Origin of the sequence: Vibrio gazogenes, assembly GCF_002196515.1 — a bacterium.
In the GTDB taxonomy this organism is placed as follows: Bacteria; Pseudomonadota; Gammaproteobacteria; order Enterobacterales; family Vibrionaceae; genus Vibrio; species Vibrio gazogenes_A.
In genome coordinates this window covers 1,211,101-1,268,771 of record NZ_CP018836.1, presented here as the reverse complement: position 1 = coordinate 1,268,771, position 57,671 = coordinate 1,211,101, and the positions used below count along the sequence as shown (strand labels likewise).

At 45.3% G+C, this 57,671-nt stretch carries 55 protein-coding genes (2 of these 55 only partly in view); 24 read left to right on the top strand and 31 right to left on the bottom strand.

The window, feature by feature from the left end; translation table 11 throughout:
- Both eat and BSQ33_RS21235 read left to right on the top strand, forming a co-directional pair.
- Positions 1-905, top strand: the 3' portion of a protein-coding gene (gene eat / locus BSQ33_RS21240; protein ID WP_021021549.1) for an ethanolamine permease. The gene continues 484 nt to the left of window position 1, outside the view; the window shows 905 of its 1,389 coding nt (coding positions 485-1,389); its start codon lies beyond the left edge, outside the window; its stop codon occupies positions 903-905.
- Between the two features lie 652 nt (positions 906-1,557).
- Positions 1,558-2,967, top strand: coding sequence for an RICIN domain-containing protein (locus tag BSQ33_RS21235; protein ID WP_021021550.1), 1,410 nt, complete (start codon positions 1,558-1,560; stop codon positions 2,965-2,967).
- Between the two features lie 189 nt (positions 2,968-3,156).
- On the opposite strand, the gene BSQ33_RS21230 is transcribed toward BSQ33_RS21235, so the two are convergent.
- The gene (locus BSQ33_RS21230; RefSeq protein WP_088135254.1) at positions 3,157-6,645 is read right to left on the bottom strand and encodes an acyl-[ACP]--phospholipid O-acyltransferase; all 3,489 of its coding nucleotides are present in this window, start codon (positions 6,643-6,645) and stop codon (positions 3,157-3,159) included.
- Between the two features lie 344 nt (positions 6,646-6,989).
- Between BSQ33_RS21230 and arfB the strand changes: the two genes are divergently transcribed.
- Positions 6,990-7,406 (top strand): alternative ribosome rescue aminoacyl-tRNA hydrolase ArfB, encoded by a 417-nt coding sequence (gene arfB / locus BSQ33_RS21225; RefSeq protein WP_038180158.1) that lies wholly within the window; start codon positions 6,990-6,992, stop codon positions 7,404-7,406.
- Positions 7,407-9,298: 1,892 nt separating this feature from the next.
- Positions 9,299-9,961, top strand: a complete 663-nt coding sequence (locus BSQ33_RS21220; protein WP_157721474.1) for a HEPN domain-containing protein — start codon at positions 9,299-9,301, stop codon at positions 9,959-9,961.
- A 95-nt stretch (positions 9,962-10,056) separates the two neighbouring features.
- Here the strand turns inward: BSQ33_RS21220 and BSQ33_RS21215 are convergent, their stop codons facing one another.
- The 6 genes from BSQ33_RS21215 to BSQ33_RS21195 form a co-directional block, all read right to left on the bottom strand.
- Positions 10,057-10,443, bottom strand: coding sequence for a hypothetical protein (locus tag BSQ33_RS21215; protein ID WP_088135252.1), 387 nt, complete (start codon positions 10,441-10,443; stop codon positions 10,057-10,059).
- Positions 10,440-10,607 (bottom strand): hypothetical protein, encoded by a 168-nt coding sequence (locus tag BSQ33_RS21745; RefSeq protein WP_157721473.1) that lies wholly within the window; start codon positions 10,605-10,607, stop codon positions 10,440-10,442. Before BSQ33_RS21745 ends, BSQ33_RS21215 begins: the two co-directional genes overlap by 4 nt.
- Before the next feature lie 574 nt (positions 10,608-11,181).
- Entirely contained in the window at positions 11,182-11,574 is a 393-nt protein-coding gene (locus tag BSQ33_RS21210) for a hypothetical protein (RefSeq protein WP_232472008.1), read from the bottom strand.
- A 287-nt stretch (positions 11,575-11,861) separates the two neighbouring features.
- Entirely contained in the window at positions 11,862-12,260 is a 399-nt protein-coding gene (locus BSQ33_RS21205) for a DUF6911 family protein (protein ID WP_088135251.1), read from the bottom strand.
- 337 nt (positions 12,261-12,597) lie between these two features.
- Positions 12,598-12,981 carry a hypothetical protein gene (locus BSQ33_RS21200; protein ID WP_088135250.1) on the bottom strand — a complete coding sequence of 128 codons (384 nt, stop codon included), beginning with the start codon at positions 12,979-12,981 and terminating at the stop codon, positions 12,598-12,600.
- A gap of 287 nt (positions 12,982-13,268) precedes the next feature.
- Positions 13,269-13,652 carry a hypothetical protein gene (locus BSQ33_RS21195; RefSeq protein WP_021021562.1) on the bottom strand — a complete coding sequence of 128 codons (384 nt, stop codon included), beginning with the start codon at positions 13,650-13,652 and terminating at the stop codon, positions 13,269-13,271.
- A gap of 190 nt (positions 13,653-13,842) precedes the next feature.
- Between BSQ33_RS21195 and BSQ33_RS21890 the strand changes: the two genes are divergently transcribed.
- Positions 13,843-14,094: a hypothetical protein gene (locus BSQ33_RS21890; RefSeq protein ID WP_088135249.1), complete on the top strand. Its 252-nt coding sequence runs from the start codon at positions 13,843-13,845 to the stop codon at positions 14,092-14,094.
- A 276-nt stretch (positions 14,095-14,370) separates the two neighbouring features.
- On the opposite strand, the gene BSQ33_RS21185 is transcribed toward BSQ33_RS21890, so the two are convergent.
- Together BSQ33_RS21185 and BSQ33_RS21180 are read right to left on the bottom strand one after the other, a co-directional pair.
- Positions 14,371-14,775, bottom strand: coding sequence for a hypothetical protein (locus tag BSQ33_RS21185; RefSeq protein ID WP_088135248.1), 405 nt, complete (start codon positions 14,773-14,775; stop codon positions 14,371-14,373).
- A 14-nt stretch (positions 14,776-14,789) separates the two neighbouring features.
- A complete protein-coding gene (locus tag BSQ33_RS21180) occupies positions 14,790-15,521 on the bottom strand; it encodes a scabin-related ADP-ribosyltransferase (RefSeq protein ID WP_088135247.1) in 732 nt (243 codons plus the stop codon).
- 63 nt (positions 15,522-15,584) lie between these two features.
- On the opposite strand from BSQ33_RS21180, the gene BSQ33_RS21175 reads away from it, so the two are divergent.
- Positions 15,585-16,007 (top strand): HEPN domain-containing protein, encoded by a 423-nt coding sequence (locus tag BSQ33_RS21175; protein ID WP_157721472.1) that lies wholly within the window; start codon positions 15,585-15,587, stop codon positions 16,005-16,007.
- Positions 16,008-16,201: 194 nt separating this feature from the next.
- On the opposite strand, the gene BSQ33_RS21170 is transcribed toward BSQ33_RS21175, so the two are convergent.
- Positions 16,202-16,576, bottom strand: coding sequence for a hypothetical protein (locus BSQ33_RS21170; protein WP_088135245.1), 375 nt, complete (start codon positions 16,574-16,576; stop codon positions 16,202-16,204).
- A gap of 493 nt (positions 16,577-17,069) precedes the next feature.
- On the opposite strand from BSQ33_RS21170, the gene BSQ33_RS21165 reads away from it, so the two are divergent.
- Together BSQ33_RS21165 and nfi are read left to right on the top strand one after the other, a co-directional pair.
- The gene (locus BSQ33_RS21165; protein ID WP_088135244.1) at positions 17,070-17,945 is read left to right on the top strand and encodes a HEPN domain-containing protein; all 876 of its coding nucleotides are present in this window, start codon (positions 17,070-17,072) and stop codon (positions 17,943-17,945) included.
- Positions 17,946-17,998: 53 nt separating this feature from the next.
- Complete coding sequence (gene nfi, locus BSQ33_RS21160) at positions 17,999-18,679, top strand: deoxyribonuclease V (RefSeq protein WP_021021870.1); 681 nt, start codon at positions 17,999-18,001, stop codon at positions 18,677-18,679.
- Here nfi and BSQ33_RS21155 read toward each other — a convergent pair.
- The 7 genes from BSQ33_RS21155 to BSQ33_RS21125 all read right to left on the bottom strand — a co-directional run bounded on the left by BSQ33_RS21155 (position 18,671) and on the right by BSQ33_RS21125 (position 25,071).
- Positions 18,671-19,558 (bottom strand): hypothetical protein, encoded by an 888-nt coding sequence (locus tag BSQ33_RS21155; RefSeq protein ID WP_088135243.1) that lies wholly within the window; start codon positions 19,556-19,558, stop codon positions 18,671-18,673. The two genes, nfi and BSQ33_RS21155, sit on opposite strands and share 9 nt — an antisense overlap.
- Positions 19,559-19,658: 100 nt before the next feature.
- Positions 19,659-20,618, bottom strand: a complete 960-nt coding sequence (locus BSQ33_RS21150) for a 5'-nucleotidase (RefSeq protein ID WP_021021868.1) — start codon at positions 20,616-20,618, stop codon at positions 19,659-19,661.
- A 300-nt stretch (positions 20,619-20,918) separates the two neighbouring features.
- The gene (locus BSQ33_RS21145; RefSeq protein ID WP_088135242.1) at positions 20,919-21,560 is read right to left on the bottom strand and encodes a hypothetical protein; all 642 of its coding nucleotides are present in this window, start codon (positions 21,558-21,560) and stop codon (positions 20,919-20,921) included.
- Between the two features lies 1 nt (position 21,561).
- Positions 21,562-22,653: a ComEC/Rec2 family competence protein gene (locus tag BSQ33_RS21140; RefSeq protein ID WP_088135241.1), complete on the bottom strand. Its 1,092-nt coding sequence runs from the start codon at positions 22,651-22,653 to the stop codon at positions 21,562-21,564.
- Positions 22,654-22,841: 188 nt separating this feature from the next.
- Positions 22,842-23,510 (bottom strand): amino acid adenylation, encoded by a 669-nt coding sequence (locus tag BSQ33_RS21135; protein ID WP_088135240.1) that lies wholly within the window; start codon positions 23,508-23,510, stop codon positions 22,842-22,844.
- 40 nt (positions 23,511-23,550) lie between these two features.
- Complete coding sequence (locus tag BSQ33_RS21130) at positions 23,551-23,751, bottom strand: hypothetical protein (RefSeq protein ID WP_232472007.1); 201 nt, start codon at positions 23,749-23,751, stop codon at positions 23,551-23,553.
- Between the two features lie 273 nt (positions 23,752-24,024).
- On the bottom strand, positions 24,025-25,071 hold the full coding sequence (locus BSQ33_RS21125) for a GMP reductase (RefSeq protein ID WP_088135239.1): 1,047 nt from the start codon (positions 25,069-25,071) through the stop codon (positions 24,025-24,027).
- A 506-nt stretch (positions 25,072-25,577) separates the two neighbouring features.
- Between BSQ33_RS21125 and BSQ33_RS21120 the strand changes: the two genes are divergently transcribed.
- Positions 25,578-26,147, top strand: a complete 570-nt coding sequence (locus BSQ33_RS21120; RefSeq protein WP_021021861.1) for an outer membrane beta-barrel protein — start codon at positions 25,578-25,580, stop codon at positions 26,145-26,147.
- A 91-nt stretch (positions 26,148-26,238) separates the two neighbouring features.
- On the opposite strand, the gene BSQ33_RS21115 is transcribed toward BSQ33_RS21120, so the two are convergent.
- The 5 genes from BSQ33_RS21115 to BSQ33_RS21095 form a co-directional block, all read right to left on the bottom strand.
- The gene (locus tag BSQ33_RS21115) at positions 26,239-27,714 is read right to left on the bottom strand and encodes a bifunctional ADP-dependent NAD(P)H-hydrate dehydratase/NAD(P)H-hydrate epimerase (protein WP_021021860.1); all 1,476 of its coding nucleotides are present in this window, start codon (positions 27,712-27,714) and stop codon (positions 26,239-26,241) included.
- 32 nt (positions 27,715-27,746) lie between these two features.
- Positions 27,747-28,187 carry a PAS domain-containing protein gene (locus BSQ33_RS21110; RefSeq protein ID WP_021021859.1) on the bottom strand — a complete coding sequence of 147 codons (441 nt, stop codon included), beginning with the start codon at positions 28,185-28,187 and terminating at the stop codon, positions 27,747-27,749.
- A 2-nt stretch (positions 28,188-28,189) separates the two neighbouring features.
- A complete protein-coding gene (locus BSQ33_RS21105) occupies positions 28,190-29,194 on the bottom strand; it encodes a response regulator (RefSeq protein ID WP_021021858.1) in 1,005 nt (334 codons plus the stop codon).
- Positions 29,195-29,320: 126 nt separating this feature from the next.
- Positions 29,321-29,560 carry a hypothetical protein gene (locus BSQ33_RS21100; RefSeq protein WP_021021857.1) on the bottom strand — a complete coding sequence of 80 codons (240 nt, stop codon included), beginning with the start codon at positions 29,558-29,560 and terminating at the stop codon, positions 29,321-29,323.
- A gap of 182 nt (positions 29,561-29,742) precedes the next feature.
- Positions 29,743-29,946, bottom strand: coding sequence for an alternative ribosome-rescue factor A (locus BSQ33_RS21095; protein ID WP_021021856.1), 204 nt, complete (start codon positions 29,944-29,946; stop codon positions 29,743-29,745).
- Positions 29,947-30,331: 385 nt separating this feature from the next.
- Here BSQ33_RS21095 and BSQ33_RS21090 point away from each other — a divergent pair, with 385 nt between their 5' ends.
- Together BSQ33_RS21090 and norR are read left to right on the top strand one after the other, a co-directional pair.
- Complete coding sequence (locus BSQ33_RS21090) at positions 30,332-30,541, top strand: cold-shock protein (protein WP_027694422.1); 210 nt, start codon at positions 30,332-30,334, stop codon at positions 30,539-30,541.
- A 241-nt stretch (positions 30,542-30,782) separates the two neighbouring features.
- On the top strand, positions 30,783-32,381 hold the full coding sequence (gene norR, locus BSQ33_RS21085; protein WP_088135238.1) for a nitric oxide reductase transcriptional regulator NorR: 1,599 nt from the start codon (positions 30,783-30,785) through the stop codon (positions 32,379-32,381).
- 2 nt (positions 32,382-32,383) lie between these two features.
- Here norR and BSQ33_RS21080 read toward each other — a convergent pair whose 3' ends face one another.
- The gene (locus tag BSQ33_RS21080) at positions 32,384-33,262 is read right to left on the bottom strand and encodes a mechanosensitive ion channel family protein (RefSeq protein ID WP_088135237.1); all 879 of its coding nucleotides are present in this window, start codon (positions 33,260-33,262) and stop codon (positions 32,384-32,386) included.
- A 284-nt stretch (positions 33,263-33,546) separates the two neighbouring features.
- A complete protein-coding gene (gene pepT, locus BSQ33_RS21075; protein WP_088135329.1) occupies positions 33,547-34,779 on the bottom strand; it encodes a peptidase T in 1,233 nt (410 codons plus the stop codon).
- An 835-nt stretch (positions 34,780-35,614) separates the two neighbouring features.
- On the opposite strand from pepT, the gene BSQ33_RS21070 reads away from it, so the two are divergent.
- The gene (locus tag BSQ33_RS21070; RefSeq protein WP_088135236.1) at positions 35,615-36,277 is read left to right on the top strand and encodes a DsbA family oxidoreductase; all 663 of its coding nucleotides are present in this window, start codon (positions 35,615-35,617) and stop codon (positions 36,275-36,277) included.
- Positions 36,278-36,305: 28 nt separating this feature from the next.
- Here the strand turns inward: BSQ33_RS21070 and BSQ33_RS21065 are convergent, their stop codons facing one another.
- From BSQ33_RS21065 to BSQ33_RS21055, 4 genes are all read right to left on the bottom strand, one after another.
- A complete protein-coding gene (locus BSQ33_RS21065) occupies positions 36,306-37,517 on the bottom strand; it encodes an aromatic amino acid transaminase (RefSeq protein WP_088135235.1) in 1,212 nt (403 codons plus the stop codon).
- A 142-nt stretch (positions 37,518-37,659) separates the two neighbouring features.
- On the bottom strand, positions 37,660-37,860 hold the full coding sequence (locus tag BSQ33_RS21060) for a chromosome segregation ATPase (protein WP_021021850.1): 201 nt from the start codon (positions 37,858-37,860) through the stop codon (positions 37,660-37,662).
- Positions 37,861-37,891: 31 nt separating this feature from the next.
- Entirely contained in the window at positions 37,892-38,065 is a 174-nt protein-coding gene (locus BSQ33_RS21735) for a hypothetical protein (RefSeq protein ID WP_021021849.1), read from the bottom strand.
- Between the two features lie 33 nt (positions 38,066-38,098).
- The gene (locus BSQ33_RS21055) at positions 38,099-40,012 is read right to left on the bottom strand and encodes a methyl-accepting chemotaxis protein (RefSeq protein WP_088135234.1); all 1,914 of its coding nucleotides are present in this window, start codon (positions 40,010-40,012) and stop codon (positions 38,099-38,101) included.
- A 460-nt stretch (positions 40,013-40,472) separates the two neighbouring features.
- Between BSQ33_RS21055 and BSQ33_RS21050 the strand changes: the two genes are divergently transcribed.
- The 7 genes from BSQ33_RS21050 (at position 40,473) to BSQ33_RS21020 (ending at position 48,111) form a co-directional block, all read left to right on the top strand.
- A complete protein-coding gene (locus BSQ33_RS21050; protein ID WP_088135233.1) occupies positions 40,473-41,432 on the top strand; it encodes an AAA family ATPase in 960 nt (319 codons plus the stop codon).
- A gap of 39 nt (positions 41,433-41,471) precedes the next feature.
- Positions 41,472-42,413 carry a DUF58 domain-containing protein gene (locus tag BSQ33_RS21045; protein WP_027694420.1) on the top strand — a complete coding sequence of 314 codons (942 nt, stop codon included), beginning with the start codon at positions 41,472-41,474 and terminating at the stop codon, positions 42,411-42,413.
- Positions 42,414-42,890 (top strand): DUF4381 domain-containing protein, encoded by a 477-nt coding sequence (locus tag BSQ33_RS21040; RefSeq protein ID WP_021021845.1) that lies wholly within the window; start codon positions 42,414-42,416, stop codon positions 42,888-42,890.
- Between the two features lie 3 nt (positions 42,891-42,893).
- Positions 42,894-43,862 (top strand): vWA domain-containing protein, encoded by a 969-nt coding sequence (locus tag BSQ33_RS21035; protein WP_021021844.1) that lies wholly within the window; start codon positions 42,894-42,896, stop codon positions 43,860-43,862.
- A complete protein-coding gene (locus BSQ33_RS21030; RefSeq protein WP_088135232.1) occupies positions 43,855-45,723 on the top strand; it encodes a VWA domain-containing protein in 1,869 nt (622 codons plus the stop codon). Before BSQ33_RS21035 ends, BSQ33_RS21030 begins: the two co-directional genes overlap by 8 nt.
- Positions 45,717-47,366 carry a BatD family protein gene (locus tag BSQ33_RS21025; protein WP_088135231.1) on the top strand — a complete coding sequence of 550 codons (1,650 nt, stop codon included), beginning with the start codon at positions 45,717-45,719 and terminating at the stop codon, positions 47,364-47,366. Before BSQ33_RS21030 ends, BSQ33_RS21025 begins: the two co-directional genes overlap by 7 nt.
- Before the next feature lie 286 nt (positions 47,367-47,652).
- On the top strand, positions 47,653-48,111 hold the full coding sequence (locus BSQ33_RS21020; RefSeq protein ID WP_420070649.1) for a L,D-transpeptidase family protein: 459 nt from the start codon (positions 47,653-47,655) through the stop codon (positions 48,109-48,111).
- 206 nt (positions 48,112-48,317) lie between these two features.
- Here the strand turns inward: BSQ33_RS21020 and BSQ33_RS21015 are convergent, their stop codons facing one another.
- From BSQ33_RS21015 to BSQ33_RS21005, 3 genes are all read right to left on the bottom strand, one after another.
- Complete coding sequence (locus tag BSQ33_RS21015; RefSeq protein ID WP_088135229.1) at positions 48,318-51,422, bottom strand: beta-galactosidase; 3,105 nt, start codon at positions 51,420-51,422, stop codon at positions 48,318-48,320.
- 94 nt (positions 51,423-51,516) lie between these two features.
- A complete protein-coding gene (melB, locus tag BSQ33_RS21010; protein WP_021021391.1) occupies positions 51,517-52,902 on the bottom strand; it encodes a melibiose:sodium transporter MelB in 1,386 nt (461 codons plus the stop codon).
- A gap of 362 nt (positions 52,903-53,264) precedes the next feature.
- Entirely contained in the window at positions 53,265-53,741 is a 477-nt protein-coding gene (locus tag BSQ33_RS21005; protein WP_021021390.1) for an Lrp/AsnC family transcriptional regulator, read from the bottom strand.
- Between the two features lie 194 nt (positions 53,742-53,935).
- Between BSQ33_RS21005 and BSQ33_RS21000 the strand changes: the two genes are divergently transcribed.
- The 5 genes in view from BSQ33_RS21000 to BSQ33_RS20980 are tightly spaced (at most 57 nt apart) and all read left to right on the top strand, a layout consistent with a single transcriptional unit that may run on beyond the window.
- Positions 53,936-54,280 (top strand): Dabb family protein, encoded by a 345-nt coding sequence (locus BSQ33_RS21000; RefSeq protein WP_027694348.1) that lies wholly within the window; start codon positions 53,936-53,938, stop codon positions 54,278-54,280.
- Positions 54,281-54,308: 28 nt separating this feature from the next.
- Positions 54,309-54,731: a DUF2000 domain-containing protein gene (locus BSQ33_RS20995; protein ID WP_021021389.1), complete on the top strand. Its 423-nt coding sequence runs from the start codon at positions 54,309-54,311 to the stop codon at positions 54,729-54,731.
- A 57-nt stretch (positions 54,732-54,788) separates the two neighbouring features.
- On the top strand, positions 54,789-56,198 hold the full coding sequence (locus BSQ33_RS20990) for a phenylacetate--CoA ligase family protein (RefSeq protein ID WP_088135228.1): 1,410 nt from the start codon (positions 54,789-54,791) through the stop codon (positions 56,196-56,198).
- Complete coding sequence (locus BSQ33_RS20985; RefSeq protein ID WP_198298210.1) at positions 56,195-57,172, top strand: branched-chain amino acid transaminase; 978 nt, start codon at positions 56,195-56,197, stop codon at positions 57,170-57,172. Before BSQ33_RS20990 ends, BSQ33_RS20985 begins: the two co-directional genes overlap by 4 nt.
- Before the next feature lie 24 nt (positions 57,173-57,196).
- Positions 57,197-57,671: the 5' portion of a prephenate dehydratase domain-containing protein gene (locus BSQ33_RS20980; protein WP_021021386.1), read on the top strand. The gene runs 110 nt beyond the window's last position; only the first 475 of its 585 coding nucleotides appear in the window; it begins with the start codon at positions 57,197-57,199; its stop codon lies beyond the right edge, outside the window.

The window sequence follows — 57,671 nt, the reverse complement described above, 5'->3', positions numbered from 1 at the left end:
TATTGGTATTCATGGGGGTGGTCTCTCCAGGTTTCTCTATTGATAACTTCGTAGCCAACGGCTGGGCGGGGAGCAATGAATTTTCTGGCGAAGCGATATCAGGTATCTTTGCCGCCATTCCATTCGCAATCTGGTTCTTCCTCGCCATCGAAGGTGCATCAATGGCTGCTGAAGAAGCAAAAAACCCTAAACGTACGATTCCCGTTGCATTTATCGCAGGGATATTAACGCTAGTCGTTCTGGCAATTGGTGTCATGTTCTTTGCGGGGGGCGCAGGTGACTGGCGTGAACTGTCAAACATCAACGACCCACTACCACAAGCGATGAAAATGATTGTTGGTAACACTAGCGGTTGGTTACATATGTTGGTATGGCTAGGCTTGTTCGGCTTGATAGCCTCTTTCCACGGCATCATCATGGGTTATTCTCGTCAGATCTTTGCTTTAGCACGCGCAGGCTTCTTACCTCAATCACTCGCCGCGGTAAACAGCAAATACCAGACACCTCACTGGGCCATTCTTGCCGGCGGTATCATCGGGATCGCCGCCATATTCTCGGATAACCTTATTGTTATCGCAGGACAACCTCTGACGGCAAACATCGTTACCATGGCGGTATTCGGTGCCATTGTAATGTATATTGTCTCAATGCTTGCATTATTCAAACTACGTCGCCTTGAACCGAATCTAGAGCGTCCATTTGTAGCACCGCTATTTCCTTATGCGCCGGCAGTAGCGCTTATCCTTGCCGTACTGTCTTTGGTTGCGATGGTTTACTATAACGTCTTAATCGCGGTTATCTTCGTCGTACTCTTCGCGTTAGGTTTTGTTTACTTCAAAGCAACACATCGTTCAGATGCCATGCAAGCAGGCAATGAAATGCTTCAAGTTCCAACTGAAGCCTAGGGGCTGTTGACTGACCCGTCCTAAATAAGATTGACACTTTTCCAGTCACAAATTGGAGAATGTCATGAAATCAATAGGGAATCGGACACAGCAAGATGATTCCCTTGCCTTTAAATTGGGGCTCTTGCAAGGACACACACCATAAGTAAATCCATTCTTTGAGGTGCGTGTCCTGCTTATTTGTCCCTTATTCCTGCTTATTCCTTAACTTATTCCTTCGAAAACTGACCTGACCCGCGAATTTCATCGCATTCAAATATGCACCATCAATACAGTGAAACACACTTTATGCATCTTTTTGCTACACATATGCAACCTTTTGCTATAGTTGTTTTAGCTATTGTGCATTTTTTAACCAAGGCTGTTTTCATGTCTGTGTCAATAGCGTGGGAAATGACTCTTTTAAACAGTCGTTAACAGAAACATTCGCGAACTACAGCAAATTTTTATCGCCTTTGCATAAAATTTTGCATGGTTTGAGCATTTGAAATGAAGCAGTGAACCATTGACAGATACGATAGAAAACAGCGTGTTAGCTAATTATCTGTTGGTAGTATGTGAAAGAACGGCAGATTAAAAAGTCAAAATCCAAATTTCAGTTGGTTTACCAAAAAATTGTTTAATTGGAATAAAAAACAATCAAGGAGACACCATGAAAGAAAATCATAAAATCAAAGTCACCTCCATCATGTATATGATAGTACTGATGCTGATGGCTGCCGGAATCAAAGGAGCCTTTGCGGAAAATGCCATTATCAACGGCACGTATTCTTTGATCGTTACCCAAAGTGGCAAGGCGCTGGACACCTCGCAGTGGGGTACCATAGACGGTACGAACATTACTCTGAATGACTATTGGGGCGGTGAATCCCAGAAATTCATCATTACGCCCGTCGACGGAATCTGGCACCGGATCACACCCGTGATCGCGCCAGACCAAGCGTTCAACGTATCCAAATGCAGTCCGGATGTCGGTGCCAATATCCAAACATGGAGCTATGAAGGTGGCGCCTGCCAACAGTTCCGATTTGCTGAAACTGGAAACGGTACTTATCAGATTATTACCCGCGGCACAGACATGAGCCTGAATGTTAATAATTTATCCGAGGAAAACGATACCAACGTCATGCAATCGACCAGCACTGGCAAGGAAAATCAGATATTTACACTGCGCCGTCACGCCGAGAACCACATTAGTGGCAATTGTCCGGATGGCGCTATCTGTCGTGATGAAGAAGCCCCCGGCTTATACGACGGAAAAGGCCCCTATACTGTCAGATCATACGAGCTTCCCGGTGCCTTTGTCTCCTTGCCGGCAAAAGCCAAAGTATATTATCCCGCTAATGCAGAACCACCCTATTCAGGCATTGTGTTCTGCCCACCGTTTATGACCAAACAGCTCGCTTTTGCTGCCTGGGGTCCCTGGTTTGCTTCTCACGGTATGGTTCTTGTCACCATGGATACCACCACCATTTTTGACCAGGTCACAGCCCGTGACAATCAGCAATGGCGAGTCGTTAAGGCCCTTAGAGAAGAAAACACCCGTTTGGGCAGCCCTCTCAGAGGTAAGCTGGATACAGACAGAGTCGGAATCATGGGATGGTCCATGGGCGGAGGCGCATCTTGGATTAATGCGGGCAAACACAGAGACGAACTCAAAACAGTGATAAGTCTTGCTGGCCACAACATGACCGCCTGGTTTAACACTGACATCTATTCCTGGTATTCACCGAAGGAGCTACTTGATGCAGCTTATGCCAGTGGCAGGTTAATCAAAATTCCAGCCTTGATCATTAACGGTGCCCTGGATACCACCATTCTCGGCGGCCTGGGTCAATCAGATGGCGTTTACCGATCAATTACAAATACCCCCAAAGTTCTAGCCGTATTAGGTCTTGCTGGTCATTTTGCCTGGGGTTATCCGACTCAGGCAGGTCGAGGTGTGGCATCGCTCGTGCTTGCATTTGAAAAAACCTTTTTGGACGGTGATACACGGTGGGCACCTTATATACAAAAACCCTCAGCCCTCATGAGAAAATGGAGAACATCTGATCTGCCATAATGTATACCGTTAAACTAAAGCATAACAATCAAGGCTATCGGCCCATCATGCCGGTAGCCTTTTTTGTGGAACCCCTACAAGCTGATGGCTGCTTATCAGGACACACACCTTAAATAAACCCATCCCTTGAATGTGTGTGCCCTGCTTATTTGTCTTATGTTTACCTATCTATTTGACGTTTTGTGCTATTTATCCCATTTGCGCCAGTGCCAGATTTTTTGCGGCGGAGAAATCGAGCTTGCCGCTGCCCAGAAGGGGAATATTGGCGACCTGCATGATTTTATTTGGCAGCATCAGAGACGGCATTCCTTTCTGGATCAGGATTTTTTTCACTTCAGCCGGTTCTAAATTCAGATCAACTAGCATAATGATCTGTTCTCCTTTCTTCTCATCCGGCAGATTCACGGCAACCAGTCCGGATTCCGGTTGATCGAGCAGTTCACGGGCACGCTGTTCAACAGCCCCGAGACTTACCATCTCGCCACCCAGTTTGGCGAAGCGTGAATAACGATCAACGATAGTTAAATAGCCGTCACTATCCAGATGACCTTTGTCTCCGGTTTTGTACCAACGTTGGCCGTCCAGTTCGACGACGACTTCAGCCGTTTTATCCGGGTCATTGAGATAGCCCTGCATGATCTGAGCGCCACCGATCAGGATCAGTCCGTCTTCACCGGCAGGTAACGGCATCAGTGTCACGGGATCCACGATCTTAAATGTGGTTCCGGGAAGTGCCAGACCAACGGTTCCTTCACGCTCGGCTTCCTGAATAAAGCCTTCACGACGGACCAGATGCCCCGGCAGGTTGACGCTGGCAACCGGCGTTGTTTCGGTGGTACCGTACCCTTCGAGGACAGGCACCATAAATTTCTGCTGAAATGCGGCTTTGATCTTCGCGTCTAATTTTTCAGCACCGGATACCACAGCTCTGAGTGAATTGAACATCATGGGATTGATGCGACGGTTACGCTGATACATGCCTAAAAATGTCGAGGTTGCACACATCAGGGTGGCTTCATATTTGGCGACTGCACGGGCAATATTCAGGCTATCGGTCGGATCCGGGTGGCAGATGACCGGAATCCCTTCAATCAGCGGTAACATGCCGGTGACTGTCAGACCAAATGCATGGAATAGTGGCAGGGTCGCCATGATTTTATCGTTGCTGCGGATATTCAAAACATCCGAAACCTGACGTAAATTGGCCAGAATATTTTTGTGGCTGAGCATGACACCTTTCGGCGCGCCTTCACTTCCCGAAGAGAACAGGATTGCAGCGGTATCTTCCCGTTGTTGTTGCTGACAGAATAATCGGCTAATCCAACTGGCAGGCAGTGTTTTGACCGCCAATAACATCATCAGTTGTGCGGGACGGCCTAGACTGGCTTTGAAATCTTCCAGATAAAGTACACGACAGCCGTCAAGGAGGGTCTGGCAGTCAATGCCGCGTTTTTCCAGTCTGGCGAGAAAACGTCTGGAAGTGACGATACTTTCTATTGCCGCATTGTGTTTTGCACTGCGCAGCGCTTGTGCTGAAGCCGTGTAATTGAGATTGACCACGGTTTTCCCCGCCATCATCGCTGCCAGATTACTCATCAGCCCGGCACTGGAAGTCGGGACCAGCAAGCCTAAATTCTGTCCCGGCAGATGCTGAAGTTTACGTTTGAGCAGCAGACTGCCGACCAGAAAGCGGCTATGCGTGATTGGTTGACCGTTACTGTCCACGACTGCCCACTGGCTGGGACGATTTTTTGCTGTTGCGATCCAGGCTTCGGGAAGCGTTTCCAGCGTGTCGGCATATTCATTCCAGGTTGCGACGGACATTTCAAATACCTTCTGTTTCACTTCCGTGGCGGTTGAATGGATGTCCATCGCGGTTCCGAATGCGATAATGACATCTCTTTTTATCCCGGTTTTTCTCGCTTTTGCCAGACGTTTGCTGGAACGGGAGAAGAAACTTCCCCACATCCCGCGCAGATAGAACGGAATAATCACACCACGGGCATCCTGACAGGCACGTTCAAAGCCTTTTTTAAATTCTCCCAGTTGACCAAGATGGCTGATACGACCTTCAGGAAACAGACAGACTACTTCCCCCTGATTCAGGAGATCCGTTATCTTGTTTAATGCTTCACGGCTTTTGCCGGGAGCAATCGGAACCACCTGAAACAGATCGAACAGCCATTTGAGATACCAGCGTTGGTAGATAGTCTGATCCATAACAAAGTGTACACGTCTCGGGGATGCCATCTGCACAATTGCCCAGTCCAGCCAGCTGATATGATTACCGAGCAGCAGCGTTCCCTGACCGGCTTCCGGCAGATTGTTGAACCCCAACACTTGCAGACGGTATTTGCGGCCAAGTAATTTAGTCATCACCGAACGGACCAGAACTTCCGGTAGCAGAATGATGGCTGCCAGCGCAACCAAAGCACCAAGGCCGAATAATCCCCACAAGATATAGCTGACATCGAGTTCCTGCGTTGTGAACGCGACCGTGACTGCCAGACATAACAACATGCCGACATTCTGAATGAAATTATTCCCGGCCAGAATTTTACCAATCTGGTCTTCTTTCGCGTGGAACTGAATTAATGCGTTGAGCGGGACCAGCATAAATGAGCCGCCGATACCGATAGTCAGGAAAATACCGCCAAGCAAAACCGATGAGGTGACCTGTGGCAGCAGAAATAGTCCGGCACAGATAATCAGAGCACCGGCGGGGATCAGCGCCAGATTAATGTGATTGACAGAGTGTTTTGAAGCAAATGAAGAACCCAGCATCATACCGACAATTGCCATCGCAATAATACTTTGAATGATAAAGGTATTATCCATAGCAAGGTGGCTTTTGGCGTAGGCCGGGAAAGCAGCAATCATGACCTGACTGATCGAAAGAAACAGGGTTAAGCCGATGACTGATTGCCAAATCGCTTTTTCCTGAAACAGGAGGGTGAGATTCCGGCCTAATGTTTTACCCAGAATGTAATCTTTCCAGATAAATGCGGGTTCTTGTATCTGAGGCCGAGCGCCATTTTGAGGTGTGTGTCCCCGTAAGTGATCTTTTTCCGGTAAGCGGAAAGCCAGCAGACACTCGATCAGAGAACCGATGACCAGTAACCAGCCTAATGGGGCGATGTCCTGAAGAATCGCTCCCGGCTGAAGTGGGGTTTCAGGGGATAATTTCAGTTCGAACAGTGCGGAAAAGACGGCGCTCCCGGCAAGAATGGCAATCATTGAAACCGCCTGAACCCAGGCGTTGCCGTTGCTGAGTTTTTCTGCGCCGACCAGCTCTCGGATGTAACCATATTTTGCCGGAGAATAGAGCGCACTCTGCACTGCGAGAATAAACGTCAGGGCAAAGGATACATAAAACCAGCCCTGATAATAGCAGAAGGTAATCATCAGGGTGATGAATACCGCACATAAAGCGCTGATTTTCATCACTTTGGTTTTTGCATAACGATCCGACAGGTAGCCGGATGGGGTAAAGAGTAATACAAAAGGGAGCAGAATCAGTGCATTGACGATCGCCGTCATCAGCACCTGCTGGTGATCTGACAATGTTTTGAACAGGGTATTCTGCACGACGATTTTATGGCCTAAATCGACAAAAGCGTTCATGAAGGCAACCCATAGGAAGGTGACAAAGCCTCTGACAGTGGTAGCGTTATTCATACGTATTCTCCAATTTAATCGAACAGTGTTCAATTGATGAATAAAATTTAATTGAACACTGTTCGATTGTAAAGAAAATTTTTGCATTATTTTTACCGGAGAGATTAACCAACGCCTACCCAATATTCTCACACGGTTGTCTCCGCCTCAGCAGGAATACCTCAAACTCAGCACCAAGCTGGAAAAGAAACCCAGACTCAGGGTCGCTTCAACCGAACGGCTTAATCTCGCGAAACAACAACTCAAGACGCAGAGAATACTCGGACAAGCTCATTTAAAGCTACTGTTGCGTTTCAAATGACGATATTATTGCGAATAAAATAGCCATAAGCGAAGCCTAAAGCATGTTAACTATCTCTAATACAGTCATTCTTGCAGAATGGGAAATTGAAATGACTGCTATCCGAGCCATGGGGAACGGTGGGCAAAATGTGCAGAAGGTATCCTCAGCCATTCATTTACGTTTTGATATTCAACGTTCGAGTTTACCCTCAGTATACAAAGAAAGATTACTCGCTCTCAGTGATTCTCGAATTACCAAAGATGGCGTTGTCGTGATCAAATCACAAACCTATCGAACTCAGGAACAAAACCGACTTGATGCATTAGAACGCCTTAAGGGACTGATTCAATCCGTCATGGTGGTACAAAAGCGTCGGCGAGCGACCAAGCCAACCTGGTCATCAAAACTCAAGCGCATCAATACTAAAAAGAAGATGGGACAAAAGAAAGCCTTACGAGGTCGAGTCAACGAAGACTAAACGACTCGCTTGATATGACAAAATAAAAAACCACCGACCAGTTTAGCCAAAGAACCCCTGACGCCCCCCTACCGAGGACACACGCTATCAGTAAATCCATTCCTTGAGGTGCGTCATATTTCGGAGCCGGAGGCTGGGATATAAAATTTGAGGTGCAGCGGTTTGGTGCGCGATTGATTTTACCGATCTCAATAGCATCTCCAACAGCGCCCCAGATACTTTTGGCGTTCCAAAAGTACCCAAAAGAACGGTTTAGTTCGTGGGCGCTAGCCGGGTCGGATTGATTCGCTCCTGCTCAAGCAATCCTGAAAAATCGTCCTGATTTTTCCCCCTGAGTTCAGTGATCAAATTGACTTTTTAAGAATGTTTCACCCAATTCAAATCAACCACCTAACCAAGAAAACCATTCACGGATGAATGGTTAGGCTTTTCCGGGCAGGACGCCCGTAAAAGCTGGTTCTGGACAACGCACGACCAAGCCCAACAAAAAAAGATTTTCTGGTTCGTCTTTCATCTCTGAAAGATGAACAGGCGCACAGCACACCGATGTTTCTGAAATCGCAGAACGTAATTTGGCGTCAAATCTGGATAGCCGGAGGCTAGGATATAAAATTTGAGGTGCAGCGGTTTGGTGCGCGATTGATTTTACCGATCTCAATAGCATCTCCAACAGCGCCCCAGATACTTTTGGCGTTCCAAAAGTACCCAAAAGAACGGTTTAGTTCGTGGGCGCTAGCCGGGTCGGATTGATTCGCTCCTGCTCAAGCAATCCTGAAAAATCGTCCTGATTTTTCCCCCTGAGTTCAGTGATCAAATTGACTTTTTAAGAATGTTTCACCCAATTCAAATCAACCACCTAACCAAGAAAATCATTCATGGAAGAATGATTAAGCTTTTCCGGGCAGGACGCCCGTAAAAGGCGGTTCTGGACAACACGCGACGCCGCCAAACAAAAAAGATTTTCTGGTTCGTCTTTCATCTCTGAAAGATGAACAGGCGCACAGCACACCGATGCCACTGAAACCGAAAAACGGAATTGTGCGTCAAATCTGGGAGCCAATGGCTGGGGAATATAAAATTTGAGGTGCAGCGGTTTGGTGCGCGATTGATTTTACCGATCTCAATAGCATCTCCAACAGCGCCCCAGATACTTTTGGCGTTCCAAAAGTACCCAAAAGAACGGTTTAGTTCGTGGGCGCTAGCCGGGTTGGATTGATTCGCTCCTGCTCAAGCAATCCTGAAAAATCGTCCTGATTTTTCCCCCTGAGTTCAGTGATCAAATTGACTTTTTAAGAATGTTTCACCCAATTCAAATCAGCCACCAAACCAAGAAAACCATTCACGGATGAATGGTTAGGCTTTTCCGGGCAGGACGCCCGTAAAGGCCGGTTCTGGACAACGCACGACCAAGCCCAACAAAAAGATTTTCTGGTTCGTCTTTCATCTCTGAAAGATGAACAGGCGCACAGCACACCGATGCCACTGAAACCGAAAAACGGAATTGTGCGTCATGCCTCGAAGTCAAAGGCGACAAGAATCACCAGACAAATCAATAAAACCGAACCCCGTCGCATTTCCCTAGGCAACCCATCTAAAACCATGACAAACAGTGTTTTTTGCTGCTCGCTTCTTTTATCCTATGAACCATTCAATCCACACAGACCGAATATCGCTTTATGAAAACATCTCTCGACCATTTGCCCTAATCCAAACAACAGGAGCTTGCCACCATATCGACCATTCTGCGCGATACGCTGGACGACTATCTTCAGGGCAAAACAGCGAGTAAAAGCGAGTTTCGCATCCTAAAAATCATCCTGTTCGGCAGCCATGCCAAAGGCAGTTGGGTCAACGATCCGGTCAATGGCTATATCAGCGATTACGATATTCTGGTGATTGTGAATAAAGCCGCACTGGTTGAAGAAGATGTGGTCTGGCAACGCGCCAAAGAGCAGATCGACCGTAAAGTCACTTCCGCACCGCTGGGATTGATTGTCCATGATTTGCAGGAAGTGAACGAACGGCTACAGCAAGGGCACTACTTTTTTAAGGATATCCGTGAAGAAGGGATTGAACTGTTTGCCGCCACACCCAAACCATTGGCAGAGCCGGGGGATTTAACCGAAGCAGAAAAGCAAGAAATTGCCCGTAAGCATTATGAGCAGTGGTTTGAAAGTGCAGTTCAGTTTATTGCTTTACACCAAGTGACGATGCAAAACCATTGGTTGAAAAAAGCTGCGTTTTTACTCCATCAAGCAAGTGAACATTTATTCGCCTGTACCCTACTCACCTGCACCAATTATTTACCCAAGTCCCACAACATCGAAAAACTGGGCAAACTATGCGCCCAAATCGATGCTGAATTTGCAACCATTTTCCCACTCGACAACAAATTCCACCGCCGCTGCTTCCGTCGCCTGCAACGCGCCTATATCGAAGCCCGCTATTCGGAGCATTACGAGATTACCGTGGAAGAATTGGCATATCTGGAGGGTGAGGTGCAGAAGCTGAAGGGATTGGTGGAGCGGGTTTGTTTGGGACGGATGCAGAGCTGAAACCTGACGTGGTCTCAGCTCTGCATCCACTTTGACGGCCGACTCATCCCATATCTGGATTTATAATGAACAGCCTCAAGGTTCAGCCTCATCTCTTACCTAGAGGCGTAACGCCTTCTTAATTGTGCCATATATTGTTCTACAAAAACCCTATCATTAGGGTAAGATTTGATATAAAAATCTACAATATAATGCATTAGTTGGACGAAATGATTAGGGCTTATAGATATGGTCTCATATTCACCAAGGAAAAAGGTTACTTCATCAAACTCTTCCGGGATATCCCAATCTTGATCCAAAGTATAGCTAAAACCTTCTGCTGGAGAATATCCATATCCTTCGCTAGCCATCTTTAAGAATGACTTATAGTCCATCTTATCTTCTGATAACGTAGCATAAAGAATATCATATAGATCCCTTCCATCTCTTTGATATAAATAGTCTTTAGTCGCAATTAACCAACTTATTTTTTCCTTGTTCATTTTGAACCTCTTGGGGGAATCGTAATAAATGCATTATTAATTTGACCTGTTTTAGCATTCCTAGTTACTTGGAACCAATAACCATCGATTTTAACAGAATATTGTCTGTCCTTAGGATTTGCTTTGAAATAACTTTCAGCCTGCTGAGCTGCCTCACTCGACATTCTGGTAACTTTGGAACTTGGTAATATGTGGGGATCATATGTTGTTTTGTTTGTGTGGTTTTAAAACCTATTTTTTCCCTTTGTTATTTATCGCTGGAATTTGATACTTGTACTCGATAAGTCCAGGATAATTTTTATCTGTAATTCTAAGATTTATTTTAGCTCCCGTCATTTCAACAGATTCTAAAAATGCATCTTGCTTATGAGCTCCAGCGTATTACAAGGACACCCGCCCTAATCAATTTCTCATCATCATGAAATCAGTCTGTCCATTGATGACCAACAACATTTGAACTCATTCGGAATAAGCTTATGAGATCACTGTTGAAGAGCTGAGGCATCTGGAAGGGTTGGTAGAACAGGTTAGGTGATGCGCTGGAACCGGTAGTGGTTCCAGCTTCATACTTAGCTTACTTACCTAAACCAGCAAGGTCTTTCACAATCATTTCAGAGATTAATGCAACATCTTTCGGTTCATCTTCCTCATCCCAGGAAAATGCAGCAATTTCAAAGTTAACAGCAGCATCCTTCAGGTAAGCATATTTAGTTGTATAACGATTTAAACCAAAGCTTGCTAATTTTTTCCATCTTGAGATACAACGATATGATGAGAAACCTCTGGTTTGTTTAAAGCTTTTCCACCAATATTAAATGTCCGCTTATAATCAATGGTAATATCAACTGTAGGTGATTCCTGATTTTCTGATGCTGCCAGTATTCCCTGCTCTTGCATATATTTTTGGATATCATCGAAAAATTCCTGATTCAAGACTTCTTCTGAAGCAAAAGTCGTATCCCCCTCAATCGCACCATTTCCTAAAGTTAAATTAACTTTGACAGTTCCCAGCTTATATTTGGTAACACCTTTTGTGATTGGTACGGGATCGACATAATATTTATATCCCGGACCACTGGAACAGCCAAATAAAAACAACATACCGATACAAATTAATAAATTACGCAGCATATTCTTAACACCTATTTATGATTTATTTACTTTTTAATAAAAATATCTGCTTATACGAACATCATTCATCACTTAATTTCAAAAATAAAATCTTGGTACCAAAGTTCCTGTTTTTTCTCAAAACATGACTGAATGCTTTTACTATCTGAGCATAATAAATTACACACTCATAACCATAAGAAAGAGGACAACTAAAGCTGCCGGAGACTACCCAACCGTGAAAGCCGACTCACCCCATATCTGGATGTATAAACATGGGCGTGACACAGGATAATGAACAGTCTCATTTATACAGAGAGTATTTCTTGTGATACATCCCCAGTTTCATAGAATTCTCTGCACACACTTGTCACTAGGGTAAAGTCACAAGTTAACATTTTCATAGGCCAATAATCACCTAATATTTCAATCTTTGGCTGCATTGAATCTATTTCCAAATTATCATAACTTCTAACTTCATCATCACCTTCTGTTATATTATCAAGCAAAGTCATTAAATAATATCCATTTTCACCGCGTATTTCTAGACTAACAGGACCAAAATCTGGTCCATCAATAATAGATAAGTACATAGAACCACCTAATTCTTTTGTTTTTTGAATCCTAAGTAAAATATCCTTCCATGATGGATACATTATAGAACCATTAATTCCTTCAACCGAACAAGATAAATTTATTTTATTCATTACTCACCTCCTCCCCAATAAAAACTTCTCTTAATTTCGACATTTTCCCATGCTCATTTCTAGACCAAATCCGAGTATGTCCTGTCACTTTCTCATATATAAATTCTTACAAGGACACACACCATAAATAAATCATCCCTTGAATATGTGTGTCCTGCTTATTCCAGAAGCTGAAAGAGTTGGTGGAACAGGTTTGTTTGGAGCGGATGCAGAGATGAAACCTGACGTGGTCTCAGCTCTGCATCCACTTTGACGGCCGACTCATCCCATATCTGGATTTATAAAAATGAACGTGACGCAGAATAATGAATAATCTCATTGGTTCCTGTATTTTTCACTACTCTTCTTTCTTGGCCCGCTCTTCTCTAATTTTTACACCGACTCGACGATAATTTTCTCGTTCCTTTTCACTTTCATATTCATCCCTGTCAGGAAACTCTTCCCAGTTATCATGTAGTATTATTGGTCGCAATTCATTAGCTAAATTAGAAAAACCTGTGGAAAGATCTTGTAAGCTGGCTTTTACTAACATTAAGACACTTAACGGAGATAATTCTTGTCCTCCCTTTATAGCCCCCGCTAACATGTCAACTCTGCTCTTAAAATTTTCAATATCTTTCAAACAATCATTAATTTCAAGATTATAATCTTCTATATCAATCTCTTTGGATGTCGAAATTTTTTCAAGACACTCGAGCAAAAACAATAAGTCTTTAATCATTTTGGTAGTTTTCTCCCTTGCTTCTCCACCTGTTTAGATTTTTCTCATTAAAAGTACCATCTAGGTTTAATACTGCTTTAAAGTTTCCCTGCTGATCGAAAACTTCTAAGTAGTTTTTATGTCAAAATAAGGACACACACCATAAGTAAAACCATCCCTTGAATGTGTGTGTCCTGCTTATTCCTTGAGTAATAAACACCAGAGATGCTGGTGTTTCAGAATTCTTACGAGGACACATGCTATAAGTAAATCCATTCTTTGAAGTACGTGTCCTGCTTATTTTCCTATCACCGACATTTACCTGACCATTTTTCTCTAACTTTTTCACCAACTTTACAGTAATATTCTCTTTTACTTTCAGTTTCATATTGCTCTGTTTCAGGAAAATCTGCCCAACGACTATCCACTGCTACTGGGTTAAGCTCATCTGTTATGTTAGAAAACGCAGTGCATAAATCTTGTATACTCATACCTACCAGCATTAGAGCACTAAGCGTTGATAACTCTTCCTTACATTCTATAGCACCAGCCAATCCACTGACTCTTTCTTTTAAAACTTCAATATCATGAAAACAATCTTCAATTTCTAACTTTAAATTCTTCGTATCGATGTCTTTGCTATCAGATATTCGTTCTAAACACTTAATTAGGAACTTTAAATCTTCAATCATTTAGGTAGCCTTCTTCCTGTTTTCTTTGCTTGAGTGGTCTTCGCGATGTTTAATGTACCATCTAGGTTTAATACTGCTTTAAAATTCTTACAAGGACACACACCTTAACAAACCACAAATTTTTTCTCATACATTACCCAACTCCTGTTGTAGCAAAAATGGTACAGTTTTATGCTCTAACTCCGGGCGAGTGTCCTCGCTATTTTACATCGAAAAACTGGGCAAACTATGCACCCAAATCGATACTGAATTTGCAACCATTTTCCCGCTCGACAACAAATTCCACCGCCGCTGCTTCCGCCGCCTGCAACGCGCCTATATCGAAGCCCGCTATTCGGAGCATTATGAGATTACCGTGGAAGAATTGGCATACTTAGAGGGTGAGGTGCAAAAGCTGAAAGGATTGGTGGAGCGGGTTTGTTTGGGGCGGGTGCAGAGCTGAAACCTGACGTGGTCTCAGCTCTATATTTAGGAACAGCTATTTAGAGCCGTAACGCCTTCTTAACTGTGTCATATATTGCTCTGCGAGAATCCTATCATCAGGATAACTTTCAATATAATAATCTGTAATATAATGCATTAATTGGACGAAATAATTAGGACTTATAGAGATGGTCTCATATTCACCATAAAATTACGAGGACACACGCCATAAGTAAATCCATTCCTTGAGGCGCGTGTCCTGATTATTTCTTTGGCTCGATTTGTTTTAATTTATTCATTTGAGCGATTTCATCCATTTTTCATGAAACTGCTTCTGTTCTTCAACAGATACAACTAAATGTGAGTCCACATATCCAAAGATATCGACCAAAGTATCCCTTGAAGTAGGTTGACCCATTTGTACTATATACCCTTTCCGTCCCCCACCCATTTCTCTGGACATTGATGATACACAGAGATTCTCTCTTGAAGCATTACACAATAGTTTAAAATATTGCTGTTCAAGATGTTCTCTCAGTCTAGTGCATGCTATGAATAAGTCATCAGCTTCAACTTCAAATGATTCTATTCCTTCTCCCCCCGGAAAAACTAATTTCCATGGTACTGACTTAGATATATTCACATAGGTATATTGTTGAATACCGTTTTGATCCTCAATCACTACCTCTATCTTCAACATCTTTACACCACCTATTATTCATAATTGGGATTCAAAATGGATACTTGCTGATCAGGTAATGTGACAGCACGTATATCTTTGGGTTTTACTCCATTAGGAATCGCAATTTCTAACTCAGTTGGATGAGGACTATCAGTCCCAAGAGTTTTATTAACATCGATTCCATCAATAGGACGTACAACATAAATATAGTCGGGGTCAAAGTCTGCTGCTACATCAGCAGATTTAGATGTAGAAATATAATTACTCGGGGGACTGGTATTATCAAAAGTATGAGCTAACAAATCTGTACTATCTCCTAGAGTCTGAAACCCTTCGTTAAATATAATGTCAGGCTCCCTCGAGTCTCCTCTATATGTATATTCGGGAATATCTGTAGAATGAGAAGAAGTTGGGTTCTTCTCAGCCAGCACCGTCCCCGATCCAACATCCGCCGATGATGAAGATCCAGCATTCGCCAAACTACCATGATTATCACCAGATGTCTTCTCAATCACCCCATGCGCACTGGACTGCCCGGCAAATTCACCCTCAACAATCGCCGACCCATTGCCTCCGGTATATTTCGGTAATGACGTATTATCAACAACCGGAAGCACACCTTTGACTGTCTTCGTCACTTTCCCAATCGCTTCAAGGGCTTTGGTCGCGGCCGCTTCTCCGCCCAGACCTAACGCGATATTGGTCAGCATCTCACCAACATGCTTCGCTCCCACCTGCTGAGCTTCTTCATTTTTGCCCATCATCCGCAGGGCCACAGCAAGGGCATTATTTCTTCAAAGATATCCGCGAAGAAGGGATTGAACTGTTTGCCGCCACACCCAAACCATTGGCCGAGCCGGGGGGATTTAACCGAAGCAGAAAAGCAGGAAATTGCCCGTAAGCATTATGAACAGTGGTTCAAAAGCGCCAATGGTTTCTTTGATCATTTCCAGTTCAGTTTAGAAAAAGGGGATGAGAAAATTTCTGCATTCATGCTTCATCAAGTCACAGAAAGACTCTTTGCCTGTACCCTACTCACCTGCACCAATTATTTACCCAAGTCCCACAATATCGAAAAACTGGGCAAACTATGCGCCCAAATCGATGCTGAATTTGCAACCATTTTCCCACTCGACAACAAATTCCACCGCCGCTGCTTCCGTCGCCTGCAACGCGCCTATATCGAAGCCCGCTATTCGGAGCATTATGAGATTACCATGGAAGAATTGGCATATCTGGAGGGTGGCTGAAAGGGTTGGTGGAACGGGTTTGTTTGGGGTGGATGCAGAGCTGAAACCTGACGTGGTCTCAGCTCTGCATCCACTTTGACGGCCAACTCACCCCATATCTGGATTTATAAACATGGGCGTGATACCAGAATAATGAATAGTATCAAAATAACATCTCATATCTGATAATCGATATGAAATAGAACCGTCTCTATCTATAGATACTTGTTAGAAACCAACTGTATATCTGACTTCAAAAACAATCTTTCCTCTGTACTCATATTAAGGTCGTCAAAGATGCACTCATCAAATTGCTGGTACGACTCTTTTAACTCAAGCAACATATCATTCGTATAGTCGTCGGATTTAGATAACTCAACATTGTTAACCAACGCCAACTTATAAATTGCAGTTAGTACAATAATGTTTCCTTTAGGATCTGTCTTATTTTTAACTGAATCCAGTTCATCTAAAGTAAATGCCCAAGCTTGCCCTGCGCTAAATTGAAACTCATTTAAAGCAGAAGAGAACAAACCTTCTGCTATAGTCAAAGCGTCTCTATAGGTTAATCTTTTATTTCTGTTATTCATTCAACCACCGTAAAAATATTTAACTGAATATTTGGATATTTTTCTCTAGCTTATCAGGACACACACCTTAAAGTGCGTCATATTTCGGTGCCGGAGGCTGGGAAGATAAATTGTAATTCCGTGGTTTGGGAAAACCACCCGACCAAGAAAACCATTCACGGATGAATGGTTAGGCTTTTCCGGGCAGGACGCCCGTAAAAGCCGCTTCTGGACAACGCACGACCAAGCCCAACAAAAAAGATCTTCTGGTTACTCTTGCATCTTGGCAAGAGTAACTGGCGCACTGGGCACCGATGCCACTGAAACCGAAAAACGGAATTGTGCGTCATGCCTCGAAGCCAAAGGCGACAAGAATCACCAGACAAATCAATAAAACCGAACCCCGTCGCATTTCCCTAGGCAACCCATCTAAAACCATGACAAACAGTGTTTTTTGCTGCTCGCTTCTTTTATCCTATGAACCATTCAATCCACACAGACCGAATATCGCTTTATGAAAACAGCCCTCGACCATTTGCCCGAATCCAAACAGCAGGAGCTTGCCACCATATCGACCATTCTGCGTGATACGCTGGACGACTATCTTCAGGGCAAAACAGCGAGTAAAAGCGAGTTTCGCATCTTAAAAATCATCCTGTTCGGCAGCCATGCCAAAGGCAGTTGGGTCAACGATCCGGTCAATGGCTATATCAGCGATTACGATATTTTGGTGATTGTGAACAAAGCCGCACTGGTTGAAGAAGATGTCGTCTGGCAACGCGCCAAAGAGCAGATCGACCGTAAAGTCACTTCCGCACCACTGGGATTGATTGTCCATGATTTGCAGGAAGTGAACGAACGGCTACAGCAAGGGCACTACTTTTTTAAGGATATCCGCGAAGAAGGGATTGAGCTGTTTGCCGCCACACCAAAACCATTGGCCGAGCCGGGGGATTTAACCGAAGCTGAAAAGCAGGAAATTGCCCGTAAGCATTATGAACAGTGGTTTGAAAGTGCAGAACAGCTCTTTGTATTCTTTCAAGATGGAATGAAGAGGCAATGGTTGAAGCAATCAGCTTTTCTCCTACATCAATCGACGGAACGTTTTTTCGCCTGCACGCTACTCACCTGCACCAATTATTTACCTAAATCCCACAATATCGAAAAACTGGGCAAACTATGCGCCCAAATCGATGCTGAATTTGCAACCATTTTCCCGCTCGACAACAAATTCCACCGCCGCTGCTTCCGCCGCCTGCAACGCGCCTATATCGAAGCCCGCTATTCGGAGCATTATGAGATTACCGTGGAAGAATTGGCGTATCTAGAGGGTGAGGTGCAAAAGCTGAAAGGATTGGTGGAACGGGTTTGTTTGGGGTGGGTTGGGTAATAGAGCTGGAACAACGTAGAACAATGAACCGTCTACTTAAATAGGAGTATATATTGGAACCTGTCATTCATCACAATTGGGCTTTATCTGAAATGGAAGCATTAGATATACAAAAAGAGCTCGCCCAAAAAGTAATTACGCATGATTCCTTTAATAAAATTGGATTAGTTGCTGGTGTTGATGTCGCTTATCAAAAAAGCAGCCATAAACTTGTCGCAGCCGCAGTTATTCTTGATGCTGATACCTTAGATGTTGTAGAAAAAGTAGCAGAGGAAGATATCGAGCAGTTTCCTTACATTCCCGGATTGTTCTCCTTTCGGGAAATACCTCCATTAGTAAAAGTATTCAAAAAACTTCAACATAAACCGGATTTAATTGTTTGTGATGGACAAGGCTATGCCCACCCTCGCCGATTTGGACTAGCCTGTCATTTAGGTGTAATTTTCGATATACCAACGATTGGCTGTGGCAAAACACGATTAATCGGCACATATGATGAACCAAACACAATAAGAGGAGAAGTGAGCCCCCTCTTTAATGAGAATGAGATTATTGGTTCGGTATTAAGAACACAAAACAATGTGAATCCAATCTATGTTTCTATAGGTCACCGGATTTCCTTAGAAACTGCTTGTGGCTGGATACTAAAACTGGCCCCCAAGTACCGCCTCCCTGAAACAACCCGGCTCGCTGATCAACTTGTTAACCAATACATGAAAGAGATTCTACAGTAAGATCTCTTTATCATTAAATTTTATGTGGCATTCAGGATTATTTAGCTTTATTTCTCTTATTACTTCTGCATTAATCAATGTAGAATTAATGGAAAGGTTTTCTAACATTGGTAATTCTTTCAACAAAAAAACACTCCTTTCTGTGATTTTTGTATCAGAAACATATAATGTTTTTATATTTTTAATACCATCACATATAAAAATTCTTTCAAATATACTGTCATCAATAAACCCTTCTCCTAAATAAAGAAAATCTCCTATTCTTAGAGTATCAATAAAGGAATCATCACTATATAATTTACAAAGCAATTGACTCAGAAACAATGTCACTTGGTTAAAATAGTCATTACAGATACTTAATACCGAAATACTCCCATCTTCATCAAATCGTAGTTTGATAGAACTCTGATGATATGAAATCTCAAACCGTTCAACCTGACCACTTTTATTCCAAAGAAATGTTTGAGAAAAGTTGGGACGTTCAATCTCTATTGCCTCTATATTCCCCGTAGGATCGAACCCGATACTTGAATCACTCCAGCCTTCAACATACAAATACTCCGCAGTACAAAAATCACCTTCAAATTCAAGCGATACACCCGTGAACATATCTCCATGAAGACACATAAAAGGCTGATAAGAATCTTCATCTTCAGGTTCGAGTAATTCATCATCAATGATTAGCTTTGTATCAAATCCATGGAAATGCTCAAACAGATATTCTCCTACCATTTGACCATCACTAAACTCATTCGCACTTTCCAGCATATTGTCATTCATTAAGAAGGCTACGCCAGTAAAAGGAACATTGTTATAGAAAAATACTCCCTCCTTCTCCGTTAAAGCACTTTGCTTTACCCTCAGCATAAAATGCTTCATATCATTTGACTCCCGTAAGAATATTGACCTGATTTGACAATATACCACTACATACCTTTTAATCTCGGCATTTCAGATAAAGATAACGAATGTATTAAGTCTAACCTTTCGGTTTCACGGATAGTTCCGACGTACTCAAATAAGGTACTTTCCCTGAAGGAACTAGATTTGCGGCTTTATCTAAATGCACGTCCTGGTCATCAAAAAAGATATGCGGGCGAAACGCTTTGAGAACTTTTGTCTTCTCTACTCCTCCGAGAAAGAAGGCTTCATCAACGTATACCCCCCAGCTGCGCAGTGTTTTGATAACTCGCATCTCAGATGGACTATTTCGGGCAGTTACAATTGCAATACGAACAGGAGAATATTCAACACGCATAGGTAAACGATCCTGAAGCGTGGACAGTTTTTTCAGCAAACTGGCATAAGGCCCTTCTTCCATCGGAATATTTTGCTTTTCGTCTTCCTGAGCATGAAAAGCAGCCATTCCTTGAGTTTTGTACACCAATTCACTTTCTTCAGAAAACAATACCGCATCACCATCAAATGCGATTCGAACCTGACCTTCGGGAATTTTAGGAGCATCATGTGGAGGTTCTTTTAATATTGCAGCAGCACACAATTTAGAATCAATAACACGTTGAGCGTCTTCAACACTCGTCGTCAAAAACAAATCAACATCAAACGCATCCAGATAATCAGGCACAGATTCCCCAGCCGTAAACGCAGAACGCGTAATATTGAGTTGCTCATAACGAATTGTATTCAATACCCGCAAACCAGTGTCAGGGCTATTACGAGACATCACCACTACTTCCACTAGAGGAGAATTTCCAATTTGATACTGATTTAAGCCGAGTAGAGCCTTCACTAAATGCCACCCCGTTCCCGGAGATAGCGGTTCATTTTCATGCTCACGCATAAAATCTCGGTATTGTTCAATCGCAGTGTCGGGATCAGATGTTTTGGTATCACGGAAGATACGATCTGACTCTTCCATATCATAAAGCGCGGTAGCACTAACACCTATAACAAGAGTGTTTGATAAATCCAATGGCATCGTTACACCTCACCTAGCTTAAATAATTATAAAAATCAGAACCATATATTTAAATCTATCATCGTTACAACTGAGGAATATCACAAAATTTCCATATGCTTTTTTGCACATTTTGCTACATATATGGCACTGTCGACTAACTCAATAACTCGTGTTGCTACAATTTCCGTCAACTGACATACTGCCGCTGGTATCAGCCATAACAATAATTGGTAATGGTCGTACACTCTAAACCTGAAATTTTTTAAGATCTGACATTGTTCTATTTTCTTCTAATTAATAATCACTAATATACGAAATTTACTCTGTAACTGTCGTAGTTAAATTCACCGCAATTGCTGTGGTAACCATTCTCTGCCCTGCATTTCTCGCCGCAACGATAAAACCGATAATGGCAATAGCAAATACCCAAACGGAATCAAAACCAATTTGTGCCATCTGTATGTCTATCAACAATTTCGCCAACACCAAGATAATCGCGCTAATCAAAGAAACCGCTGCTGCATCCCGGTAAAGTAAATACGATTTATGCGTTGACGCGACTTCATCCTGATTTGTTACCGGTCGATAAAATTCCCGATACCAGTAACTATTTTGGTTTTTGTTGTCGGATTTAAGCGACTCATAATCAGCCACTCTCGTCTTAAACAAATCGATATCAATACGCGTATCTTTTTCGGCAAGCTGAATAAATCGATGACCTGGTAACACATTTCGCCAGCGAAGAAACACCAGTGCATTTTTTAAGTCGGCAGGGATAAGGTGGCTAAGCCACCCTGCTAATACACTAGTTGCCAACATCGCTCCCCCAGTATCCTTTAGAATATCCAACAAACTGGCATCGAAAGTATGACGGTTAACCATAGTAACCGCAATAAGTTGAATAATGATCAGCACAGAAAGAGGGGCGATATTTTTCGCTTTTAGAGATAAACCAGCCATCTTACGCCACCTCATCTTCATAGTCGTAGTGATATGGCTCCGGATTAAGGCTGTTCCACCCAGATCGATTTGGAGCATCATGATGATGACAGATTCCTGTCCATCTGGTGGCGAGAACTTTCACACCTCGGTGAGTAAAGGCATTCATCACCGCTTTTCTTGGATGTTTTGGCTCTGCGCCTTTCGCGGTGGAAGCTATCGCTGTAATGCCGCGAGACTCTCCTTCTGCAACAGGTTCCCCGACTAAACGATTAAGCACCGTTTTACCAATATTACGTTTGCTGCCATGGTGTGGAATTTGTATAAATCGTAGGTCTGCAGTTTGACCACTTTGTTCTAATTGGTCGGCTGCGTATTCAAGGGCCTTAATACCAGCATCTCCCGTGAACAGTGAGCACCGTTCATCCACCAATAGTTGGGTAATGACACTCGAATTGTTTCTAGGAGAGGTTTCTCCACTATCATCAATTTTATCTTCTCCCCAGGAGACCAAGAAACGACGAAGTGCAGAAGCTGCTTTATTTAATGCACTTTCCAGCATATTTGATAGAGAGGCTTTTTCTGGCATGCCTTCAAACTCCGGAATCAGCGACTCATAAAACTCAACAGAAGGTCCAAGAATTTTAATACCACCGCCAGCGTCCGCCAAACCGGTAAACGGCTCTTGAACTCTGATACCTTTTGCTTCAGCCAATTTAACTAACGACCAAGCTTTTTCTAAGTTCTCCTTGAGGCGCTCACCAATACTGTTGTCCGTGACTCGTCCATCTTTAAACTTATTTGCCAAACCTTGGTTGTGTTCCCACGGTTTATGAATCCAGAGTTCTTTGACATCCAGTTCATTGAGTACTGTTTCCAGACCGTTTATATGGTCTAGATCCGGGTGAGTGTTGATAACCAAATCAACTACGGATGTACCGTAATGATTTTTGATATGTTCAACGAGACTTGCGCCTGTATCTTTGAACCCACCATCAATCACAACAACGGTTTGCTCTTCGCGAGTGCCGTACAGATTGCCATAACGCAAAGCAATCGCATCGCCACTCTTAGATTCTTCACCCACACCTAAAAAATCAATTTCATAACCCATAATATTTTCCTTTTTAATGAAAGTTATGAATGACTTTTCAACTAACATGCCAATATTTAAATTTTTGTTTTAATTGAATTTAATTGAATTTAATTGCATCTACCATAAAAATAGCCGTAATAATCATTACTCATGGTAAAAATATTTACATGGTCGGTGTGATTTGAGTAATTTTCTTAACAGTGCGATTAGCGTCTAAACGGAATGACATTACTCATGTCGTCACTTTGATCATTGCTTGTCGAGTTTGGTGACGTGATATCTTGAACATAAGCGAACAGTCGCTCGATTGGGATAAAGCGCTGCTTCTTGTTGTTCACCTTAATGCTTTTGGTTTGACAATTAATATAACTAGAAATCTCAAACGCTAGTGGTTGGCTTAAGCGATCGAGATTTCTATCGTCTAAGGTTTGCGTCACCCACTGTGCTGCGTCAGCAATATGGCCGTTAATACTCAGGTCGGTGTTTTTAATCCACTGCGGTATGAACTCAATATCATTGAGCTTTGACAGCAGCGATGCAATTTCATAATGGCCAATTAGACGGCTCTCTTCCAAGGCCTCATCAAAGGCAAATTGCCACTCTATTTTTAACCGTTCAGTAAGTTCATCGGGCGTGAAAATCATTCGATTGAGCGGAATAAAATAGGTAAAGCGGCTATTGGCTTCACAAACGATTAAGGTTTTCTCTACCGAACGGTAATGGTTTTCAATCAGATGCACCTGCCAGCTCATAGTCGTAGCATTCGAACTTAGCTTATTGACTCCGGCTTGTTTGCCTTGCTCCGTTGGTAAACGCGGCAAATCTGCTTTGAGCCATTTGTTGAGCGCATTGCTGGCGCTGAGTTGAAGTTGCATGCAAACCTAATCTTTGAAAAAGAGGCATCTGAAGATACCTCTAAAATTTATAGTTGGCCAAAGCAAGCTTTTTCTTGAGCCATTCTTGATAATCGTTCCATTCATCGTCCCATGTACTGGCGAGAATAACGACCTCATCCAATACTGGACCTTTCAATGCGATCGTCGCAATCGAAGCAGGTTTGTCTACTTTCATTTGGTCGAGATCAGTTCTACCCAACCAACTAAGCAAGATTGCCATGCCATCTTCCGTAATCATTTTTACTCAATGGAAAATACTTTACAGCAATACCACCATTGTTAATATTCAATCGGTTGATTTTTGAGATTTAAATGAGCTTTCAAATCAGTTAGCTAGGCAGTGGACTAAAAATGAAGGTGCCTGAAACTCAAAAGGCCGATTCAGTCATATCAACTGATATCGGCCTTCAGGTTAACAAATCGTCAAGTGTGCTGCGTATTGAGGCTCCGCCAACACAGCGTTATATTGATATTCTCAATGAACAGCTCCCGCTCACGACTCCTTGCCAAACATATTATTCTCTTGTTCCTGAACCCGAATAAACGTTGTGCGCTTGGTGAGTTCTTTCAGGTTGGCGGCTCCGACGTAGGTACAGGTTGACCGAACGCCACCGAGAATATCCTGAATGGTGTCTTCGACACTACCTCGATAAGGGAGTAACACGGTTTTGCCTTCAGCGGCTCGGTACTGCGCGACGCCACCGGCATATTTGTCCATCGCGCTCTTGGACGACATGCCGTAAAACTTCACATAACTTTCACCGTCTTTCACGACAATGTCGCCACCGGATTCGTGATGTCCGGCCAACATCCCGCCGAGCATGACGAAATCTGCACCGCCACCGAACGCTTTGGAGACGTCTCCGGGACAGGTACAGCCACCGTCGCCGATGATTTGCCCGCCTAAGCCGTGAGCAGCATCAGCACATTCAATAATCGCTGACAATTGCGGGTAGCCGACACCGGTTTTAACTCGGGTGGTACAGACCGAACCCGGGCCAATCCCAACTTTCACGATGTCTGCACCGGCAAGAATCAGTTCTTCGGTCATATCACCGGTCACCACATTCCCGGCGACGATCACCTTATCAGGTAAGGCACGGCGGACTCTTTCCACAAACTCCACCAAATGCTCCGAATAGCCGTTGGCAATATCGATGCACACAAACATCAAGTCTTCACTCAAAGCGAGCGTGGCTTGCATTTTGGTAAAATCGGCATCGGACGTACCAGTGGAAACCATGACATACTTGAGGGTTTCAGCATCGGCTGTCTGCACAAACGCTTGCCACTCTTGTAGCGAATAGTGCTTATGGATCGCAGTGATTACATCATATTTCGCCAAGGCCTGAGCCATGCCGAAACTACCAACGGAGTCCATATTGGCAGCAATGACGGGGACACCAGACCATTGACGCCCACTATGCTTGAAGGTAAAATCGCGGGTTAAATTAACTTGGGAACGACTTTTCAGGGTAGAGCGTTTCGGCCGAAACAGTACATCCTTAAAGCCCAATTTTAATTCTTGTTCGATACGCATTTATCTTTTCCTTAATTGATTCACCTTGTGCCTCAATGTCGCAGTGCGATGATTCTGACGTTGGCAGACGCCAGTCTCTTTGATTATCGGACACAAAAAAACCGGAGCGTTGGCAGACGCTCCGGTTTTCAACATTATAGGCATCACTTTATTTCCTGCAAGACTGATATTGTGCTTTTTTTTATGCTACCATCCGAGAGATTGCATACCTGAAAAACGGCAAACGGAATGTTTGTTTTATCTCTATAATCAACTATTTATTCTCAATTCAACTCGATTCCCCATGGGCGATAGTTAGTACTATCAAACCATTACATCATTCACATTTACTTTTGTGCACTCTGCGTAAAAAATCTACAAAACCGCGTCATCAATACAGCATCTGACATCCAAATTTGCTACAGTAAGGAAACGCTGGCAGGTTTTCTCCCTCTTTAACTTTCTCATAACCGCCTCACAAAAATAAATACCAATAAAATCACCTCAGAGATCGCATGGAGTGCAGGATGGAATCGACCATTTCTCTGACCATTGCAGTGTTGCTTCTACTTAGTACGATACCTGTTCAAGCGATTGCCGGACCGGATGCGAACTATTTTTATCAAAGCGCCGGCATCACGAAATCCAAACACACAGGTTCAGAAGACGCTTGGGTCACACAGTACGGCTATAACTATAATCTGACATCAACCATTGGTTTTGATCTAGGTTATGCCCAAAATTCGGGTCATCCGGACCCAATGGTCTCACTGTCGTCACAATTCCCTCATCAACCAACTTTGTATTATCAGGAAATTTTTGGTGGCGCTGTCATCCAACACACTGTATTCGATGTTGCTTGGATATACGCAAAAGGCGGGCTGAGTTTAACAAGGGCAGGAAGTGATCCGGCAATGAAAACATCACTGCCTGACATCGAAGCAAAAAATATTTCGCCTTATTTGACTCTCGGGGCAACCATCCCATCGGGGATCGCATCAGGCTTAGAGCTGAATTTTGAGATTTCTTATCAGGAGCAAGAAAAAGACGCGATCACAAGCCCGGTATTCCTGCTGGGAACCCACTACCGTTTCTGACAACGATCAATCACCATAGGTGAGAGAATGACCATTAGATGATAACGGTCGTTTGATTTGATGAGACGGATATTGTGGATCAATCGATGATTCAGTGGTTCACTAACTGACGTAAATGAGGAAGTAAATCGCTGGCAAGCAGCCCCCGTTCACCATACGATTCTGAGTTTTGATCCGCAGCCATACTGTGAATAAGAACCCCCAGTTGAGTCGCTTCGACCAAAGGTAACCCCTGCGCGATCAGTGACGTGATTACACCCGCCAGAACATCGCCCATCCCCGCGCTCGCCATACCGGGATTTCCAGCCATACAGACTGAGATCTGCTTGCCGTCATACACCAAGGTTCCCGCACCTTTCAGAACAACCACACCACCATACTGATGATGCAGTGCCTGCACACTGGCATATCGGTCCGCTTCAATTTCTTCAACTGAGACTTGCAACAATTGTGCAGCTTCAGCCGGATGGGGCGTGATCACCCGCAACGGGTCTTGATTCGGTTGCTGCATCAAAAAATACAGGCCATCGGCATCAACTACTTTTGGTTTTTCAAGATTCTGGACCGCTTGATAGATAGCAAAAGAGGTCTCATCTCGTCCCAGCCCCGGCCCCACAGTCAGTACATCACACCATTTTAGTCGTCGTTCAATCGCATGCGCTTTGTCCCAGCAAGCACTCATCACTTCCGGAGCGCTCACCAATAAAGGTGTCACATTATGTGGATGACATAAGACTGCGGTCATTCCCGCACCGCATCTGGCTGCCGCCATCGCGGCCAAGATAATGGCTCCCCCCATACCGTCATTGCCACCGATGAGCAATGCTTTGCCATGCGTTCCCTTATGTGAGGTGGCAAGCCGTTTGGGTAACATCTGACCCGGCATTTTGGTGTGGATCGCCGTAACCGTCGGATGATTTTGTTGATCGAAGGCATCTTCCACCCCCAACCCGGCAAAGTGCAGTTCGCCGACATACTCCCGTGATTTCCCGGTCACTAACCCCTGTTTCAATCCAATGAAGCTGACGGTGTGTTCTGCAATAATCGCTCCGCCCAGTACACTGCCGGTATCCCCGCATAAGCCGGAAGGAATATCAACGGCAATCACAGGCTTCATACTTTGGTTGAGTGTTTCAATCAATGAGAGCACGCCCGGCCGAACCGGACCACTGAGCCCGGTACCCAGTAAGGCATCAATCACCACATCGACACTATCCGGAACACGATCTTGAGGTTCTGAGACATTGCCCCCATGGTTTTGCCAATGTTCGTAGGCCATCCGTGCATCGCCGGTCAGTGTCTCAGGGTCACCGACTTGCCAGACTGTCACATACAATCCGATTGATTTCGCCAAGCTCGCAACAATATAGCCATCGCCACCATTGTTACCGCCACCACAACAGATGAGCCAGTGCTCAGAACTGGGATATTGTGCCATCCCTATCGCGAAAACCGCCTGTCCGGCACGTTCCATCAGACTGTACATTTCCAGTCCTTTGGCACTCGCAGCTTTGCATTCACCAATACGGACCTGTTGGGTCGAATAAAATACATTCGTCATTGTCATGGGAGAATTCTTTTATTTTTTGAATTGAGAATCTAACACTCACATCGCTGGGCTATTAGTGCCTCTGCGGTTGCATCCTGAATCGACAGAAAAACCGAATTGACCTCACCAGTCGGTGTTCTCATTGGGTTCAGGGTGACATTCTGATACATAAAATCGCACTGTTGCGTCACTGGACGAACATTACGGCATTTAAATAAATAGGGCCGCTGTTGCCAAGTGATAAAACTACGACAACCAAGATGGTAAACAGGTTTCGTTTTTAATTTAAACCAATCCGGTGCAATCTCAGGAAAAACCTCGAACAATGAACGACCAATCACTTCGTGGGGTTGTTTGCCACTATGGTGGGTCATAAAACCGTTCCAGACCTGAATTTCATAGTTTTTATCAATCACGATCAGTCCGAGATCAACGTTTTGAACCATATCCACCATCCAGTGGAACTGTTCAAATTCAGCAGGCAGACTCATGACTAAAAATCCTCCATCAGGTAGGCCAGTTTGTTATCCAGGAGCGGTAGAGACTCATCGACAAACATGAAGAGCAGATCGCAACGAATGGCCGTACCTTCAATGTTATAGCTGACCTCAAAGGTCATCGTTTTCTGGAATGAACCCGCTGTAGAACGAATCACGGATTCAATCGGAATGTGTTGTCCGAGTAATACGGGGGAGCTTTGGAAAAAACGAATTTCAGCCTGTTCACCGAGACCGTTGAGGAAAGAACCCACCAAAATGTTGGACACATCCATCAGGAGCTCTAGCTCTTCCAGATCATCACTGTCAGCCGGAATATTCATTAATCGCTTCAGTTCAGAGACACTGGAATCACTTAAAAGAACCAATGCTTCACCGGCAATCCCTTCCCCACTGAATCCCTGACAGACCCCTGAAACCTGATCATTATCGACCAGATCCCGTAGTGCCATGTGTAATTCACTGACTTCAAAGATATTGACATTGGGCAGTGGCAATTCGACAAATACATCAAAGTAACGAGCTAAAGCATCCGCAGCCCGCCCGATAGATACGTTGGCAACTTCCATATAAATGTCGCGGCGCTTCAGGATCGGATATTCGATCTTTCCCGGAGTGACAACCGTCGGTTGAGTGGGCGGTTCGACCAGCTCACTCAGCACTTTTTTCAGTACATCCGCTGCAATCGGCTTCTGGATAAAAGCTTTGGCTCCCAGCCCGAGAACACGTTCTTGCGCTTTAGGCTGAATATCACCGGAAACCACGATCACCGGCGTTTGGTTCCCCGTCTCCTGCATCGCTTCTAGCGTGCCGAAACCATCCAGTTCCGGCATAGTCAAATCCAAAAACATCAACTGAAACGACTGTTGTTTGAGCTGCTCCAACGCGTCTAAGCCGTGAACCGCAAAATGCACTTCGGCATTCAGGAAGTCTGGTAATGATCTCGCAATTTGCTTTCTTGCTAATGCTGAGTCATCACATATTAATACTGAAAACGCCATAATCGGCCTTACCTTTTTCTTTCATCATTAAAAGTGTATACGGGAATTCAACATCTACAGACACAAAGCGATAAAGCGCTCAAAAACTGACAAATCTTTATGCGTTCTGTGACCTGATGGTACAACTTATGCTGTCGGCCATAGTGTCAGAGTGACAATCCGCAGTAGTACGGCGAGCACAACCAATGCCACACCAAAACGATAACGACGATATTCTTCAATCGTCATTGGAATACGTTTAAAGAACATTGTAGCAACGCCTCGCCAATCCTGACTTCTCTTACCGTAACGAATCATACTCATGACGATCAGAATGATACCCAGTGCCAGCATTGATTTTTCCAGCCAAAAGAGTGTCACTGCCATGTTGAACCCCTTGTCGGATGTGAAAGGTCGCGAAAACGAAATACGACAGAAACAGGAGCAATGTTTCGTGTCCTCCACACTGCTCTTTTCTCAACTATAGCCTATTGAAATATAGTCTATTGAAAGAATTCACCATGCACTGTAAACCAACAGCGATGAAGAAACCCTATGCAAAAGCAACATCATGCAGCTTTTGCATAGGGCTCCCGTACCTGATGTTTTGCTTTACGCTGGAAGCTTCCCTTCCCTTTCTTCGGTTTTTCGACTCGCATCTTAAATACGGGGCTGGTAACTAACGCTTTCAGTGCATTATCGGTAATGGTACCGCGTTGAATCTCAACATCATCAGACTGAGTGGCAATCTGATTTCTCTTTTCTTTTTTCATTTGAAACACTTCTCTCATATAGTGGTGAATAAAAAAGCAACGTATTGTGAGTCATTGTATTGACATGTCAATCGGTTAAAAGTAAAAAAATGTATTTTATGATTTCATTAAAAATAATAATGTAACAATGAAAATAAAATCCCAGTAAAATCTAAAACGATCAAAAATATCAAGGACATTTAGGTTTAACCGCAATAATTTGATTGACAACCCCTAAGATTACTCTACACTCACATAAGGCTAGGAAGCAGTTCTTTGTTTACCATAACGTCTTGTTGGATTTTTTGTAACTCCCCGGTCGTTCTGTACGCAATAGCAATCTACTTTTCCACGCTAGAATGGCCGATATCGGCTTAGTTTTACTTTGATTTACCAGGAATATATTATGTCTAACACAGTGACTGGCACTGTAAAGTGGTTCAACGAAACTAAAGGTTTTGGTTTCATCCAACAAGAAAATGGTCCCGATGTTTTTGCTCACTTCAGCGCTATCCAAGGTGACGGTTTCCGTACCCTAGCTGAAGGTCAAACTGTTGAGTTTGTCATTTCGCAAGGACAAAAAGGCCCTCAAGCTGAAAACATCAAAGTCCTATAATTAAATATTTTAGGCAAGAATCTTTTAAAAAATAGCCAGCGTTGTATGCTGGCTAATTTTTTGTCTCGACATTCTGGTTTCAAGCGCCGCCCTGTATCCTTGCGATGTAATTTTCATTTCACAATACGACCATCCGCCAACATCTTCGCTTAACACAACCCATTCTTGTATCGCTCACGAGACTCACTCTTCTCATCCACTCATTTAGCCATTAGAATGGACAAAAAACTGCCTTCATCTTATGCAAAATTTTTCGATTACAACCCTGTCAACACTCGCTGAAATGACCATTGATCTTGCCGGTGGTCTCAATGATGAAAATCGATTCAACCGTCTGCTGGAAACGATCCGTAAAGTTATCCCCTGTGATTGTGTCGCCCTGATGTCCCGTCAAGGTGATACGCTGATTCCTCTGGCGATGCAAGGCTTGACCAAAGACACACTCGGACGGCGCTTTATGATTGAAGAGCACCCGCGTTTCCAGCAAATTTGCACAGCCCGTCAGGCTGTTCGGTTTGATGCCGACTGTACACTTCCCGATCCATTCGATGGGTTGCTGCTGCACCACGACGGTGATGTTCCGATTCATTCCTGCATGGGATTACCCCTGATTTTTGACGAAAAGTTACTCGGTGTTCTGACTTTAGACAGTTTGAAAACGGGCGTATTTACGCATATCCCGGCCCGCCATTTGGAAGTGCTTTCAGCGATTGCTGCATCAACACTGAAAATGGCGCTGACTTTTTCTCAGTTAGAAACACAAGCTCGTCAGACACAACAGCGGTTGCAAGAACTGAATGAAGAAGGCTGGGAAAGAGACCGCAGTGATATCATCGGCACCAGCCGTGTGATGCAATCAATGCATGATGAGATAGACGTCGTCGCGTCATCCGATTTTAATATCCTGATTTTCGGTGAGACGGGTGTCGGCAAAGAGCTGGTTGCCAGACGGATACACCATCTGTCAGCCAGAAAACGGCAACCGCTGGTTTATGTCAATTGTGCCGCCATTCCCGAAAACCTGATTGAAAGTGAGTTGTTCGGTCATATTAAAGGCGCATTTACCGGTGCCGACAGAAACCGGCTCGGTAAATTTGCACTGGCCCACGAAGGCACTCTTTTTCTTGACGAAATTGGTGAGCTTCCGCTTGCAGCTCAGAGTAAGTTGCTTAGAGCATTACAAAATAATGAGATTCAGCCCGTCGGTCAGGATCGCGTACAACACATTGATGTCCGGGTGCTTGCAGCAACAAACCGCGACTTAAAACAAGAAGTGGAAGCCGGTCGCTTCCGGGCTGATTTATACCACCGTCTCAGTGTTTATCCGATACATGTTCCACCGCTCCGAGAACGCAGAGGTGATGTCAGTTTGCTGGCGGGTTACTTTCTTGAACAAGCCAGACGTAAGCTTGGCATCGCCCATTTGAAACTGGGACAAGATGTGCTTGATTACCTGATCCAATACAACTGGCCGGGGAATGTCCGGGAAATGGAGCATGTGATCAATCGAGCGGCTTTAAAGGCCAGAGCCAGTCAATCCCAACAAACACTGACCACAATTACATTAACGGATGTCGGCGTTTTAGAAAACTTGCCTATCAGCACACCAGAGATGCAAAACAATGCTGAAATAACCGCATCCACACACATTGCGATGAGTGGCGGACTCAGACAGGCAACCGACGATTTTCAGCGACAACTGGTAAAAGAAGCGTTAATTCAGTCAGATTATAACTGGGCACAAGCCGGTAGATTACTCCAAACTGACCGGGCCAATCTGACCCGGTTAGCAAAGCGGTTAGGGATTCAGGTTAAGAAAACGCACAAACTGGAGATGTAATATCAGGCAATATCAGAGACATCATGTTGCTGAGCAGATTCGGTTTGATTGGAGAACAGTTCATCGTAAATATTCATGAAATCAGCCCGAATCAACTGTTCAAGTTCATGAGCCCGCTCAGTCGGACAGAAAATCATCACATGGACTTTCTGTTCACCAGTCGCGGTGCTGCTAATATGAATCATCGGGTCTGCCCCCGGCAAATCTACCCCGGCATGTTTCTCAATCATCAGATTGTAGCGACGTGCGACCTCAATAAAATGCTCAAAATGGACTTCGATTCGCTTACGGAACTGAGGAAGCATCGTATATAAGTTCACGAAATCACGCACCACAATTTCAAAATTATGAAACACATAGCGCTTCATAAAATTCAGATTTTTCACGGGATAGGTAAAAAACATACTGTTTGGCAGCGTCGCGGTTTTTCCGGTGTAGTGGTAGAGCCCTCCGCCCAAATCAATCTCTTGAATAACGGTCGCCATCATATTGTGTTCAATCACTTCACCGCATAACGAACCGACTTCAATCCAGTCCCCAATCCGAAAAGAGCGAGAGCTTGCCCGTTGAATCGAACCGGTAAAGCATAAAATGATCTCTTTTGATGCCACAACAATCGCAACCGCAATCGCAGTCACTGACAAAGCAAACTCATTGATTTCTTCTTTCCACAAGAAGAATCCGATAACCAACAGCGCGGCAAACGTACCATTCTTGGTCTGAGACATCCACTTACGCTGTTTTTCGGTAATAAATGCACCGTCGCCCCGAATCAGGGCAAGCGCAGTACGGCGGATCATTAGAATAAAACCAATGATAATGACGCTAAACAGTAGCTTATGGAACAACAGATAATCCAGCACGTTGTTTAAATAGTCCATGCATCTCTCTCACAACCAAACATCACAAAAACAGAATTGATCTTTTTGAAGACTCTGTATGCGTATTCCCAATCATCGATAAGACCGTGGTTTGAATCAATCCATGCCGCCTCTGTGCAGATTGCTCAATCTCATCGATGACTTGGGTATATATAACGACTGCAAGTTTATCTGAGTTTTTTCATAATGTAGAGTAATAAACCCGAAACAACTGACACACTTCAAAAGACGAAAGCATATCAAAGGGCCAATAAATCATCATGATATTGTACGTTGCTACCGACTTATCTCCGGTAAGTCAGTGCGGTTTTTTCCGCTATTTTCACAATCACTTTTACCGCTTGTTCCATCCCTTCAATGGTCACAAATTCATGAATGCCGTGAAAATTATAACCGCCGGTAAATAAATTCGGGCACGGTAAACCTTTGAAAGAAAGCTGCGCGCCGTCCGTACCGCCGCGGATCGGCTTGATTTGCGGCGCAATCCCCAAATCATTCATTGCATCTTTGGCAATCTCAATAATATGTAGATTGGACGCAATCACTTGCTTCATATTGGCATAACTATCCGTAATCTCGAGTTCAACCCGGCCGCGATGTAATTGATGGTTGAGTGTACCAACCCAATCTTTCATCTGTGCTTTTCGCTGCTCTAGTCCTTGTGAGTCAAAATCTCGCAGTAAATAGGTCAACTCGCTACGGGCAATGCCCATATTCGCGGAAGATAAATGGTAAAAACCTTCATATCCTTCGGTATGCTCCGGTGCCTCATCGGTCGGGATCATCATCTGGAATTGAGCCGCAATGTTCATGGCATTCACCAACTTGCCTTTTGCGGTTCCGGTATGAACCGAAACACCATAACAAGTGACATGTGCTGTAGCAGCATTAAAGTTCTCATATTCCAAATCACCGACGGGTCCGCCATCAACCGTATAGGCCCACTGAGCCCCGAATTTTTCAACATCGAACAGATCAGCGCCGCGGCCGATTTCTTCATCGGGCGTAAAGGCAATACAAATTTCGCCATGCGGGATATCCGGATGTTCCAGCAACACCTTCATCGCTGTAATGATCTCGGCGACACCCGCTTTATCATCTGCGCCTAACAGCGTATTTCCATCGGTAGTGATTAAATTGTACCCATGCAGTTGGTGTAATTCTTGGTACTGAATCGGAGACAACACTTCATCTCCCCGCCCCAATGCAATATCTCCCCCCTGATAGTTTTCAACAATCTGAGGAACAACTTTTTTACCTGAAGCATCCGGAGATGTGTCCAGATGTGCAATAAATCCGATCGATGGAATCTCACCGTCAACATTTGCCGGCAGTTTAGCCATGACATAACCATGAACATCCAGTGTTACATCACTAAGCCCAAGCGCTTGTAATTCATCATATATTGCTTGTGCTAATTTTTTCTGCCCGGCAGTGCTTGGACAGCAGTTCCGGTATGGGTTGGATTGTGTATCAAATGATACATAATGCAGAAAGCGATCTATCAGACTTTCCATAATATAACTCTCACTGGTTAAAGAATGAACACCCCACAGTGTTGCCATCAGATATGGCGCTTTCATACTAGGGTGCTCCGTCCAGCAAGATGTTGTTGTAAATCAGTTTTTACGCATTCAACATCACCAATATCGTTAATAACCGACCTAAATCAAACTATCGCTTCAATTTGGCATGGTAATTCCAGCCAAACCAAGATTAAAATTATTGATAAATAACAGTGGGTTATACAAAAAACAATCAATATCTGACAAAAAAATTTGCCGAATGAGCAATCGTCAACTAGATTTAAAGGAATTCAAAGTTCCCTTCGCTTAACACATATAAACGCGCCATTTATGCCTCTCGTTGCCTATCGCCCGAGAGGTATTTTTCTTTCGTCCTTTTGTTCAAATTGTTCAAATTTTCGGACGACAAAACACCATTGCTTACGTTAAAGCGCTTAAAAATTACATTGTGATCACTTTTTTGCATCATTTTCATATCATCTTGTTAAGTAGACGACTCGATTTGAATACAGAACCATCGGTATACTAGGGGCTATTGATCTTTCATGGTTTAATTTTGTTCAATCTGAACGGGTATTGATCGCGGCGCGGGGCATGCCGCTTAGCTATCCTAAGCAAATGACCCGTAACAAAGAGCAAGACTCGTTCAGATGAACCCTTTGGGCAGCATTTGTCGCTCATTTATCCAGCGTTAGGTCATGGTTCATGTAGATCGCTACACTTCACATGACCTGACTTGGCTAAATGCACGACAAATTGCTGCAAAAAACCATCACGAAAGGTCAACAGCCCCTAAAAACTATCGGTAGGATTCTGGAGACTTTCAATGAAGAAGCTGCGTATCGATATTTTATCGGATCTTGTCTGTCCTTGGTGCTTCATTGGTTATACACGATTGGAGAAGGTGCTCGAGCAACTCCGCGTGGATAAACATCTTCAGCCGGAGATCCACTGGCATCCTTTCGAACTCAACCCAACCTTGCCTGCGGGCGGTGAAATACTCAATCAGCATCTACAGACAAAATATCAAATGACCGCACAACAGCGACAGCTGAGCCAGCACAAGATCACTGAACTTGGCAATGCGTTGGGGATTCATTTTCAGTTTACCGAGAACATGCGTATTTATAATACACGCAAAGCTCATCAGTTAATAATGTGGGCCGCTCGCAGTCAGCAGCAAACACCTTTTCAGAAAGCACTCTTTCTGGCTTATTTTCAGGAAGGGAAAGTCATGGATGATAACGACACACTCCTCGATATCGCCGTCGCTCAGGGGCTAGATCGCAGAGATTGTCAGCGGGTACTCACTGATCCGGGGTGGTCGTCTGCGGTAGTGCAAACGGAAAAACAGTGGTTAGAAGCCGGAATACAGGCGGTGCCGGCAATGATTATCGAACAACATATGTTGCTGAATGGTGCTCAGCCGATGACTGAGCTCCACAAAACACTCGACAGTTTGGCAGATACACTCCCGTCACTCCATTAAACGCGTATCTGCTCACGGTGACGTTATCTTATTTTTTACGGTTATCTGCCACAGCAGCAAATGCCAGCGCGACTTGCTCAAGATTATGCGCATTCAATCCAGCCAGACACATCCGTCCGCTATCAATCAGGTAGATACCATGCTGTTGTCGTAATAAGTGCACACTCTCAACTGAGAAACCGGTATAACTGAACATCCCTTTTTGCTGAATCAGAAAATCGAAATCCTGCTCCGGACACAATGTCTGTAAACGCTGGTGTAGCTGCTGACGCATCGTTGCGATTCGTTCACGCATCGTGCCTACCTCTGCAAGCCACTGGGCATTTAACTCAGGGTCGTTGAGCACGCGGGATACCAGTACCGCACCATGTTTCGCCGGGCTTGAATAGTTCCGTCGAACGGTCGCTTTCAATTGTCCCAGCACATTCACCGTTTCTTGCGCATCATGACAAACAATGGACAAACCACCGACCCGCTCACCGTACAGAGAGAAGATCTTTGAAAACGAGTTACTGACAAAAAACGAAACCGATGTCCGTTTAGCCAAGGCTCTTATCACATAAGCATCCTGAGCTGTATCTTCACCAAATCCCTGATAAGCCATATCAAAAAATGGAATCAACTGTCGCGATTCAAGGATATCGATCACCTGATCCCACTGTTCCGGTGTTAAATCAACCCCGGTCGGATTATGGCAACAGGGGTGTAACAGAACGATATCCTTCGCTGGCAATTGTGATAGCGTCTCAATCATACCGCTGAAGTCCAGCATCCGCGTTTCAGGATGAAAATACGGATAACTGCCGACAGTAAAGCCTGCCCCTTCAAAAATTGCATTATGATTTTCCCAAGTCGGATGACTCACCCACACTTTTGATTCCGGAAAATAACGATGTAAGAAGTCAGCACCAATCATGAGCGCACCGGATCCACCCAAAGTCTGGATAGTGGCAACTCTCTTGTCATGGACCGCCGGATGTTCCGCACCAAAGACTAAGGTTTGAACCGCTTGTCGATAGTCGGCAATCCCTTCCATCGGCAAATAAATACAAGGTTCTCTATCTGCGGAAAACCATGCCTGCTCTGCCCGATGAACACTTGGCAAAGTCGGAATCTGACCCGCTTCATCATAATAAAGACCAATGCTTAAATTCACTTTGTCAGGGCGACTATCCGCCATAAACGTTTCCATAAGGGACAGAATTGGATCCCCCGCATAAGGGGTAATATGATGAAACACGTCACTTCTCCTGTATTCGCAATAAAACGGACGGTCCGACTCGATGATGGGCGGCTCTGTCAGTGCTTTTTAATTATATTGGTTTTCTTTCACGCATGATTGAACAGATTGAGCAACCTGTTCAATCATGGGGCAAGTCGGTCTAATGGATCGGAACCCCGGCATCTGCGGCATACTGACCGAAATATTCTTCTAACACTTCGGGCGTCAGTTCCCCTTTTGCTTCTAACTCTTTCAGCTTTGCCACAATGGCTTTCTGTTCATCCAAAGAAGGCAGCTTGGCTTCTTCCTGACCACCATCCTGTTCTGCCAGTGCAGCGAGTTCTTGTTCGAAATCGTTCATACATTACCTCTGTTTATTGTCTGTCACAGGCTCACTTTTTGCGAGTGTACACTGCTCCCGATAAATGCTCCAGCTGCGGACTGATACAATTCACACCACACCATTCGATTCTCTCAACAGCGCTCTGGCGGTGTACTCCAGCAGTGATACGATTGCCACGATTGATCCGCTCTCCGACCAAATCAATCGCAACGAACAATCGCATATGCCTGTCCCTTCAACAAGCATTCCTCAACATTTAGAGTCTGAAACCACCGACTAAATGATCCAAACGTTCAGAAAGGGTTTTCAGTTCGCGACTGGCTTCTGCCAGTTCCTCTGAGGTTGTTGTCGTCAGTTCATTAATCGTATTAATTTCTTCGATGTTCTCATTGATACTCTGTACCGCGACCGATTGCTCTTCAGTGGCTGTCGCCACCTGTGTATTCCTATCGGTGATCTCGTAGATTCGCTCTGAAATCTGGCGTAATTGTTCCACGGTACTTTCAGCAGCCGCCACCCCTTCTTGCGTTTTCTCTTGTCCGGCATGCATGGCCTGCACGGCATTGGCCGAATCATTTTTCAATTGCGTCATCATCACTTGAATCTGCTCTGTTGAAGCCGCTGTCCGGCCAGCGAGATTACGTACCTCTTCAGCCACGACTGCGAAACCTCGGCCTTGCTCACCTGCACGCGCAGCTTCAATCGCAGCATTCAGTGCCAATAAATTAGTCTGATCAGAAATCTCATGAATCACAGCCAGAATCGAACCGATTTCCTGCGTGGTTGCTGCCAGTTTTTCAACCACTTGCGCAGAATTTTGCATATCTTCAGCCAACCGGTGAATCGCATCTTTAGCCTGCTTCACCACGACCTGCCCCGAGTCACTACTCACCGATGCATCATTGGCCGTTGAAGCGGCAATCGCAGCGTTCGATGCAATCTCACTAATAGTGGCCCCCATCTCGTTCATCGCGGTCACCACTTGGATGGTCTGATCACGCTGGCTCTGACTGTTATCATGTGTCAGATGGGCTTTTTCTGCGACCACTTGAGACTCATATGACAAAGTCCGGCTCGTCGACGCCACTTCCTGCATTGATTGATGAATTTTCTCGATAAAGTCATTGAAGCCGAGTGAGAGCTGCGTGATTTCATCATTACCGACAATCTCAATCCGCTGAGAGAGGTCACCATCACCTTTGCCAAGCGCAGCAAAACGGGCCGCAATCTGCCGAATCGGTTTGGTAATGCTATTTGCCAGCAGCACACTCATAAAAATAAATAGCGCGGCAATCACCGCAGTACCCAACATCATATTTTGCGCGGCATGATTCATTTCCGCATAAATTTCACGCTTCGGTACAGATGCAATCACGTACCAGTGCATCGATGGAATGTATTCACTCGCCACAAAAACGTCTTCATTTTGGTACTGCGTTTCAATCAGATGGAAGCCATCCTTACCGAGTAATTCCGCAGCCTTGGCACCATAAATATTCGATAATGTCTGAGCCGACTGCGACTTGTCCGGATGGATTTTCACATTACCTTGTGCATCCGTCAGAAACACAAAACCAGAATCTTCAATCCGGAATCCGTTAAGCAGGCGCACCATGTCATCCATCGACTTTGACATTCCGGATAACGTCCCGTTCTCAACCGACTGATAGTTGGCAAACATCTTCACATCACCGTTCGGTTCTTGGAACATGCTCACCATCGTCGGTTTTCCGGACGCTACAAACTGATAAAACCATTGATCCTGTTGGCGATCGAGCTGGCGTAAAAAGCCTTTTTGGTTCCAATAATAGGCTGTTTTGCGGTTGGCAACGGAGGCATCATTCAGATGATATTGCTGTTTGAGGTTGTTCAATTGCTGGATTAATACTTTTTCTGACTTTGGGTCAACATTGGTTGTACGAATCGTTGCTTTGACGAACTCATTATTTGCAAGCTGCTCCGCAGCCAACAATAGCTCCGAAATATCCCGGTCGATTTGATGGCGGATGCCATCCAAAAACGATGGTAATTCAATATCCACCAGACGATGTTCCAAAACATCTCTGGACTGGTACTGGGCAATCCCGCCCACAACGACAGTTGATGCGAGTACGGCGAATGCCATACTCCATATCACTTTTTTCTTAATACTCACTGCATCGAAAAACATAACTATTGCCTTCATAATTTTTACGGCTGCCCGCTATCGCTGAGGGTGTCTCAAACACCCACTACAAGGTGATGCCATGATTGCAAAACATTGCCGGATACATGACCGAACACATGGCAACACGGACTGCGGGCCGATTTATCTTTCAGACTTTGAGGTTGAAATTATCAGCAACATACGGTGCAATACGACCTCAAAGTTCATAGATTCTGGCTGAGATTTGTGGCGCGGGCTTCGCTCCGACAAATATCAGCCGTGTAGTATACTTCATCGCCTCAGTAATAGTGAATGGCATACCTAATACTTTTATGATTTGCTTTAAACCGCTATTTCGCAAACAAGTGAAGCCATCTATCGGTAAAAGTGAACTTTTCTGGCTTTTGTTAAACTAATCGAGAAGTCGTTAAGCCATCGCACAACAAATGTTTTATCAATCCCAAAAATTGGAGCAATACGGGTCATGCAATCAGCAACCGCTTTTCAACAGTTACAACACTACTTAAACAGTCAGGTTATTGGTCAGGAAGCACTGGTGAGACAGGTGTTGGTCGCTTTGCTGGCCGATGGACATATTTTGGTTGAAGGCCCGCCGGGACTGGCGAAAACAAGAGCAATCAAATCACTGGCCAACAGCATCGAAGGGTCTTTTCATCGGGTTCAGTTCACACCGGATCTATTGCCGGCCGATTTAACCGGAACCGATATCTTTCGCCCGGAAACGGGGGAATTCCAGTTCCAGCCCGGCCCTGTATTTCATTCACTGCTGTTAGCCGATGAAATTAACCGTGCACCGGCCAAGGTGCAAGCCGCCATGCTCGAAGCAATGGCCGAACGACAAGTGACGGCAGGCCGGAAAACTTATGCACTCCCCAAACTTTTTTTGGTGATGGCCACTCAAAACCCGATAGAACAAGAAGGCACCTATCCGCTGCCGGAAGCGCAACTGGACCGTTTCTTACTCCACCTCCATGTTGATTATCCCGATGCAGAGAGTGAGCTATCGATTCTGCGTCTCAACCGTGGTGAAGCACAAGGCGTTAAACCGCAACAGCCGAATAAGCTGTCTCAGGAAGATATTTTCAGTGCCCGGCAAGCCGTGCTGGACATTCATATGGCAGAAAGCATCGAGCAATATATCGTCCGTCTGGTGATGGCAACACGACAGCCAGAAAAATATGACGACAAACTCAAACAGTGGCTTGAAATGGGCGTCAGCCCCCGGGCAACCATCGCTCTGGATCGCTGTGCCCGGGCAAGTGCCTGGCTTGCGGGACGCGACTTCGTCAGCCCTGAAGATGTTCAAAGCATGGCGTTTCCTGTGCTGCGTCACCGTCTGCTGCTGAGCTATCAGGCGCAAGCCGAAGGCATTCATCCGAATCAGATTATCAACCATATTTTGTCTCTGGTTGGCAGTGCCTGATGACACCAAGACATCATGATTCAGCAGAAACGATGAGGGATGAGGATGGAACTGCCAGCTAATAGTAATGGCGTCACTTTATGCTTAGAAGAGTTGCTGGTGTATAAACAGCACTGCGCGGCTTGGCTGCCACCGGCGAAAAGCCTGTGGTCAACCATGTCAGGACAATATCAGAGTCGTCGCTTGGGCCGCGGGATGGATTTTTCTGAAGTGCGCCGTTATCAGCCCGGTGACGATATCCGTACCATTGACTGGCGGGTCACAGCCCGGACCGGGAAAACACACACCAAGCTTTTCAGTGAAGAGCGAGAAAAACCAGTGATTCTTTATATTGATTTAAGTGCAACGATGCATATGGGATCCCGTTTGCTCCTGAAGTCGGTTCAAGCGGCACATATGGCAGCGTTACTGGCATGGATGTCTCTTGCCCAGAAAGATCGCTGCGGGGCCTTAATTGATTTGGGATATCGCCTGATCGATATAAAACCCAAAAGTCACCAACCCGGTGTATTGGCACTCCTGCAAACCATCATTGACAGTCACAAAGAACAGTTACAGTTCAATCAGACGCCAATCAACGATGCCGGAGCAGCCGTTCCTTCAATGTCAGAGAGCCTGACTGCCTTGAATCGCTTGTCACCCAAAGGAAGTGACGTGATTATGATCAGTGACTACACCCGTTATAACGATGACCTCAAACCGCAATTTAATCAGCTCCGTCGCCACAATCAGGTTCGGATGATCCATATTTATGACCCACTTGAGCAGGGGGATACTGATTTTCGGGGCATTGAATTTGTCGCTGACCAACAACAAAGCCGGTGGCTCAATTTTTCAGCAAAGCAGACTCGGGCAGGAATCAGAAAAGCCTTTGAATCTCAGAAAGATAGGCTAGAATTACTCTGTCGGTCTTTAGGAATTTCCTATACTCGACTTTCGAGTGATTCACCTTTGCTGAAACAACTATCCGGAAGTTATTAAATGGCACAATCGATCTCAGATTTACTTGACCTTCAGCCCCTGCACCTACCGGACGCCCCTTCGTGGTGGCCGCTGGCCTGGGGTTGGCTAAGCCTCATCGGATGCGTGATTGTGATCGTACTGCTGATCACTTGGCTCATAATTTGGAAACGCAAACGAGTTGCCCCCAAAAAAGTAGCATTACGATTACTGCAACCCTCACATGGTTATGTCACTCCGTCCGATGCAATGGAGTTGGTCAGACAAGCATGTCTGAGTTACTTCCCTCGTCAGGAAATTGCCCATTTAACCGGACATGACTGGTATGCCTTTCTAGATGAGCAAATCAGTAAACCGCTGTTTATTCCCAATGAATCCCAGTGGCAAAAGGTGCTGTATCAAAAATCAAAATCTGAACCATCCCAGCAACATCTGATTGATGACTGCCTGACTTGGGTACAGGAAGCCTTGCCGCCAAAGAGAAGAAGAAGGAGATAATCTTTGGCACATATTGAATTCATTTGGTGGTGGATGCTATTCCTCTTACCGCTACCTTTGTTGGTGACTAAATTACTGCCACCGCATCGACAACCGGCTGCGATCCAACTCACTTATCTCCCGACAGAAGGTAGCCTGACCAAGCCCAGTCACTGGTTTAGCCAATTGATGGCTGGTGCAATTTGGGTCGCGCTGGTCGTTGCCTGTGCCCGTCCGGCTTGGTTTGGAGACCCGGTCACCGTTCAACCGAAGCATCGCGACCTGATGCTGGTCGTCGATTTATCTTATTCGATGAGCCAGAAAGATATGAAAAGCGGGGATGACTTTATTGATCGCCTCACCGCGGTGAAACAAGTTCTCGACCAATTTATTGAAAAGCGGCAGGGTGATCGGCTGGGATTGGTACTCTTCGCCGATCACGCCTATCTGCAAACGCCACTGACTTTTGACCGGGAAACAGTCCGCAGACAGTTAAATCAGACGGTTTTGAAACTCATCGGTACGGAAACGGCGATTGGTGAAGGTATTGGACTCGCGACAAAAACCTTCATTGACGGACAGGCACCGCAACGAGTGATGATTTTACTCAGTGACGGCACCAATACCGCAGGGGTTCTGGATCCCATTCAGGCTGCCCAAATTGCGAAAAAATATCATGCAGTCATCTATACCGTCGGGGTTGGTGCCGGAGAGATGGTCGTGAAAGATTTTGTGTTTACCCGTAAGGTCAATACCGCCCGTGACTTAGACGAGAAGACTCTCAAACAGATTGCTCACATTACCGGTGGAAAATATTTCCGCGCCCGGAACAGCCAGGATTTGGCAAATATCTATGACACCATTAACCAGCTGGAGCCTGTTCAACAAGCCAGTCAGACTTGGCGTCCTCAAAGCGAATGGTTCATTTATCCGCTGGCGCTGGCCTTAATTCTTTCATTTATTCTGGTGATCGTCAGGAGAAATCATGTCTGATTTTGTATTTCTCAATCCGATCTGGTTGATCGGACTCCTTCCTGTGGCACTACTGCTCGCATGGCTGACCTTGCGCAAAAAACAGCAATCCTTGATTGCACCGCATATTGCTCAGGCACTTGGTCTGTATCATGAAGCAACGTCTACGTACAAACTACTTCTGCTGGCGCTGTGTTGGACAATAGCAATCGTGGCCCTTTCCGGCCCGAGCTTCGAACGTCAGCTCCGCCCGACCTACAGCAACACCGCAGCCCGGGTACTCGTGATGGATATGTCCCGCTCGATGTATGCCACCGATAATCAACCCAGCCGGCTCATACAAGCACGCTATAAAGCCGTTGACTTGCTGAAACGCTGGAAAGAAGGCGTCACCGGATTGGTCGCCTATGCGGGAGATGCCTACACCATTAGTCCCATGACAACCGATACCGCGACGATTCTTAATCTGCTCCCCAATCTGTCTCCCGAGATCATGCCGTATCAAGGTGCGGATGCCGCCCGTGGTGTCAAACAAGCAATTCAAATGATGAAAGACGCCGGACTCCATCAGGGGGCCATCATTTTAATCACCGACGAATTAGACGCCAATGAGCGCCAAGAGATCGCCGATTTGCTGTCCGGTACTCGCTGGCAACTGGCAATTTTAGGCATGGGTTCACGTTCTGGTGCACCGATACCAACTGAGAATGGTGCGTTGCTTAAAACAGCACAAGGACAGACCGTCATTGCCAAAGCCAACTTCAATGAGATGAAATCATTGGCACAATCAGTACACGGCACTTTTATTTCGGTTCAGCTTAATAATCAGGATGTCGATACACTGGTTGATGCAACGCAAACCAATACCGCCGAACATCAAGCCTCTGGCAAACAACAAGTGACAAATCGGATTAATCAGGGTTACTGGCTCATTCCGCTGTTGCTGATTCCGGCCCTGATGATGTTCCGTAAGGGATTGATTTTTGGATGTCTTGCCGTGGTGATTTCAACCGGAACAGTCCCCCGGGCACAAGCATCACCGTGGCTGAATCACAATCAGGAAGCCAAACGCCTCTTCGATACACAGGATTACCAACACGCCGCCCAGCAGTTTTCTGATCCGGACTGGAAAGCCGCGGCCTATTACCGTGCCAAAGATTATCAGCAAGCGATTGAAACATTATCATCAATCCAGTCTCCGACACCGCGTCAGCAGTATAATTTGGCCAATGCATACGCCAAGCATGGTGATTTACAAAAGGCGATCGATCTGTATCAGCAGGTTCTGGCGCAGGATCCTGACAATCAGGATGCACGTCATAACCTTGATGTTGTAAAAAAAGCACAGCAACAGCAACAGCAACAGCAACAGCAACAGCAACAGCAACAGCAACAGCAACAGCAACAAAAAAATAGCAACGCTGCGGCGCAAGACCAGTCTTCATCACAACAACAGAATCAGTCGCAGCAGAAACAGTCGCAAAAAGGACAGTCACAAACCGGCAAGTCACAACAAGATCAGGCCCAGCGTCATCAGTCGCAGCAAAAGAGCCAAAGCCAAAGCCAAAGCCAAAGCCAAAGCCAAAGCCAAAGCAAGCCATCAGAACACCATCGCGCCCAGCGTCAACGCCAAGATGCACAATCCAAAGACGAGCAAGCGCAAAACAATGCGACAGCCAAACAATTTCAGCAACAAAAGGCAGCAAACCATCAACCGGATCAGGCATCACCATCCCAAGCACAGCAGCGCCCCTCTGATCCTGAGTTCCGTAAATTGGAACAGGTTGAAAATGCCAGAGATCCCAGCCGTCTGCTGCGAGCAGAACTGATGCTTCAGGCTGAGCAGAAAGAACCACCAGAGGACAATCACAAATCATGGTAAACAGACCCCGGCACTCGCTTCAACGTATATTCTGGATCCTGTTCATCGGCCTGATAGTCAGCCTGAGCACTCAGGCGGCTACCTATGCGACTGTCAGTAAGAATAAAGTGACCCTGAATGAATTATTTCAGCTTCAGATCATCACCGATCAAAAAGCCTCCGGCGACGATGTGAACTTTGAAAAACTCACCCCCGAGTTTTTCGTCAATCGCCCCAGTTTTGGCACATCCACCAATATCATCAACGGTCAGCGCAGCGTCCGAAGTGAGTGGGATGTTTCGATTGCAGCAACGCGTACCGGGGTTGTGACCATCCCCAGCTTTGAAGTCAATGGTGAAAAAACCCAGCCGATCGCCATTCAGGTTGTCCAGGATTCAACATTACCGAACGACGATGATCTGATAGAAATTCATTCAACCCTCGATAAAAAAACACTCTACCCGGATGAAAGCACGCTATTACACGTCAAAATGATGGTGAAGGTTAACCCTCGTCGCCTTCAGGATACCAAGATCACCCCGCCGTCCGTGGATGGTATGCATTTAGAAGCCGCCAGTGACTCAGAACAACACCGCGAGATTGTGAATGGTTTATCAGTCACCGTGGTGCAACAGACATTCAGAGTGACGGCCCAAAAGCCCGGCCGTTTCACCGTCACCGAGCCCCAGTTTCGGAGTACCTTACTCTATAGTGGCATGAATGGCGAGACCAAAGTGCTGACACTCAGTACGACTGCCAAGCAATTCCCGATTCAGGTCATGGCAAAACCGAAAAGCTATCAAGGCGTCTGGCTCCCGACCTCCAGTTTATCCCTCACGCAGCAATGGACCGACAGCCAGGGCAAACCGATCACCGGTAGCCGTGCCGCCCTCAAAGTCGGCGATTCAATTACCCGGACACTTGAACTAAAAATCAAAGGCGTGAGTCAGGATAAAATCCCCGACCTGCAAATCAACTATCCGGACAGCGTGCGCGTCTATCAGGAAAAACCGCAATATAAAACACTGGATAACGATGAGACGGTGATGACACTGAAACAAGTGCTCATCCCCAATCAATCCGGCCAGATCAAGTTACCGGGAGTCTCGCTCAACTGGTGGAACACGCAGAAACGACGCCAACGGCGGGCAATACTCACGGGCTTGACACTCAATGTCGCCAAAGGTACGCCAGTCGATACCGTGGTTTCGCTGCCACAATCAGCAACAAAAGCATCGGTTGCGCCTCAGGAGATTAAGGTCAAAGATCCCGGCATCTGGCCATATCTCACAGCCCTTTTTGCTGTTCTGTGGATTGTAACCTCTGGCTGTTGGCTCTATCGGATTTGGCAGACCAAACGCTCAAAGCCGGTTGAAACACCAGATCTGCCAACCGAAGCCGGGCATCTATCGCTGAAAGAGGCGTTAAAACAACAAGATGGCATTCGAATTCAGCATCTGGTGCAAGTCCAAATCGCTGAGCTGGGACTGTCTGCGGAAGAGAGAGAAGCCATCGATAATGAAGTAAGTCAACTTCAGGCTTCGATCTATTCATCTCGACAAGAAGCCTATGATCCCAAACCATTGCTACGCTTGTTAGCCGAAGCAGAAAAACGGCACAAAAAAATCAGTAAAAAGCAGAAAAAGACCTTACCGAAACTTTAAATCCACCGGTTCAATGATAAGGCATCTCCGCTCCGGCATAACACGGGCATTGCGGAGATGCCCTCGTCAACGTCCCCCTGACACCGATTCGTCACAACCTGTGACCAGCAACGATCAATGACGTGGTGTGGCTTCCGCCAAATCGCTTTCCGGTGTATAACTGGCCTATATCATTTGTCTGTGTCATTGAGTTTTGTCTTATTGGGTTCAGGCAATGACTTCACCTCACGATCAATAAGGAACCCAGAGCCCCATGCGAACGAAATTTTCCACGCTTGTACTGATAATGTTCATCGCATCTCTGAGTTTTTCCGTTGCTGCGCAAGTTGACCGTGTCACTGTCGATAAATCCAAACGGCGTATCTACCTGCTTGAGCAAGGACTGACGATCAGAACGTATCGCATCGCCCTCGGAAAATTTCCGCAAGGCCCGAAACATCAGGAAGGTGATCAACGGACACCGGAAGGTGACTACGTGCTTGATGCCATCAATCTCAATTCCAATTTCTATAAAGCATTCCACATCAGCTATCCGGCTGCCAAAGACATTGCCTATGCGAGACAATACGGTTTGAACCCCGGAGGCGACATTCACATTCATGGTTTGAAGAATGGCTATCAACGTCATCCGGAGTTTATTCAAAGTTTTGACTGGACCAATGGTTGTATTGCCTTAACCAATGAAGAGATGGATGAATTTATCCGCTTGGTGCCGGTTGGCACCCCCATTCATATTGCATGGTAATAACGGCATAAAGTAGAGACGGAATGCACAGCGTGGTTGATTAATTGCGCTCCGGTTGTATGAACGACGGATTTTATGAACGGAGGGTGTTATGAACGGAGGGTGGTATGAATAATGGTCTGAAGGGTGCATGAATATCCGACATGGTTTCACCGACTTCCCGAACGCACTTGTGTCGTTCAGGAAGTCGATGTACGAGCCAGTCATTACCGCGCAGAGGTCAATACCACATGGTAATGATAGTGCGGTGCGTCCAACAGGAATTCAGGATGAACACTCGGGGTCCACGAATCATCGCCTCCAATTCCCATATGGAAACCATCCACATGCAGGTAAACCACCTCATCAGCCACCAGCTCATGCGTGTGCTTGGCGGTTTCAAGCATCGCTTGTGAGTAACGGCTCACACTGAAGTGAAATTCACCTTGCACCGAAATTCCCCCCAGAGAGAGTCTTCGGGTGTCACAGCGCAGACCATTATCCGTCGGGAAAATATAAGGGGTATGCATCTCACGAATCGTCGCATCGTAACATCCGATCCGCGCGGACAGACAACGGTCAGGATAGTTTTCGTGCGGGCCTCGGCCAAACCATGTCACACGCTCAGTCAAAGGTAACGCACAAGAGAATCCGACCCGTGGCAACGACGGTAACGCCGCACATGGATACACATCGACCTCAATATGCATTTCTCCGTGCTGATTCACCGTGTAACACCATTGCGTTCGCAAGAGCTGTCCGGTTGTCGCTGTCTGCTCGGTTATCACCGTCTCGGCTACCGCAGTATAGTCAAACTGCGTCTTGATCGTGACAGCATGCTCACCGGTTTCTACGCTCATCGCGACGCACCGCCCGACCAAGCGGTCAAGACCGGCCTGTTTCCAGCGCGCCATCCAACTATTCGGGTCAGGCCTGTCAACTTCACTGGTTCCGATATCATTATCGAGCGGCGCACGATAGAAATGATCTTTCAGCGGCGCGGCTAATCGCTGCTCGCCCTGTTGCTCCCAATGCGTCAGATAACCGCTGCCACGATGGAAAGTCCACTGTTGGTCTGCAACAGCAACGATCACCTGCTCATCGGATTCAGAGACGCGAATATCTGCCAAAGGGGTTGTTGGTTCAGTGTGTCGTTTGGAATATGCGGCCTTCAGCTCAAACTGCGACTGTGCGACCGAATGCCGGGCCGGTGCCCAGAATGTCTGCTCAGCGAGCAACACATCAACATTCAGATGATACGTTTTCCCTGACTGACACAGACCGTGATCAAATGGGAGTTCAATGGTCTGCTCGGATTCAGGTGCCATGACAACCGCATGCTCTCCTGTCGAAATAGCGATGCCGTCTTCAAGTACCGTCCAGCAACAAATCAGTGCTTCTTCAGCAAACAAATGTTCACTGGTCAACGTCAACTGATGCTGACCATCAAACTGAATCGCGTAGAACTGCTGCGCGCGCTTCGCTTCCAATAATGCCGGATGAACCGTGCGATCAGGCCAGATCAAACCATTAATACAAAACTGTCGATCATTGATTTCATCTCCGAAATCACCGCCATACGCCCAGTAGTGCTGGCCGTGCTCATCCCACTTGGAGAGTCCCTGATCAACCCAGTCCCAGATAAACCCACCCTGTAGCCGTGGATACTGACGAAATGCCTGCCAGTACTTGGCAAAACTCCCGAGACTGTTCCCCATCGCATGTGCATATTCACACAAGATTAATGGGCGCTGTTCTCCGGGGCGGCCGATCCAATCTTTAATCGCATATTTTGGATTCGTGCCCCCCTGATGCTGATCAACCCGGGCATACATCGGACAGATGATATCCGTTGCCGCTGTATCGGCACCACCCCCTTCATACTGAATCGGACGCGACGGATCACGCTGTTTAGTCCACTGGTACATGGCATGATGATTCAGACCGATACCGGATTCATTCCCCAGCGACCAGATGATCACCGACGGATGATTTTTATCCCGTTCCACCAAGCCAATCATGCGCTGCATGTAAGCATGATTCCACTGCGGATCCTCAGACAAACGGCACATCGGAAACTGACCATGCGTCTCGATATTGGCCTCATCGACCACATACAAGCCATACTGGTCACAGAGTTCATACCAACGCGGATGATTCGGGTAGTGTGATGTACGCACTGCGTTAAAGTTGTGCTGCTTCATCAACAGAATATCTTTGATCATCGTCGCTTCATCGACATAATGACCCGTTTCCGGATGGTGTTCATGACGATTCACGCCTCGGATCAACAAGGCTTTACCATTCACTTTAAGCAAACCATCTTCAATGGCCACCGTGCGGAACCCTATCGAAAACGCTTCACATTCGATCACCTGTGCCTGCGCATCCAGTAATACCACCACACAACGGTATAAATAAGGCGTTTGTTCATTCCAGTGACGGGGACGCGATATGGTTAAGTGATGCTCGACCTGATCCGCCCAGCCGCCCTTCTCATCAACAGCATACTGATTGGTCGCGCAACAGGTTTCCCCTTGCATCGCCACAGGTTGGCCTGCGGCATCAAACAACCGAACCTCGACATGGTGAGCCGTCGTTTGCTGACTCAGCTTCGTCGTTACATGCAGCGCTCCATCCTGATAGAGGGCATCCAGTTCGGGGCGTAAAAAGACATCGTTTATTGCAACTGCCGGTTTGTGATACAGGTACACATCGCGAAAAATACCGCTCAGCCACCACATGTCCTGATCTTCCAGATAAGAGCCGTCAGACCAGCGCATCACCATCACAACCAGACGATTGTGACCGGTGTGGATATCATCCGTTAAATCAAATTCTGCCGGCAAACGGCTGTCTTGCGCATAACCAACCCATCGTCCGTTACACCATAAATGAAATGCCGAGTTCACCCCTTCAAATAGAATCCGGGTCTGCTCTCCGGCGACGGGTGCCACTGAAAAATCACAGGCATAACACCCCGTCGGATTTTGCTCGGGAACCTCTGGCGCCCGATCAGGAAATGGATATTTCACATTGGTGTAGATCGGATGATCAAACCCTTGCATCTGCCAGTTACCGGGAACAGCAATCTGTTTCCATGCCGATAAATCCTCTGCCGGATCAATGACCGATGCCTCAACCATTTCTGGCGCAGAATAGAACTTGAATGCCCATTGTCCATTCAAATAATGACGATTTGTTATCCCCTGACGGGCATCTTCAACGTCGCGATAGCTGTGTAGCGGGACGTGAGCTGACAACGTATGCATCCGGACAGCGCTCGGATTCTGCCAATCTCGACTCGCGATAATATCTTGAAAAGTTCGCATGAACACCTCGTTATAAGTAAGGCAGGATGGGAATCGCCATCCTGCCTGTCTTTTTCCTTATCAATGCAATTATTTTTTGATCCAGCGGCGCTGATTATGCCGTTGTTTCTTTGGCCGTATTTAAAGAATAGGTTTCGAAATCTTCAGGCCGGAAACCTTCATGCAGTCGATAGTAACGTCGATAAACCAACGCACTCACGAGCATGAGTAACACCGGAATACCAATCATTAATGCCTGTAATCCGAGAATTGTCCCTTCTGATTGTTGAACATTCGGCACATATCCGACAGCCGAAAGACCAACCCCGACAATAAACGCACCGGCAGCACTGGCAAATTTAACCAACATGGTTTGGACCGAGAAAATCACACTTTCGCTGCGTCGGCCGGTAATATGCTCACCATAATCGACCACATCAGCCAGCATTACGGTTTGCAGGCCATTGGTGATCCCGACACCAAATTTGATTGCCGCACCGGACAGGCCAATTAAGAACACATTCCCGGGAGCAAGCACGCCCATCACCACCAACAACAAGCATGACAGGATCGGGAACATACAGGCGATAACCCACAGATGTTTACGCGGCAGTAATGCTGCCAGCCGCGGAAAGAGAAAAATTCCGGCAACTTCAGCAGCACCGGCAACCATCATATAAACCGGGAACAGTTCTTTATCGCCCACGGCATAGGTAAAGTAATAAATCGCAAATCCACCAACCAACATATTGCCAATCTGAAACGCCAACACGGTTGCGATTAATACTTTCAACTGATCGTTACCACCAATAATGCCAATTGCATCTTTAAAACCGAACTTCTCGACCGTCTGTCCGGCAGCAACGACTTTTTCTTTGACATTCTTAAACGTAATCAGCGCGCTGACGATAAACAAAACAGCAATCAAGATGGAGAGTTCAAAAAATCCTTGTCCCTGATCGTCACCGCCGAGCTTTGCCACGATCCACAGTCCATAACTACCGATCACGAACCAAGCAAAACTGGCAAACAGGCGCGGCCAGACCACCAACTTTTCCCGTTCCCGGCGCGAGCTGGAAATCGCTGGGATCATCGACCAGAACGGAATGTCCATCACGGTATAGGTCAAGCCCCATAAAATATAAATCACCGCGGCATAAACGTAAGCAGCGGTGCCTTCAAACATATGCGAACAAAACAATGCAACCAGCACAAACGCATTGATCGCTGAACCAATCAGAATCCAGGGCCGAAATTTGCCGAAACGGGTACGCGTGTTGTCTACCACAATCCCCATCATTGGATCGGTGATCGCATCAATCACCCGGGCAGCAAGAAAAACCATCCCGACATACGCGGCAGAGAGCTCAACAACATCAGTGAAATAGAACATCAGAAATATATAGATAGGCGCACAGGCAAAATCTTTACCTAATGCCCCCAGACCGTAGGATAATTTGGTTTTCAGCTCAATATGAGTCTCGTTCTGTTTTTGATTCATAGGGACGTTTTATCATTATTTTGTTGAACATGCTGCGTACTATATTGAGCGAATTGTAAGAAAACTGTGATCGTGACATTATTTGATGAAAACGTTTCCACAGATATGCAACAATCGGAAAGAGATCACATTATCTCGCTGGAGCAGCCAAGAAAAGTGGATAAAATTGAGTCAAAGGCAGGTCGGATAAATACGAATCAATCCTTGATATATCATAGAATTAAGTCAGACAGGGGGAGATAGACATCACGAACTGACCTATCTCCCTCGGGTAATTGCGATATAGATGCTCATCACCAAAAAACGCTGGGAATTCACCCCTGAATGTAAACGATATCATCAAGGTTCTGAAATTGTCTTTGCTACGTCCCGGATGCCGTTTCGACAGGCAAAGAAGCAAAGGGTTTGATCTCCTTTAAAACAAACATACTCTGCATCTCTTTAATACCCGGCAAACGCCGAATCACTGACATCGCAAATTCCGCATAAGAATCGAGATCATGAGAGACAACCTGAATCAAGAAGTCAGCGTCCCCACCAATACTGTAACAGGCCACGACATTCTCAAGTGCCGTCACTTCTTGCTCAAATTTACGCGCTTCGGCTTCACTGTGGCTATCAATAGTCACCCGCACGAAAACCATCACTCCCATGCCTATTTTTTTCCGATCCAAAACCGCGCGGTATCCTTGGATGATTTGATCTTCTTCCAACTTACGGACTTTGCGCCAGCAGGGTGACGATGACATGCCGATTTGGTCTGCCAGCTCCTGATTGGTCATCCGTGCATCTTGTTGTAACAAGGTTAAAATTTGAATATCTGTCTTTGTCAGTGCCACTAAGGTCAAATCCTTTCACTTTTTTGCCATTTATCGGGCAATTTTGCCCTACAACCATTTCTCCTAACGTGATATAGGTAACAAATTTCTATCATTGTGATGCATAATAAATAACAACAACAACGTCAAAACATAATTAACAACGTCAAAATTACAGTTCACTAAGGACAATCATTCATCAAGGATGGAATTCAATGATTCTACATGTTGTGCTATTTACTTTTAAAAAGAACTGGAGTTGGTCTTCCACAAATGCAATCGAGGCAGAACAAGCAACACGTAATCACCCACGTCATATTGAAGAAATAAAGGGATGGGTATGTGGCCGAAATATATCCCGCCGAAAAATTGCAGCTGACTTTATCGTGATTGGCATATTCAATAACACCGATGATTTAGAAAAATATATTGAACATCCAAATCATAGAGAAGGTGTTGAAAAATGGAAAGCAATCGCTGAATGGAATATTGTCGATATTGATTTATCTACCGACTTTTCTCTCGCCACTGGATATCTGGATTTATTATCCACCTTGTAAATACGATTTAAAAATAAGTGAGGAATTCATGGAATTTGATGCAAGCAAGCACAAATGTACCATTATTGTTGATCAAGATTTACATCCGGGGTTAGCAATTAATGCAGCAAGTGTGATTGGAATCAGCTTTGGTAAAACAGTCAATAATCTTGTCGGCCCTGACATGCAAAGCATGGATAATGTGAATTACCCGGGTGTCATATACTCGCCACTCCCGGTGCTACTCTCGACAGGAGAGCATATACAAAACCTGCTCGCCATCGCTGAACAGGATGAACAGATTTACACGATGCCTTTTAGTGCATTGGCTCAGTCATGTAAAACATATGATGAATATGGTGAAAGAATATCATCAGTCACTAGTCAACATATTGAATTAGTTGCCATTGGTATGATTGGTCCGAAAAAAACCATTAATAAACTAACGGGTAACTTACCATTATTTAAATAACCAGACATTTAATAATTATCCAGTTACACATATAGAGAATTGATTAAGGAAGATCTCATGTATGCGATTTTTAAAGATGACTTGGTAAAACAAGCAAAGGATATTTTTCAACAACATAAACAATTTGAAAATGGCGAATATTCTCACCAGCAAGTCACTCATCATCAAGAAAATAAACTTAGAGAAGTTCTAAAATATGTTATTGATGGTTCTGGTTTTTATAAGGAACACTTATCAGGTATCACAGCATCAGATATCGATAAATTTTCTCTTTCTACATTAAGCACATTACCATTTACCACCAAGAATGATCTCCGTGAAAATAGAGACTGCCTTGCCTCGGCCGCACTCGATAAAAGCTGGATATACTACGAAACAACGGGGACAACCGGAGCTCCGACACCATGCCCCCGGAGTGAAATTGATTCAATTTATAATAATACGCCACTGATTCTCCGCTATGGGCAAATTTTTCAACAGCATGGTGATAAACATATTGTTGGTGTCATGGGCCCGACCGAGCTGCACTCGACAGGCGATACATTTGAAGATGTATTCCGTAGTTTAGGCCATAGTGTGGTCAAAATGTGGCCTCGCTCTCCGGTTGTCGGCATGAACCGTGCAATGGCACTCATCAATGAGCTAAAAATCACGGCACTCGTGTGTACACCCGCAGTGGCGATCAATCTCGCCCGATACCTTAAGCAAAACCATGTGTCTCCGGCAGAAAGTAGTGTGCGGGTCATTCTGACATTAGGCGAATTAACTACGCCAGCTTTGCTGCGTAATATCGGCGAAACATGGGGAGCACAAGTATACAATTGCATGTATGCCTCTCAGGAATCTTCTATTCTGGCCGTCTGTGACAGTGACCAGTCACTCTACACCGTCCCAATGAATAACTACTATGAGTTAATCGACCCGGTCAGTGGTGAAGTTATTCCTACTTCCGCAACGGAAACCAGCGGTGAATTGGTTATTACTCACTTATATCAGGGACAGAAACCGCTGATTCGCTACCGTACCGGTGATATGGTCAGAGCAACACTCATGCCCGATGGTCGGCTGAAAATTGTGCCGATAGGCCGCGTCCGGGACACACTGACGTTAGGGGGCTGCAACTACTGTGCGTGGGATATTGAAGCGGCGCTGTTAGAAAAACTGACGGGCTGTTTGGACTATGCCATTCAGATTGATGAAAAACATGGTATCGACCACTTAAATATTATTGTCGAGTTAATCGAAGACGTCCCGCAACAAGCCGTAATGCTCGCGCAAACCAAAGCGTATATGGCAGACCAAATCCGCCACGTTGAAATCGATATTCAGATTGGTGAAACCACCAATATTACCAGTACATCAGCCATGGTCAGCTGGAAAGCCGCCAGACTACATGATTTAAGAGCGCAAGGCGATAACGCGGATCGCGATGCAGCCATTGCGCTGTTAGGGCGAGGATTTCAATGATGACAAGTACCATGACTGAAATAAATCCTCAGCAACATCACACAAGTGTTCACCACCCTTTTATCTATCTCGACGGTGAATATCGACCCGCAGTGGAGGCATCGATTCCAATTACCACGCAGGCATTTAATTATGGGACAGGCGTTTTTGAAGGGATCCGGGCTTATCTCACTGAGGATAAGCACACGTTGAATGTTTTCCAATTAGATGCACATATTGAACGGTTCATCAATTCGTCGAAGCTGCTGTTGATTGATCACTTACCGTCTCATCAGGAAATGAAAGCAATTATTCTTGAATTGCTGAGAAAAAATCAGGCAAGTACGGATTGTTATATCCGCCCAATTGCTTTTAAAAAGAGTCTTCTTCCCGGGCAGGGATTTGGGGTCAAACTTTCCGGAGTCAGTTCAGGACTTGCGATTAATAGTTTAAACATGCCTTCGGTATCAACCCAGAAAAGTCTTCGTTGCACAATTTCAAACTGGAGAAGGGTTGCCGACAATTCGATTCCGGCACGGGCAAAAATAACAGGGAGCTATATCAACTCAGCACTCGCCATGGAGTCGGCGTATCGCGCGGGATATGATGATGCCATCATGCTCAATGTTCACGGCAACATTGCAGAAGCAACCACATCGAATGTTTTCTTAGTCAAGAAAAATAAACTCATCACACCAGCAACTAATTCTCACATTCTCGAAGGGATCACAAGAAGCACGGTGATGACCTTAGCGACGGAAGAGTTAGGTCTTGAAGTTGAAGAGCGAGATATTTCACCATCCGAAATCTTTGCTGCAAATGAGTGTTTTCTGACTGGGACCGGGATGGAAGTCTCCCCCATCGTGCAAATTGATCACTGTGATTTCAATAGTGCTGAACCACACAGTATTACCGCAGAAATTCAACGTTTGTATGTCAAGTCGGTTCGAGGGCAACTGAGTCAGTTTCAACACTGGTTAACGAATGTGAATTGATACTTATCATGGAGAGATAGACAAATGAACATGCATTTTATGGACATGGGACTTGTGCATGCGACATGTCACCCTGTTTATACATTAGGCCCACCGGGGACAAGCAGTGAATTCGCTTCAAAGTATTTTTGTCGGCGGATGAAAGAATTCTATGCTCACAGTTTGAATACTATCAATCTGAATACAACTTATGAGCAGGCGCGAGATAATACCAAACAAGACAATGGGTTATTGATTGTTGCCAATGCCTATCAAAAAATTAATGATTTCTACATGGATGCTCATTTGAATCTGTTAGCCACATTTGTTTTTGATACACCTTTATATGGGATTGCGACCAATCGTTCATTACCGCGTCGGCCACTGAGAATTGCCTCTCATCCGGCACCGATCCCACTCATTCATGAGTTGCTACCGCAAGGTTTGCAGATAGAAACCATTATTGAAAAGAATTCCACCAGTGAAGCCGCCAATGCTGTCACTCAACATGAAGCGGATA

Coding starts and splice junctions, on each gene's coding strand:
- BSQ33_RS21095 (WP_021021856.1), bottom strand. CDS start 29,946: ATGAAAAAAGAAAAGAGAAATCAGATTGCCACTCAGTCTGATGATGTT.
- BSQ33_RS21060 (WP_021021850.1), bottom strand. CDS start 37,860: ATGAACGATTTCGAACAAGAACTCGCTGCACTGGCAGAACAGGATGGT.
- BSQ33_RS21115 (WP_021021860.1), bottom strand. CDS start 27,714: ATGACAATGACGAATGTATTTTATTCGACCCAACAGGTCCGTATTGGT.
- BSQ33_RS21135 (WP_088135240.1), bottom strand. CDS start 23,510: ATGCAACTTCAACTCAGCGCCAGCAATGCGCTCAACAAATGGCTCAAA.
- BSQ33_RS21155 (WP_088135243.1), bottom strand. CDS start 19,558: ATGAAGCATTTTATGCTGAGGGTAAAGCAAAGTGCTTTAACGGAGAAG.
- BSQ33_RS21070 (WP_088135236.1), top strand. CDS start 35,615: ATGAAGAAGCTGCGTATCGATATTTTATCGGATCTTGTCTGTCCTTGG.
- BSQ33_RS20990 (WP_088135228.1), top strand. CDS start 54,789: ATGTATGCGATTTTTAAAGATGACTTGGTAAAACAAGCAAAGGATATT.
- BSQ33_RS21210 (WP_232472008.1), bottom strand. CDS start 11,574: ATGCTGCGTAATTTATTAATTTGTATCGGTATGTTGTTTTTATTTGGC.
- BSQ33_RS21090 (WP_027694422.1), top strand. CDS start 30,332: ATGTCTAACACAGTGACTGGCACTGTAAAGTGGTTCAACGAAACTAAA.
- BSQ33_RS21045 (WP_027694420.1), top strand. CDS start 41,472: ATGAGGATGGAACTGCCAGCTAATAGTAATGGCGTCACTTTATGCTTA.
- BSQ33_RS20995 (WP_021021389.1), top strand. CDS start 54,309: ATGGAATTTGATGCAAGCAAGCACAAATGTACCATTATTGTTGATCAA.
- BSQ33_RS21125 (WP_088135239.1), bottom strand. CDS start 25,071: ATGCGTATCGAACAAGAATTAAAATTGGGCTTTAAGGATGTACTGTTT.
- BSQ33_RS21000 (WP_027694348.1), top strand. CDS start 53,936: ATGATTCTACATGTTGTGCTATTTACTTTTAAAAAGAACTGGAGTTGG.
- BSQ33_RS21165 (WP_088135244.1), top strand. CDS start 17,070: ATGAAAACAGCCCTCGACCATTTGCCCGAATCCAAACAGCAGGAGCTT.
- arfB (WP_038180158.1), top strand. CDS start 6,990: ATGTTAACTATCTCTAATACAGTCATTCTTGCAGAATGGGAAATTGAA.
- BSQ33_RS21180 (WP_088135247.1), bottom strand. CDS start 15,521: ATGATGGGCAAAAATGAAGAAGCTCAGCAGGTGGGAGCGAAGCATGTT.
- BSQ33_RS21215 (WP_088135252.1), bottom strand. CDS start 10,443: ATGAACAAGGAAAAAATAAGTTGGTTAATTGCGACTAAAGACTATTTA.
- BSQ33_RS21735 (WP_021021849.1), bottom strand. CDS start 38,065: ATGCGATTGTTCGTTGCGATTGATTTGGTCGGAGAGCGGATCAATCGT.
- BSQ33_RS21105 (WP_021021858.1), bottom strand. CDS start 29,194: ATGGCGTTTTCAGTATTAATATGTGATGACTCAGCATTAGCAAGAAAG.
- BSQ33_RS21050 (WP_088135233.1), top strand. CDS start 40,473: ATGCAATCAGCAACCGCTTTTCAACAGTTACAACACTACTTAAACAGT.
- BSQ33_RS21185 (WP_088135248.1), bottom strand. CDS start 14,775: ATGTTGAAGATAGAGGTAGTGATTGAGGATCAAAACGGTATTCAACAA.
- BSQ33_RS21100 (WP_021021857.1), bottom strand. CDS start 29,560: ATGGCAGTGACACTCTTTTGGCTGGAAAAATCAATGCTGGCACTGGGT.
- BSQ33_RS21230 (WP_088135254.1), bottom strand. CDS start 6,645: ATGAATAACGCTACCACTGTCAGAGGCTTTGTCACCTTCCTATGGGTT.
- BSQ33_RS21745 (WP_157721473.1), bottom strand. CDS start 10,607: ATGTCGAGTGAGGCAGCTCAGCAGGCTGAAAGTTATTTCAAAGCAAAT.
- BSQ33_RS21080 (WP_088135237.1), bottom strand. CDS start 33,262: ATGGACTATTTAAACAACGTGCTGGATTATCTGTTGTTCCATAAGCTA.
- BSQ33_RS21055 (WP_088135234.1), bottom strand. CDS start 40,012: ATGTTTTTCGATGCAGTGAGTATTAAGAAAAAAGTGATATGGAGTATG.
- BSQ33_RS21025 (WP_088135231.1), top strand. CDS start 45,717: ATGGTAAACAGACCCCGGCACTCGCTTCAACGTATATTCTGGATCCTG.
- BSQ33_RS20985 (WP_198298210.1), top strand. CDS start 56,195: ATGATGACAAGTACCATGACTGAAATAAATCCTCAGCAACATCACACA.
- BSQ33_RS21020 (WP_420070649.1), top strand. CDS start 47,653: ATGTTCATCGCATCTCTGAGTTTTTCCGTTGCTGCGCAAGTTGACCGT.
- pepT (WP_088135329.1), bottom strand. CDS start 34,779: ATGGAAAGTCTGATAGATCGCTTTCTGCATTATGTATCATTTGATACA.
- BSQ33_RS21015 (WP_088135229.1), bottom strand. CDS start 51,422: ATGCGAACTTTTCAAGATATTATCGCGAGTCGAGATTGGCAGAATCCG.
- BSQ33_RS21195 (WP_021021562.1), bottom strand. CDS start 13,652: ATGATTGAAGATTTAAAGTTCCTAATTAAGTGTTTAGAACGAATATCT.
- BSQ33_RS21150 (WP_021021868.1), bottom strand. CDS start 20,618: ATGCCATTGGATTTATCAAACACTCTTGTTATAGGTGTTAGTGCTACC.
- BSQ33_RS21200 (WP_088135250.1), bottom strand. CDS start 12,981: ATGATTAAAGACTTATTGTTTTTGCTCGAGTGTCTTGAAAAAATTTCG.
- BSQ33_RS21120 (WP_021021861.1), top strand. CDS start 25,578: ATGGAATCGACCATTTCTCTGACCATTGCAGTGTTGCTTCTACTTAGT.
- BSQ33_RS21110 (WP_021021859.1), bottom strand. CDS start 28,187: ATGAGTCTGCCTGCTGAATTTGAACAGTTCCACTGGATGGTGGATATG.
- BSQ33_RS21030 (WP_088135232.1), top strand. CDS start 43,855: ATGTCTGATTTTGTATTTCTCAATCCGATCTGGTTGATCGGACTCCTT.
- BSQ33_RS21170 (WP_088135245.1), bottom strand. CDS start 16,576: ATGAATAACAGAAATAAAAGATTAACCTATAGAGACGCTTTGACTATA.
- melB (WP_021021391.1), bottom strand. CDS start 52,902: ATGAATCAAAAACAGAACGAGACTCATATTGAGCTGAAAACCAAATTA.
- BSQ33_RS21140 (WP_088135241.1), bottom strand. CDS start 22,653: ATGGGTTATGAAATTGATTTTTTAGGTGTGGGTGAAGAATCTAAGAGT.
- BSQ33_RS21235 (WP_021021550.1), top strand. CDS start 1,558: ATGAAAGAAAATCATAAAATCAAAGTCACCTCCATCATGTATATGATA.
- BSQ33_RS21040 (WP_021021845.1), top strand. CDS start 42,414: ATGGCACAATCGATCTCAGATTTACTTGACCTTCAGCCCCTGCACCTA.
- BSQ33_RS21145 (WP_088135242.1), bottom strand. CDS start 21,560: ATGGCTGGTTTATCTCTAAAAGCGAAAAATATCGCCCCTCTTTCTGTG.
- BSQ33_RS21130 (WP_232472007.1), bottom strand. CDS start 23,751: ATGGCAATCTTGCTTAGTTGGTTGGGTAGAACTGATCTCGACCAAATG.
- norR (WP_088135238.1), top strand. CDS start 30,783: ATGCAAAATTTTTCGATTACAACCCTGTCAACACTCGCTGAAATGACC.
- BSQ33_RS21205 (WP_088135251.1), bottom strand. CDS start 12,260: ATGAATAAAATAAATTTATCTTGTTCGGTTGAAGGAATTAATGGTTCT.